This is a genomic window from Paenibacillus taihuensis, from assembly GCF_003386535.1.
Classification (GTDB): Bacteria; Bacillota; Bacilli; order Paenibacillales; family Paenibacillaceae; genus Paenibacillus_Z; species Paenibacillus_Z taihuensis.
In genome coordinates this window covers 1-57,671 of sequence record NZ_QTTN01000011.1, presented here as the reverse complement: position 1 = coordinate 57,671, position 57,671 = coordinate 1, and the positions used below count along the sequence as shown (strand labels likewise).

Genomic DNA, 57,671 nt, shown 5'->3' with positions numbered 1-57,671 from the left:
TCCGCTCGATGGCGGCTTGCTCGCAGGCAACGCGCGTCATGGCGGTGCTGGCAAACGCAGCGGCAACGCGGAGCGTCTGGAGAAGCACGCGGCGCAGCTGGCTGCATACGGCGAGCTTTGCGACGAGCTCGGCGAGCGCGAAGACGTTGTATCGCTCGCATGGCTGCTGGCGAACCCGGCAGTAACGGCGCCAATCATCGGCGTGCGTACAGTAGATCAATTCGAACGCTCGCTGCGCGCTGTCGAGCTTGAGCTTGATGAAGCGACGCTGAAGCGCATCGATGAAATTTTCCCAGGTCCAGGCGGAGAAGCACCTCGTGCTTACGCGTGGTAAGAAAGCTGCTATTCTCTGAATGAAAACGGCGCCCACAGGATTTTTACCTCCTGTGGGCCGTTTATTGTTCGCATTCTTTTACACTATCGCCCAAAAGTATCCCATTACCGTCGTATTTTCTACCTCCTGCACTTTGGGAGCGCCCTCTATAATTCATAGTATAGGGAAAGCAGTAATCATTAACTCAGCATGGGGGCTTTGTCATGAAGAAAGGGTTAACAGTTGCAGCGGTGATGCTCATGAGCGCATCGCTAATGCTTTCCGCCTGCGAATCCGAGAACGATAACAACGCAAGCACGAATAGTTCAAATATAACGTCAGACCGCACAAAGACGGTCAAAGACGTGAAATTATCGCTGCGTCACACGCAAATCAAAGAAACGAGCAAAGTTCGCTTGGGTATTTTCCAAGATGTAGTAGCAAAGACGGAAGCCGAGAATCCGGGCCTGAAAATCAGCATGGAAGGCATCGACGAAGTCGTGAACCGCGATCAGAAGCTGAAAGCGGAAATGGCTGCAGGCAATCCGCCAGATATATTCGAAGTCTTCGGCGGCGCAGACCTGAACTTGTACGTGAAAGCTGGCCGTATGCTCGATCTGACGCCAATCATTGAAGAGCTCGGCATTAAAGATAAATTCGCAAGTCTGGATGAGTTCACGATTGATGGCAAAGTGTATGGCTTGCCGTTTGGCGGCTACAGCGAAGGCGTCTTCTACAACAAGAAGATGTTCACGGAGCTTGGGCTGCAAATTCCCAAAACCTTCGATGAGCTGATCACGCTCGCTGAAACCGTTAAAGCGAATGGCAAAACGCCTTTTGCACTGGCAGCGAAGGACGCTTGGGTGAACGGCATGCTCTGGAACACGATCATGGAGCGCCATGTTGGCATTGCAAGCTTCGATAAACTGCTGACGGGCGAGGCCAAGTGGACGGATCCGGACTTCGTAGCCGGATTCGCAGATTATGCGAAGCTCGTGGATAGAGATTATTTCACGAGAGGCGCGCTTGGCCTGGCGTATGCAGATCAAGGCAGACAATTTCTTAAAGGTGAAACCGCGATGGTCTTCACAGGCAGCTGGGATGCGAACCGCTTCACAAGCGACGAGGCTGGCGATCTGAAAGGCAACATCGGCTACTTCAGCTTCCCGTCCATCGCAGGCGGCAAAGGCGATCAAACGTCGATCAACGCGAGCTACTCGAACGGCTTCGGTTTCTCGGCTAACCTGGATGCCGACCAGCAAGCAGCTGTTAAACAGTTCATCAAAAACTTTTTTAACGAAGAAATCCAGAAACGCACGCTTCTTGAAGACAAAGTACTTCCTTCCATGAAGCTGTCCGATATGTCAGGGGTAGACCCGCTGATCTCCGAAGTGCTTGGTGTAATGACTAACGCATCCTCTTCGTGGAAGGCATTCGATGCGATCGTTCAACCGAGCGTAGGCGCGGATATCGGCGTAGGCTTGCAAGAGTTGATCGGCAAAGTGAAGAGCCCGGAAGCGGTAGCGTATGCAGCGCAAACGTCGCAAGACAAAGCGAACGCGCAAAAATAACACGGAACGAGCGTGCGTTCCTTCTGGTATACTGCACATAAGCAATTCCCATCCCATTTCAGCTTACATAGACGCTTATTTAAATCGACAAAAGGAGCCGTCGCCCCTATGAACTTGCGTCCGAAGCTGCTGCTAGCTTTTATAGCGCTGATCGTTGCTCCTCTTATATGCCTTGGCATTGTATCCTTCCTGAATTCGGAGCGTCTGCTAGAGAAAAAGTACAGCGAACAGACGGAAATTACGCTGAAGGCGGTAGGAGGCAATATCCGCTATTTCTTCAATGAGCTCGATCAGCTTACGGATGCGGCTGTGACGAATGCCACGGTGCAGGATGCGCTGCGCAGTTCTCGCAATTCAGTGAATGATGCGAGCCGGCTTATTGCGATCAGCCAATACGAGAAGTCGCTCCGAGACACGGTGCTCTCTCAGAATCCGGCGCTTAGTATGCTTGTCCTCTACGGCAGAGACGGCACCACGTTCCGTTCCTACCGTAATGACCCGACGACATTCAAGAACATCACGCTCGAAATGCTGCAGACGCATGCGATTTTCCCGGAGGTGGTGGAGCTTGGCGGCCGCCAATTCTGGATCGGCCCTTATGAGCAGCCGGGGCTTACGGGAACAGGCGCAGCGCTGTTCACACAAATTCGACTTGTGAAAGATATGAATTCGTTCAACGATTCCGGCGTAATGGTCATCCAAGTGAAGTCGGATGAAGTCGACAGCATGCTGCAGGACTTTACGTTAACCGGAGAGAAACAGACGCAGACGCGCTATCTGATTATTAACAAGAACGGGCTTGTCATGATGGACAGCCAGCATCAAATCGAAGGCATGCTTGCAAGCAGTCAAGTTTCGCTGCCGCTCGAGAAGACGGAACGTTACGCGAGCTATCGCGCCAAATTCAATCATGAGGATTCGCTCGTCACTGCGTACAATCTCGATCGGAGCGGGTGGATTCTCGTGTCCATCAAATCGTGGCAATCGCTTTCAAAGGAGAATGTCCGGTTCGTGCAGTGGATTGGCGGCATAACGCTGCTCTGCTTGATTTTCGCAATCCTGTTCAATATCTTCTTCGTGAATCCCGTGGCAAAAGCCATCATTCGCGTTGTTCGCAAAATGCGCCTCGTCGAGCAAGGGATGCTGGACATTCGCGTGCCGGCCAGCGGCAAGGATGAGACGCTGCTGCTCGCTAACAGTTTTAACAGCATGATCGAGCGTATCGGCCGGCTCCTCGGCGAGGTGCGGACAGAGCAGGAACGGAAGCAGCACGCAGAGATGATGCTCATGCAAGCGCAGATAAAGCCTCATTTTCTCTTCAACACGTTGGAATCGATCAATGCGCTCGCGGCTCAGAACGAAGGCGGCAAGATCATGCAGATGGTGAGGAGATTGAGCATTTTGCTCCGAACAAGCATGCATCATTCTGAAATTATTACGGTACGCCAAGAGATTGAACATGTTCGCAGCTACTTGGAGATTCAAAAATACCGCTTCGAGGATCTGTTCAGCTATGAGCTGGATATTCCGGATGAGGTGCTGCATGATGCGATACTGAAGCTGACCCTTCAGCCGCTTGTCGAGAACAGCATTCAGCATGGGTTCGAAGGCATTGATTACGCTGGCTTGATCCGCATTTCCATAGCACTCGAGGATGGGGCAGTGGTATTCACAATTACAGACAATGGCATCGGCATGGATGAAGCGGCGCTGAAACGGGTCAATGGACTAGAGCCTGAGCCGATGGGGGATATCGACCTCGATCTTAGTGTCGCGGAGCAAGGCGAGCGGCGCGGACTTGGACTGCATAACGTTGCAGACCGGCTGCGCATTCATTATGGTCCAAAGTACGGCTTGATGATGTGCAGCTATGAAGGATTCGGCACGATGATCCGCATTAAGATACCGCGAAGCAGAGGTGATCAGTGAATATGAATGGCAAAGTGCTGCTCGTTGATGACGAACAACATATTACGCGGAACTTGGAGAAGGCTATCCCGTGGAGTATGCTTGGGCTCGAAATAATAGGAACAGCGAAGAACGGCGTCGAGGCGCTGGAGCTGCTGCAGGCGAACCCGGCCGATCTGGTGCTGTGCGATATTCGGATGCCGGTCATGGACGGACTGGAGCTCGTCCGCCACATTCGGGAGCAGGCTATTGCGTGTGACGTGATTATGCTGACGGGTTATCAGGACTTTTCCTATACGAGGTCCGCGATCCAGTATGGCGTGAAGGATTATATCCTCAAGCCGATTCCTTATGATGAATTGACCGGCGTCATTGCGAGAGTGATGTCGGAGCAGCGCAGCAAACGGCTGCAGCTCAAGGAAGAGCAGCGCAAGCTGGACAAGATGATCGACCTTGCCAATGAGAAAATCCTGTACGACGTGCTGCTCGACTATACCGACATTACACCGGACAACTGGCTGATGGCGGGGCAGGAGCAGTGGCTGCGCGATCCGCAGTACACCGTGATCGTACTCGATATCGACGCAGGCTCTGAGGATGCGAAGGACTGGCGGGAGTGGCAGAAGAAAGAGCGCAAGATGTGGAATTTTGCCGTCTGTAACGTGCTCCGCGAGACGCTGCAGCTGGCTCAGCTCCAGCACGCGGTCATTCAAATGCGCGATGGCGAGTGGTGCGCCCTTATTCAAGGCAACCGATTGGAGCCGGAGAAGGGCAAAGCGCCGGACGCCGTGCAAATGAAACAGTGGGCGGATATGCTGCTCGCCTCTGTGAAGAGCAACGCGAAGTTGCAGCTCCATGCGGGCATCTACGATAAAGTGGCGGCGATGACGGAGCTGTCAGCTGCCTATAAAGCGGTGCAGCGCGGGATGCAGCTGTCGACGGACACGGTGCCGATCGCGTTCTTCGGCAGCGAGCTTGCCGGCGGCTTCGAAACCGGCCGAACGCTGTGGGATATCGCGGAGCGGCTTATCGGCGCGATGAAGCGCGGCGATGCATTCGGCGTTGACGAGGAGCAGAAGCGGATTGCCGATCAGCTGCACAAGGCAGGCGGAGGCGCTGAGGGACGATTAAAGCCGCTGCTGCATTTCCTTGCGCTCCATCTGATGCGCGAGCTGAAAGAAGCGGATCTGCTGCCGCGAGAGCTGGAAGAGGCGCTGTGGCGGAAGATGGATTTGCATTTTAGCGTGAAAGATTTGTTCGCCGCTATTCGTCAGGCTTCCAATGAGGGTGTCGCGCGAACGACAGACAAGCGCAAGCATTCCGAGCGCCAAATGGCAGATGCGAAGCAGTTCATCGACCGCCATCTGTTCCGGGACCTTAGCGTGGAGGAAGCGGCGACGCATGTGGGGCTGTCGACGTCGCATTTTAGCTTGCTGTTCAAGCAGACGTATGGGGAAACGTTAATCGAGTATATTACGCGCCAGCGTATGGAAACGGCGAAGTCGCTGCTGCTGGAGACGCCGAAGAGCGTTGTGCAGATTGCGAAGGAAGTCGGCTATGCGGAGCGGCGGTATTTTACGAAAGTGTTCATCAAGTACACGGGTCAGAATCCGACGGAATATCGCATGGCTCTGCAAGGGGGAACAGGTCCGCTCGCGATGGAAGAGGAGCCGGACGAGTGGCGTTAGAGTGTCAGGCTGAGCAAACGTACATAACGGATGAAGAGGTGCAAGACATGGGAGAGCATTGGCGGCAATACAGTTTACGGGAGAAAATAGGGCAGCTGTTCGTATTCGGATTTCACGGGCAGCGTCCGTCAGCGGACATTGAAGCGTTGATCGAAGAATATGGCGTCGGTGGCATTATCTACTTCACGCGCAACATCGTCGATGCGAAGCAGGTGCACGAGCTTTCTGTCAGTCTGATGGAAACGGCAGAGCGCGCGGGCAAAACGCCGATGTTCATCGCCGTCGACCAAGAGGGCGGCATGGTGTCGCGTCTGGTTCGCGGCGTTACGCTGATGCCGGGCAACATGGCGCTTGGCGCAGCGGGTTCGGCTGGCGGCGTGTTCGAGACGGCGGCGATTACCGGCGAGCAGCTGCGCGCGGTCGGCATCAACTTGAACTACGCGCCGTGCGTGGACGTCAACAATAACCCGGATAATCCGGTTATCAATGTTCGTTCGTACAGCGACCGGCCTGAAGTGGTCGGCGAGCTGGGCCTTGCTGCCGTTCGCGGCTATCAGCGGTCAGGCGTATCCGCGACGATCAAGCATTTCCCTGGACACGGCGATACGAGCGTCGACTCACACCGGGATTTGCCTGTATTGCCGCATGACCGCGAGCGGCTGGAGGCGATTGAGCTCGTGCCGTTCCGCATGGCAGCGCCAGAGACGGATATGATTATGACGGCGCATGTTTGCTTACCGGCGCTGGATCCGTCCGGTGTTCCTTCGACTTTATCAAAGTCGGTGCTTAGCGGTTTGCTTCGCGAAGAAATCGGCTACGAAGGCGTTATTGTGACGGATTGCCTGGAGATGAACGCGATTGACACGTTCTACGGTCCGGCGCGCGGGGCGATTATGGCGCTGCAAGCGGGAGCGGATATGGTGCTGATCTGCCACACGGCTTCGAAGCAGCGTGCGGCACTGGAAGCCGTAGTTGCAGCGGTCGAGAGCGGCGAGCTGACGGAGGAGCGCATCGATGCTTCGCTTTTGCGGATTATGAAGCTGAAAGCGAAGCGGGAAGTCGGGAAGCCGCTTGGGGAGTGGGCTTCGGTTGAGCCGCAGCTGAATACGCCGGACCAGCAAGAAGCTGCTCGGAGCTGGAGCGAAGCGTCGGTGACGCTGGTGAAGAATGAAGCGGGGCTGCTGCCGCTGAAGCGGGGAGCGCGAACGCTCGTGCTCTGGCCGGCCATCGTTGCCGTATCGGATGCAGACGAGCTGTTGACCGATGACGGCACGCTCGGCGGACGGCTAGCGTCGCGCATGCCTGAGGTGTCCGAGCGGCGCATCGGGGCTGACGATGCGCTCGAAGGTTTGGACGCATTCGAGCAAATCGTATTCGTCAGCTACGATGCGGCGAAGCATGCGGACGAGCGCGAGGCCGCGGCGCAGCTGCTTGCCGCGGCGGCGGATCGGACCGTCGCGGTGTCGGTGCGTAACCCGCTCGACCTGCTCGTGTACCCGGAGGTGTCGGCATTCCTCGCGGTGTACGAATGCCGCCCGCTCGCACTCGAGTCCGCAGCCCGTGCGCTGCTCGGCGAGTTCGAGCCGCAGGGCAAGCTGCCGCTGACGCTGTCGGAGCAATATCCGTTCGGCTGGCGTCGTCAATAGTTGATAGAATAGCTGCACAGGCGAATATCGCCTGTGCAGTTTTTTTTTCAGATCCAACTCATAGACACTTGATTAGCTGAGTGGCGCACGCGAGAGAACATATAGGTTCTCTCAGCGGTGAAATCGCATGGAACTGGAGCAGAGAGGACGCATACGTTCTCTCAGTAGTAAAGTAAGCTGAAATGGCAGGCGTAGCCTAGCCGAGAGAACAAATACGTTCTCTCAGTAGCGAAAACGCGCGAATTAGGAATCGAGAGAACCTCCAAACTGGCTCTCTCATGGTTTACCCAAACCGCATACCAAGACGAAATGCCTCTGAGAGTTCCCGATTCGACCTTTCAGCACGTAAACCACCAAACAAATGAGCTGAGAGATCCCACTAGCCTCTCTCGGCTTTTTTGGCCTTTCTGCTATTGTTCTCTCGATCCAAACATAGAGCTTTTCCAGTTGAAGTAGGGAGGGAGTTGCTCACCCTGTCGGAGCTAAATCCGTTCAGCCGGCGCTGAATCTCCAGTTTGTTGGGAAATAATTGTTCTATTGTACAGCTGCACAGGTGGTGACCTGAGCAGCTTTTTTTTATAATTGGAAGGATAATTATGGAAGAAGGAGAACTATCCTAGTGGCATATTGATCTCATTCGTTCTACCAACAGTTGAATTCCCCCATAACCACCGTTTCAACTAATGCTTGATAGGTCGATATTCGCGTGCGTGCTATGCTGTTCAAGGCAAAGCCAACTGCGCAGTTTCACCAAAAACTGTAATTACGCATTAACTCTAAATCTGCAACTACCATTAGGAGGGAGTAAAGTGTCAATGGAGAATGGAGTTACCTACTCCGCTTGGTCCAACATCCGTTATTCCATGCGGCAGCACTGGCGGGCAAGACCGCTAACTCTAATTTGCTGCGTCATCTCCGCGCTCGTCGGTGTCGGACTGCCTTTTGTAAGTATTCTTATGCCCAAAATTGTCATTGATCGAATCATTGCGCATGTCGCACCGGGTGAGTTTATATTGTCGGTGGGTGGAATGGCGCTGCTTCTGGCGGTGCTGAGCTGCATGAAAAGCTATGCCGATCTCATGACCACTGAATCTGTAGGAACCATCAGCATTTTGAAAATCCTTCAAACGACCATGCATAAGCATCTCCATATGGACTACGAGGTGCTTGAGAGTCCTGGTTACGCGAAGCTCGGCGAGAAGGCGTGGCGTGCCATGCAAAGCAACCACTCGCCCGCCTCCAACATTCCGCGCAACCTGTCACAGCTTCTCATGAACGTATTGGGTTTTCTCGCCTATGGGTTCGTCATTGTGACGGTACACCCTCTCATTATTATCTTTCTCGCTGTTTCTGCGGGGATCAATTGGCTGGCGCTGTCCCGCGCACGCAAAACGGAAAAGGAGACGCGTGAAGAACGGTCAAAGCTTCATGGCAAGCTGTGGTACATCCAGAAGGTATCGAAAGAGCCGTCCGGAGGGAAAGATGTGCGGCTATATGACCTTGGCAGCTTGATCCGAGGTGTTTTTCAAAGCGTACTCATGAGAAGCACCAAAAAAGAGCATGAGGTAGCGACGGGTGATATGAAGGCTCAGCTCTCGGATGCGGTGCTCAGTCTCATACGTGACGGTGCCGCGTACGCGTTTCTTATTTACTTGCTGCTGAACGACAAGATGAGCTTAGGCAATTTCGTGCTCGTGTTTGCGGCCATTGGCGCCTTTGCGGGTTGGTTATCGGGCATATTGAAAAATGCAAGCGAGCTTATGCGATCGTTAAGCGAGATGTCGGACATTCGAGCCTATCTTGACGTGCCTGATCTTTCAAATACCGATGCCGGTCATAAGCTGCCGTCCGGTGATCTGCTCCCGCCTGCAATCACGCTGACAGACGTCGGATATACCTATCCAGAGGCAGAGAAACCGACCCTGCATGGTATCAATCTTGAAATTAAGCCGGGAGAGCGGATTGCCATTGTCGGGGCAAACGGAGCGGGCAAGACGACGTTGATCAAGCTCCTGTGCGGGCTTTATAAGCCGACAGACGGCGTGATTACGCTTGGTGGCGTCGATGTTACGCGCTATAACAGAGACGAATATTTCTCGCTCTTCTCTACGGTGTTTCAAGACATTCATCTCTTCTGTTGTGATATAGCCGGCAATGTTTCGCAGCAGTCACCGGATCATACAGAATATGATAAGGTGAGGAAATGCCTGGAGATGTCCGGGCTTATGGATAAGGTAAGCGGGCTTACGAAGGGCGAGTCTACGCTTCTTGTACGCCGCGTGCACAACGACGCCATCGAGCTGTCGGGCGGCGAGAAGCAGAAGCTGGCGCTGGCGCGAGCGCTCTATAAAGACGCGCCGGTTATTATCCTGGATGAGCCGACCGCTGCGCTTGATCCGATCGCGGAGAGCGAAATCTATCAGCGTTACGCCGAGCTGACCGCAGGCAGAACTTCGATCTATATCTCCCACAGGCTGGCAAGCACGCGTTTCTGCGACAGAATCTTGCTGATCGAAGACGGCGGTATCGCGGAGTGCGGCACGCATGATGAGCTGATGAGAAGCGGCGGGAAGTATGCCGAGATGTTTGACGTGCAGTCCCACTACTATAAGGATGGGGAGGTATCCGAAAATGAAGACGCATTCCATCTGGCGTAACCTGATTCGCGGATACGGCATTGTAAACCGCTTAACGCCAACCTATATTCCGCTCACGATCGTCTCCACCTTCGTCAATGCGGTGCAGCCGTTAATGGTGCTCTTCCTGTCTGCTCAGATCATTAACGAGCTGGCTGGCGCGCGCGACACAGGGCGAATTACGCTGTACACTGTGCTCGCAGTAGGACTTGCGTTCGTTTTCTCCGCTGTAAACGCCGTGGTATCGCGCCGAATTACGACCTTAAACAATACGCTCTGGGTACGTTTCTATTTCTTTCTTGGGTCCAGATATATGGAGCTTAATTACGATCAAGTGGAAGATATGAATAATAATGAGCTGTTAGCAGATATTGAAGCCAAATCCAACGGCAACGGACTTGGCGTTCTTCGCCTGCATTACAGTCTGCCGGAATTATTGCAGCCCCTTTTTGAGCTCACCGCGTCTATCGTGCTGATTTACGGCATGTTTGCGTCGAGTTCATCCTATGAGCAGACGTTTATTACCTCTCCGTTTGCCACCGTACTGCTGGTTATTCTGATTCTGCTTATTCTTCCCTTCACCTATGTCATTAAGAAAAGGGAGGAGCGGATTCTGAAGACGGTGTTTGAGGAGAATCCGAAGGCAAACACCTATGTAACGTTCTTCAATGAATATATGCAGGCCAAGAATGCCGCGAAGGACATACGGCTGTACAAACAAGCACACGCGATTGAGGATCACTATAATAAATCGGTTGGAGCGGAGTTCTGGTATCGGATTTTCGGATTGTTCGGAAGAAACAACGCCTTGGCAGCAGCCATGAATGCCGTGCTCGGCGGCTGTGTCTATCTCTTCATCGGACTGCGGGCACTATATGGCATGTATCCGTTAGGAAGCGTGGTGCAGTACATTGGCGCGGTTACCGGAGTTGTCGGCGCATTGGCCAAACTTGTTTCGGTTCTGGGCAATTTCATTACAAACAACCCCTATCTCATCCGGCTGTTCGACTATCTTGACCTGCCGGACCATATGCGCGAGAACGGTGGCAACAACAGACCCATCCCGCAAGAAGAGTTGGAGTTTGAGTTTCATAACGTGTCGTTTAAATATCCTGGAGCCGATCACCATGCGATTCAGCAGCTTAGCATGAAGTTCAATGTCGGCGAGCGGCTTGCCGTCGTAGGGTTGAACGGCAGCGGCAAGACCACGATGATTAAGCTCCTATGCCGGCTTTATGAACCTGCAGAGGGTGTCATTACCTTAAACGGCATCGATATTAGGGAGTACGACTATTCGGCATATATGGGAATGTTCAGCGTTGTGTTTCAAGACTTTAAGCTCTATTCGTTCTCGCTTGGCCAGAATGTCGCCGCTTCCGAGGTTGTTGACGCAGAATTGGCGGAGGAGTCGCTTATATTGGCGGGGTTAGGAGAGAAGCTGAAGAAGCTGCCTAATGGGCTTGAAACCTACCTGCACAAGGATTTTTCGGACGACGGCGTCGAGATTTCAGGGGGCGAAGCGCAAAAGGCAGCTCTGGCCAGGGCGCTATACAAAAACGCGCCATTCGTCGTGCTAGACGAACCAACGGCGGCTCTGGACCCTATTGCCGAGTTCGAAATCTACTCCCGATTCAATGAGTTAGTCGGCGACAAAACAGCCATCTTCGTCTCGCACCGGCTCTCCTCTTGCCGGTTCTGTCATGACATCGCCGTGTTTCACGAGGGGCGGCTGATTCAACGCGGCACCCACGATGAACTGTTAACCGATCGGGGCGGGAAGTATGCTGAGCTGTGGAATGCGCAGGCACAGTACTATGTCGCTTGAATTTTCTTGACATCAAGTTGCTTTATAGTATGATAGAAAGCAATTGAATACATGGAACTTTCTTATCAAGAGCAGGTGGAGGGACTAGCCCGATGAAACCCGGCAACCGACAACCCTTTGTTAATCAAAGGCTTGCACGGTGCTAATTCTTGCGGAAACGCTTCGTTAAGCGAATCTGGGAGATAAGAGCGAGGATCTGATTTTGGATGATAATGACCTTTCTCTTTCTGCAGAGAAGGTCATTTTTTGTTTTCATATGCGCGACAAAACATCCATTCAGGAGGGACAGTATGCCGATTACGATTCCTAATCCGATTACGACCGAGGAGAGCGTTCATCCTCTTCCGTTTGATATACAGAATTGCAGGATCACCCGCATAGAATGTTTTCGATATGATCGTGAGTATCGAGCGAAACTGCTGCTTCGAGACGAGACGGATATTTGCGGTTTAATTGCCATATCTACAAATACTGGAGTAGTTGGTCTCAAGGAGTTTGTGATTTCTTCTACATGTCTGACAGGTGATTTCACGATGTGGGCTGCTCATTTTCAGCGAATGAAAGGTCTGCCTTTGGCGGAAAGCATCAGCTACCCTCAACTGAAACAACACGCATGGGGCCAAGTTAGAGTGCAAATCATGGAATCGGCAGTAATGGATCTAATTGATAAAATAAATCGGGGCTTTGATGATAATAAGGTTCCTGGAGAGGACTTGGATCGAGCATACTTATATGATCATGCACAGGCGTATATCTCGTTTTGAGCCCGTATCCTTAAGTGAACTAAAGTATAGTAGATATATACCATATAATATAGTGATAAAATATTCACTTCTTACGTGATGAACCTGAGTTTCTTATAATAATGAACGAGTCCAGAAGCGGACGAATTCGAGTAGGAAGAGAGATGAGTCGACCATGCAATTTCGGAGATTGGGTAAGAGCGGAGTGAAGGTCAGCGAGATTAGTCTGGGCAGTTGGCTGACATATGGAGGATATGTAGAGCGCGAGAACGCGGTCAAATCCATCGAAACCGCCTACGGGTTAGGCATCAATTTCTTCGATACGGCGAATGTTTACGAGCGGGGAGCCGCCGAGATACTCATGGGCGAGACGCTGCGGGCATTCCCTCGGGAATCCTACGTACTGGCAACCAAGGTGTTCGGGCAAATGGGCGAAGGTCCTAACGACCGCGGACTTTCGCGCAAGCACATTATAGAGCAATGTCATGCAAGCCTGAAACGGCTGGGGGCCGAATATATCGATTTGTACTATTGCCACCGTTTCGATCCGAACACGCCGATGGAAGAAACACTTCGAGCGTTGGACGATCTGGTAAGGCAGGGCAAAGTGCTGTATGTGGGGGTCAGTGAATGGACGGCATCGCAGATGGCCGAAGCGCATGCGATCGCTGACCGTTATCTGCTCGATCGCATAGTGGCCAATCAACCGGTTTACAATATGTTCAATCGCTATATCGAGAAGGAAGTCATTCCTTACGGGGAGCGCGGCGGGATCGGACAAGTTGTGTTCTCTCCCCTTGCTCAAGGCTTGCTGACTGGGAAGTATGCCTCTGCGCAGAACCTGCCAGCAGATAGCAGGGCATCGAAACTAGAGGGAATGCGAAAAGGGATTACCGAAGAGAAAATCGCCAAGGTGCAGCAGCTGAGCGAAGTGGCGGCCGAGTTGAACTTGACGGTCGGACAATTGGCTCTAGCTTGGATTCTGAGGCAGGATAATGTCAGCAGTGCGCTGGTAGGCGCAAGCCGACCTGAGCAAGTAGAAGAGAACGCGAAGGCAGCCGGCGTTATTCTAAGCTCCGACGTGATCGGGCATATTGAAAGTATACTGGCATAACGCCGATAAAGGAGAAGTAGAGTATGTCCAAAGTAGTTGTAACCGGCGGAAGCGGAATGCTGGGTGAATGGGCGGTAAAACATTTTATCGAACAAGGGTATGAAGTGGTGAATGCGGATTTCAAGCATCCGAAACAAGCGGTGTGCAAAACGGTGATTGTGGATCTGAACAATCTGGGCGAAGTGTACGGCGTTCTCGCAGGAGCCGACGCCGTTGTACATCTGGCAGCCATTCCCGTCGCTTATTCGCATCCGAACGAAGTTACCTTCCACAATAATGTCATGTCCACTTATAATGTACTGGAAGCGGCGGCGGGCCTTGGAATTCGCAAGGCAGTCATTGCTTCGAGCGAATCATCGTACGGGTTAGTCTTTGCAGTAGAACGGTTCAGTCCGCAATATGTTCCTGTGGATGAGGAGCACCCTCAACTTCCTCAGGACAGCTATGGATTGTCGAAGGTTGTGAACGAAAAGACAGCAGATATGTTCCACAGACGTACGGGCATGCAGATCGTCTCGTTCCGCCTCGGTAACGTCATTGCACCGGATGCCTATGCGAAATTCCCGCAATTCATCCACGATCCTGCTGAACGCGATCGCATTCTATGGAGCTATATTGACGCAAGGGATGCGGCATCGGCGTTCCAGCTGGCGATCGAGGCAGAAGGGCTTGGAAGCGTAGCCATTAATCTTGCTTCAGACGATACAAGCATGGACATCTCGAGCCGGGACTTGATGGCGGCGCGGTATCCAGACGTCACGGATTTCCGGAGAGAGTTCCAAGGAAATGAAACGCTCCTATGCAATGAAAAGGCGAAACGTCTATTGAATTGGCAGCCGAAGCATGCTTGGCGCGATCAAATCTAGAATTTGAGGGAGACCAAACCAAATGTCCGATATGAACTTCATTTCCTCGCTCTTGAACGGTCAATCGTTCCAGCCATCCGGCTCGAAGCTGGTCATCGCCGATTGGAAGGCCGAAGGTACGCCTGCGGGCAGCGAACCGATGCCGATCGCGCCGCTGCACCGGCATCTTGTGGATGATGAAGCGTGGTATGTACTGGAGGGACGGCTAGCTTTTCAGATTGAGGATCAAGTAATCGAAGCTGGTGCGGGACAAGCTGTTATCGTGCCGAGCGGCAAGGCGCATACCTATTGGAATCCGGCGTCGGAAGAAGCGCGGTATCTCATCATAATGACAGCTGCCATCAACACGCTTATCGAAGAGATTCACCGTTCGACCGATCGAAGCTGGGATAAGATGAAGGCATTGTTTAACCAATATGAAGCGGAGCTGCTGTAATTAATTAGCGGCTGCGGTACACGACAACAAAGAGCAGCGCGGGTCGCTGCTCTTTCATTGCTTAACGGGAACGCTTGAGCAAAATCACGCCGCTGATGCTGGACGTCATTTGTCTGTAGACGATTTTGAAGCCAACGTCATTATCGCGCAAGCAGGCTAAGGCGTTGACTAGCAAGCCGCCGACTTTGAGGCTGTTTTGGCAAGGATATGAACTGCCAATGACGCGGAAAGAAACGATTCTGCGTGCAGAACCGGAAACAAGTGGATTACGGGACCAAGTAATAAGCACCAAATCGGGTTGTTGAACAGCTTTTGTACGAGCCATATAGGGTTCCCCCTTTCGAGTGTGTTCCCTATAATAAATGCTAGATTCATATAAAAGGTGCAAATGATAGAGTCAGAAAAGAGGGAGCAGCACATGCCGCGCGGAATTGGAATAGACGGCTGCCGGTCAGGCTGGGCGGCGGTCGTGATCGAGGATTCTCTTGAAACAGCCAAACTGGTACTGGCGGCCAATATTACGGGGCTGTGGTCGCAGCTGCAGCCTAGCAGCCGCGAGGACGATCTTGTCTTTATCGATATGCCGATTGGTCTGCCGGAAGGGGAGCATGGCAACAATAACACGCATTCGGCACGTAGGAGTGACGCCGATTGCCGGAAGCTGCTGCCCGCGAAGCGTAAGAGCAGCGTGTTCAATACGCCGACCAGGCAGGCGACTTATTCGGACACGCCTTCGGAAACCAACTTTGCCATTGTGCAGAAGAAGCTGTCCAAGCAGTCGGAGAACATCATTCCGAAGATCAGGGAAGTGGATTTGTTTATCCAAGCGAATTTGCAGAAGGGCGGAAATCAGCAACCTATCGAGCTTATCGAGGAATCGCATCCAGAGCTGAATTTCCAGCGATTCAATGCGAATACACCGCTTGCGCATAACAAGAAGACGAAGGAAGGCATCGCGGAGCGCGTGGAGATTTTGCAACATGCAGGGATTCCCGCATCAGCGATAGAGTCGATGCTAGATGGGGCGCGGGCGAACGCGGTAGCGAAGGACGATATTCTGGACGCGGCCGTGCTAGCACTAGCAGCGTACAGCATCGCCTCCGGTATTCGGACCAAGCTGAAAGTATCCCCGAGCGAGCAGTATGATCATGCAGGAGTACTCGAAATGAACATTAGCTATTGCTAAGTTGAGGAGGTGCGGAAGTGAGAATACGCATCGTCGGCGGTTGCGGCAGCGGCAAAAACGAAGGAGCCTGACGACCTAGCTTGCTTAACAGCTAAGCGGTCCGGCTCCTTTTTGCGTACTATTTCAATGTGCTTGCGATGCTCTCGATATGCGAGAACGTCGAGTTAAGTTCCTCAAGCCCAGCGCTGTGCTCCTGCGTGATGGCTGCGATTTGCTGTACCGCATCGTTCACGCCTTGGTACGCTTTCAGAATGAGCTCAAGCTGCTCCTTACTCGTTTGCGCGGCTTCCTTGCTCTTGTCGGCCATTTTGCGAATCTCGGTTGCGACGATGTTGAAGCCTCGGCCATGCTCTCCCGCACGTGCCGCTTCGATTGCCGCGTTCAGGCCAAGCAGATTCGATTGCGAAGCGACCTCTTCGACGAACAGAAGCGTCTCTTGAATTTGTTGAATGTCATTCTTGATCGCCTGCGTCGATCCCGATACTTCCTGCAGCTGCTCTGTAATATCGCTTGAGCCAAGCGAGATCTGGTTCGTCGTCTCCGACATCCCCGACAGCAGGTCGATCAGCTTCTTCGATGCATCGCGCAGCGAGTACATCTGAACAGCCGATGAAATAATGGCCACGATTCCGATCATCTCGTCGTTCTCGTCGAAGATAGGAATGCCGACCGATTTTACAGGGACGGGAAGCTTGCCTGATGGCAAATCTTCCGTTTGACGCGTCATCGTGTTCATGACTTTCTCAGGGACCAGCCCTTTGAAGGCGCTGATTGGCGTGCCAAGCTGAAGGCCGAGATTAACTGTCGTTCCAGGCAAGCTATGAATAAGCTTCTCTGTATCGAAGATGGCGATGTGGGCATCGTCCGGATACAGGGCTTGAATGCCTTTGGATAACGAAATATATTGCTCGAGAATTGGGTGCATCTGGAGTCCTCCGCTGGTAGAGTTTTACTTTATGGATAGCTCAAGCATATGTTACTAGAATGCGTGCGAACCAGTGTCCATAGAACTATAAAGCGACAGGATTCGATAAAATTACGGTAAAGTTATCCGCGAAAAATTGTTTTATCCTCTTTGTCACAAAATCCCCCTCTCATCCGCCTTATCTCATGAAGACAACAACTTGGAGGGTGATGGAGATGCAGCAACATTATGATACAGCCATTATTGGCGGGGGATTGGCAGGATTAATTGCAGCGCTGGAGCTGGCGAATAAGGGGCGTTCTGTGATTGTCATTGAGAAGTCGAACCGGCTCGGCGGTCGAGCGATGACGAATACGCAGCATGGCATTCATTTGAATATGGGCGGGCATGCACTGTATAAGACTGGGCGAGCTTATCAGATTTTGCAGGAGCATGGCGTGAAGCTGGAGGGGGGAAACCCTTCTCCGAATACGAACTTTATATGGAACAAGGAGCTGTACGCGATAACGCCGAATCCAGTCAGCATGCTGACCTCGAAGCTGTTAACCTTCTCTGGTAAAATAAACCTGATGCGTCTCTTCCTGAAGCTCGGCAAGCTGGACGCAGAGCGAATTCCAGCGGCAATGAGCGTACGGCAGTGGGCGGAAACGGAAGTGGCGGATCCGAAGGTGCGGCATATTTTCTATGCGATCTGCAGGACGGCGACGTATACGCTGGATCCCGATCATCAGCTTGCTGCGCCTGCGCTTGCGCAAGTGCAGCGTTCGCTGAAGGGCGGCGTCCTCTATGTCGATGGAGGCTGGCAGACGATTGTGGATCAGCTTCGGCAGAAAGCGCAGCAAGCAGGCGTGCATATCGTAAGCGGCAAGTCGGTGCGCGAGATTGCGCATGCGGACGGCAGCGTGCAGAAGCTGATTTTCGCGGATGGAGAAGAACTCCGCATCTCGAACGTTGTCTGCACGGCATCGCCATCGGAGAGCGCGAAGCTGGTGCAGGGTGCAGAAGCGACGGCGCTGAATCGGTGGAAGACGGAAGCGAGGCCGGTAACCGCGGCATGCCTGGATCTTGGTTTGCGGAAGCTGCCGGTGTCGGGACTGCATGTTGCCTTCGGTCTCGACCAGCCGATCTTCTTCACGGATCATTCGGCAGGCGCGAAGCTGAGCGACAACGGCGAGGTAGTCGTGCATTTGATTAAATATAACAGCCCGGGAACCGTAAACAAGAGAGCGGATGAGAAGCTGCTGCACGACACGATGACGATGCTCCATCCGGGCTGGGAGCAAGAGGTCGTGACCAAACAGTTTCTGCCAACGATTACGGTCGTTCATGATTATCCGCATATTGCGAAAAGCCAGAGCGCTGCAGTCGGCCCGGAAGTACCGGAGATTCGCGGATTGTACGTGGCAGGCGACTGGGCCGGTCATGGCGAGCTGCTCGCAGATGCGTCTGCGGCAAGTGCAAGACGAGCGGCGGAAGCGATTATTCGCAAACATGCTTAATAGTTGGGGGTGCATCGTATGGAGCAGACAGAAGGAGCGGGTTCGGCGGCAGAGGCTTACTCCGCCTACAAACCGTTATTGTTCGCATTAGCCTACCGTATGCTTGGCAGCGTCATGGATGCGGAAGATGTGGTGCAGGAAGCTTTTCTATCGATGAGCGAGACGAAGCTGGAGGATATTCGGCATCCGAAGGCATTCTTGTGCAAAATCGTCACGAACCGCTGCATCGACCGACTCCGTTCAGCAAGCAAGCAGCGCGAGGTGTATGTAGGGCCTTGGCTGCCGGAGCCGCTAGTCGAGGATGAAAGCCGGTCCAGCGAGGACTCTTTCTTGCAGAGGGAGTCGCTCTCAACGGCTTATCTGCTCCTGCTTCAGCAGCTCTCGTGGGTGGAACGGGCGGTGTTCCTGCTGCGTGAGGTGCTGCAGTATGAGTACGATGAGATTGCGGAGATCGTTGGCAAGAGCAGCACGAATTGCCGGCAGATCTTTAGGCGGGCGAAGCTTGCGATCAGCGGCATTCCGGAGCAGGAGCGCGAGCTCGCTAGAGTGAACGCGCAGACGAAGGAGACCAATATCGCGATGCAGTTCGTGCAGGCGCTCGCATCCGGCAATGTGGCGCAGGTGCTCAGCATCGTGCAGGAAGGTGCCGTCCTCTACTCGGATGGCGGCGGCAAAGTGAAGGCGGCCGTTCGTCCGATTCAAGGAGCAGAACGCATTGCGGCGTTCTTCTTCGGTATTATGGAGAAGCAGCTGCCTGAAGATAACAGCTTCGCCTTTGCTGCGGTGAATGGCGGAACCGGCGTTATCGGGTACACGCAAGGAAAGCCATATTTTGTACTGACATTCGATGTTGGCGAGCAGCAGCGGATCTCTTCCCTCTACCTTGTGGTCAATCCGGATAAACTGACGCACTTGGCATCTCTATAAGAGTAATCGATAACTAAGCGTTTACGGAGGTCAACAGATACAAATGCAGGGCATTGAATTAAGCAGAAGATTCTATAACGAAATTATTGAGCCGATCATAAGCGAGTACTCGGCATCGAACGACTATGCAGCAGCACTGATTGGACCTGGAAGCGAAGTGCTTGGCTTCGATACCGAGATGTCGCAGGATCACGACTGGGGACCGCGCGTGTGCTTGTTCCTTGGAGCGAGCTATCCCGCTGATGCGGCAGAAGAGCTTCGGGCAAGGCTGGAGAAGCAAGCTCCCGAGGGGTTCTATGGCTTCCCGGTCGATACGGGCATGACTTTAATGACGACAGTCGAAGATTATGTAGGGAGAAGACTTGGGTTAGGCGTGAACACGGAGATCGGGCTGTTAGACTGGCTTACGTTCCCTTCGCAGACGCTGCTCGAGCTGACGAGCGGGGCGGTGTTCAAGGACGGAGCGGGACAGCTGATGGAATTGCGCCGTAAGTTCGCTTACTATCCGGATGATGTCTGGCTCTATCTGATCTTCTGCACCTGGCAGCGGATTGGGCAGGAGGAGCATCTGATGAACCGGGCCGGCTCGGCAGGAGACGAGCTGGGCTCCGCGGTCATTGGTTCCCGAATGGTCCGCGATGTCATGAATCTGTGCTTCTTGATGGAGCGGAGATATGCGCCGTATCCGAAGTGGTTCGGGACGGCATTCAAGCAGCTGAACTGTGCGGAGCAGGTGCTGCCCCTTCTCTTGGATGCGCAGACGGCGACGAGCTGGAGAACTCGGGAAGGCGCATTCAACCGCGTGTACCGAATCCTCGCTCGGATGCACAACGATTTGGGTCTGACGGAAACGCCTGCCTCGGAGGAAGCAGCGCCGTTCTTCACCCGTCCGTTCAACGTCATGAACGGCGGCGACATTGCTGCACTTCTCGCCCCGCGTATCAAGGACAGAGAAATCCGCTGGCTGGCGGAGAACCGGCCAATCGGCAGCATCGATCAGATTACGGATAATACGGATGTTCGTAATATGCCGCAATCGTCGGTGACACGGGCACGTTTGAAGAAGCTCTATCGTCGCATATAATAAGAAACCCGCCGTCATCCCCGATGACGGCGGGTTTATTTTAATTAATGGTCACATTATCCGCAGTGATTGTCGCATTATCGTAGTACCAGATCCGATACTCCAGATTGCGATTGAGTGTCTGGTTGAAGCTAAGGGTGAAATTCTGATACTGATTCACGGCTGTGAATTGCTGCCTTGTAATCTCCGATTGCACCACGCTTGTGCCTGTCGCCGCATCGTAGACATCAATCTTCGCGACGTTCGCATTGTCGAGGGTGTTGTTATCGATTTTGAGACGGAACGCGACATTCCGATTGCCCACGGGCACATTCGGGTCATATGGGCCATACACCATATGCCCTTGGTTATCGAGTGATGAGGAAGCCTGCCATCCATCCCCGCTCACGCGTCCGACGCCATGGCCAACATAAGCACCTTCGGATTCGAACTTGCCAAGTCTCCGCGTCACTGTAACTTTATCAATGCTAATGGTCGCCTTATCCCGATAGTAGGCTCTAAACTCGAGCGAGCTGCCGGACGGATTGTTGAAAGAAAGGCTAAAATCCTGGTACGCATTATTGCTCTTGAATTGATTCCGGTACACATCAAATGCTGCCAGTGTTTGACCGGTTGCATTGTCGCGCACGTCCAGTGTTACGACGTTGTCGTTCGTACCTGTGTTGGAATCGATCTTCATTTTGAAAGTAGCGGTATTCATGCCGACAGGAATTGAATTGTCGTAGTTGCCCCATAGCATGAAGTCGACATTGTGCGAAGCGACGTTCGCTGACCAATCGCTTCCGCTAGCCGCGCCGGTCGAATGGGAGAAATTGCTCTCGGCTTCATAGGTTTTGACGACGGTGGACGGATCGATCGGCAGGTTATTGTTCTCGCGCATCAATTGGAAGTACGTATCCGGTCTTACGAAGACAATGTTGCTGTTGCTGCTGAAGTTGTTCACGGCATCCACGAAGTTCTGATACGTCACATCCCAAGGATTCGCCTGAATGCTGACAAAACGAGGGGACGTTCCGTTCCAGCCTGCAATCGCGCCATTGATCTCGGAGATAAGCGTAGCCAAGGAATAGCAATAGGTCGCATTCAATCCCTGAACAGGCAGCGTGTTGTTGTAGACCGTGATTGCACCGCCGCCGGCCATTGACGTTAATCCAAGCAAGGATGGCGCATGCTGGGCAAAGCTGGTGCCTACATTTGCGTTAATGCCGCCAGTAATCGTGTTCCAGATCGTCGAAATCGTAAGTCCCGCACGGTTCATATAATCGTCCGACAAGGCGACGAAGCTGTCCAGATACGTTTGATTCGTCCAATAGTTCGGATACGTATAGCCGACGCCGGAAGGGCCCGCGATTAGCACGTCGTTTGCCGTTGCGCTTGTGTGCAGGTAATTAAGAAGACCTGGCTTCGCATCGAGCATAGCCGGAGAAACGGTCCAGCCTAATGGAACCGTGCCTCTGTTCGCGGAATCCCACAGCTTCTTGAAACGGTGCTCCATATACTGCAAATTGTCGCCATCGCTCAAGATGAGCGAAACGTAGATTTTGTTCTGAAGCGGCGGCTTGTTCGGGATTGGCTTCACATTCACTGTTCTTGAGGTACCGCTGAACACGGTCAGGTTGGAGGAGAAGTCGCTGGCGATCGTGGAGACGCCGTATTCGGATGCCGTTTGCACCCCGAGCCCCTCATCCGGCCACCATCCCATATAGATGCCGCTGCCATAAGGCATATCCGCGAGGAACGATTGGAGCAATGTTTTCTCGGCCGGAACGGCAGGATCGAGCCAGACGACCGCGGCGCCGGTTGCCGTCGCATAATCTCGCAGGAAGCCTTTAATGTCGGGGTTAAGCCCGATAATCAGCTTATGCGTGAGCAGGGACCAGTAATTGGTGTACATATATTGATAAACAGCCAGCTTGTTGCTGAAATCGCCGCGCAAATCATCGAGGATCGGTAAGTTGTATGGAGCGGAGGATAGTTTAGTGACGAGGCTTGGCGGAGCGACGATACCGCCTGACCGTGAGGCGATGAGCGTTGCCAGATTAATCGTATCCGGTACGGCAGTATCATAGACGACAATGCCATTGATTTCGCTGGCGTATTTGGTGATGAGCGACCAGTTGTCCGTCACATCGGTATGGCCAATGCCGAGATTGCCGAGCCAAGTATCTTTGCCGTCTTCGTTCTTAACCGCATCATCGTATGTATATATTCTCGGTTGTGTTTTGTTGACGAGCCCTTTAAGCGTGGTGAACACAACCGATTCATCGACTTTGCTGTCCGGATGTGTACCGACGGCGTCTACTTTCGTGTAAGCTCGACCGTACCAGTACACCCTGAATTCCAGAGAATGCCCGGCTGTCGCATTATTGAAAGGCAGGGTGAATCGCTGGTAACTGCCGGCCTGCGTCCAGTCCTGCCGGTGAATATCGCGCGTCGCCAAGATTGTGCCGCTCGTGCTATCATGGACGTCAATCGTCACAATGACATCGTTGTTAGCCGTGTTGTTATCGACAATCATATCGAAGAATGCCGTATTCGCTCCAGTAGGAATATTCGTGACGTAAGGTCCGTAAACCATGTGCGCGTTGGCGGCATCAATACCGGTTTGCGCGAGCCAGCCATTGCCGTCAAGATGCCCGGTGCCATGTCCCATCGTTTCCGCTTCGTACTTGTATTCGGTTACAAGATTCATTTCATCAAGGGTCGAAGCTGGTGCGGAGAAGGATGGAAGGATCTGTCCGGATGGCCATGACAGCCCTGCAGCCTCGGCTTTCGGGAGAGGTGCGAAGGGGGATGAAGCTGCCAGAATGACTAGCCCAAGGAAGGTCGTGCCTAATCGTTTATTCCATTTCCAATTCCGTTTCCATTTCATAAAGTTCCTCCTTTTTATAGTGGTGGAGCCTCATGGATCAACTGATGAGGACGTTGTCTATGCATAATATATATAATCAATATAATAAATAAAAATGACAGCGCATTTCATTTGCAAAATGATTCTTTTTCTGGATGCAGGAGGAAATATCGTGTTTGCTGCGAAATAACTAGTTGATTTCGTTTTTATTTCGATTAGCAAAGGGGTTAATTGAATGCAGCAGCAACAAGTGGACTCGAAAACGAAAGTGTATCCGAAAGAAGTTCTGTTCGCGCGCGGAGAGCAGCGTGAGTTCGCGCAGGATGCGAAGGAAGCGGCATTTCTGCTTGGAGGCATTGGCACTGGCAACATCTCGCTCGGTGCGCGAGGCGAGCTAAGAGACTTTGAAATCTTCAACCGTCCGGGCAAAGGCGACCAGCTTTACTATAGCTTCTTTGCAATTTGGGCTCAGGCGCACGGCGGCGGCGAGCCGATCGCCAAAGTGCTGGAAGCAGAGCTTCAGCCTCCGTTTGGGCTGAATGGCAAAGGTTATCACGCGGGCACGATGGCGGGGCTGCCGCGATTGAAAGCATCCAAGCTGCGCGGAGAATATCCGCTCGCGCAGGTAGAGTTCGAAGATGAGTCGCTGCCAGTCAGCGTGAAACTGGAAGCGTTTACGCCGCTTATTCCGCTTCAAGCAGACGATTCCGGCATTCCAGCTGCGGTGCTTCGCTATAAGGTGAGCAACCCGAGCTCGCTGCCTGTCGATGTGTCGATTGTCGGCAGCATGTCCAACCCGGTTGGCTGGCAGGGGCTGGATCGGTTCGATAATACAATGGTCGCCGAGATCGGCGTGAACGAGCTGCGTGAGGACGGCCGGATAACTGGCGTCCACTTTACTTCGCCGAAGCTGCCTGCGGATCATTTGCGAAACGGCAGCATGAGCCTGATGACAACGGCTGATGAGGTAACGATGAAGCCGACTTGGCAGATCGGCAGCTGGTGGGATGGCGCGCATGAGTTTTGGGATGATTTTGCCGAGGATGGCAGATTGGAACAGATCCCGCCGATCGATAACGGACAAGTCGCGATTGCGCCGCAAGCTCGCCTGCGGGTAGGCTCCATTGGCAGCTATGCGACGCTGCTTCCGGGCGAAGAGAAGACGTTCGAGTTCGTGCTGGCATGGCATTTTCCAAACCGACCGAAGCATTGGGATGAGGATCGCAAGCTTGAGCAGGGGGAGATCATCCGCAACCATTACGCCACTAAGTTCGAGGACGCTTGGGCTGCGGGACGTTATTTGATCGAGGAGCTGGACCGTCTCGAGAGCGGCACACGCGCGTTCCATCAGGCGTTATTTGGCAGCACGCTGCCATCCTATGTCATTGACGCGCTGTCCGCGAACATGACGGTGCTGCGCAGCACGACCTGCTTCCGCGTCGAAGGGGGCACCTTCTACGCCTTCGAGGGCAGCCATTCGCATCATGGCAGCTGCCATGGCACGTGTACGCATGTATGGAATTATGCGCAGACGGCAGCATTCCTGTTCCCTGAGCTGGAGCGCAGCGCGAGGAACGTAGAGTTTCTCATCGAAACGGACGAGCATGGCAACATGGCGTTCCGCACGCAGCAGACGTTCGGCATGGAGCGCTTCAATATGCCTCCGGCTGTAGACGGACAGATGGGCACGATCGTCCGGCTGTATCGCGAATGGAAGCTGAGCGGCGACCATGATTTCTTGCACGGATTGTGGGAGAAGGCAGGGCTGGCTCTAGATTTTGCATTCGGACACTGGGATTCGGACGGCGACGGCGTGCTGGATAGCGAGCAGCATAACACGTATGATATTGAATTCTTCGGACCGAACTCGCTCGCCAATTCGCTCTTCCTTGCCGCGTTGAAGGCTGGGGCTGAGATGGCGGCATTCGTCGGCGACACCGAGCGGGCGGAGCGCTACACGGCGGCATTCGAGCGCGGGAAGAAGCGTGTTGACGAGCTGCTCTGGAATGGCGAGTATTATGTGCAGCGTATTGACGATGTGAACGCGCATCTGTACCAGTACGGCATCGGCTGCTTGTCGGACCAAGTGTTCGGCCAGTTCCTGGCGCATGTGGCGGGGCTTGGGTATATTTTGCCGGAGGATCATGTGAAGCAAGCGGTCGCTTCCATCTTCCGCTACAATTTCCGCACCGACTTCTACGGTCATGCCAACGTACAGCGCACGTATACGCTGGGTGATGAGCAAGGGCTGCTGCTGTGCTCATGGCCGCATGGCGGACGTCCGAAGGTTCCGTTCGTCTATGCCGACGAAGTGTGGACAGGCATTGAGTATCACGTTGCTGCTCACCTCATATACGAGGGCATGATTGAAGAAGGGCTGACGATTGTAAAAGCAGTCCGTGACCGCCATGACGGCTACCGCCGCAACCCGTGGGCCGAGGAAGAGTGCGGCTATCACTATGCGCGATCGCTGGCGAGCTGGGCTGTGCTGCTGTCGCTCAGCGGTTTCACCTACGATATGCGTGAAGGAACGATCAGCTTCGCGCCGGTTATCGAGCAGGACGACTTCAGCTGCTTCTGGAGCACCGGCACGGCGTGGGGCACGTACCGCCAGCAGCGGAACGCCGATACCGGCGAGCTTACGAAGTCGCTGGATGTGCTGTATGGCGATGCGGGAAGCGTGCGGTTGAAGGGATAGAGTTTGAGGGATGTTTGAGGGATGAGAAAGCTGCCGACCTTCGGGGAGGCAGCTTTTTTTTGTTGGCTGAACATGCTGGATGGTTCTTTAGGCTGTGTGGTCTTGTGGGGTTTTGAGTAAGGTGTGTGGAGGTATGAAACGAAAAAAAACGATTGACTTTGTGTGTTCTCGTGGATAGAATGACATTAAATCCACAAAACACCTTATTGTAAGCGTTTTAATATGTGGTCATATTACTTATAGTGGTGGATTACGAGGGTTTATAATTTCGATATGGGGGAATGTTCTGACATGAAGAATGCGAAGAAGTCTTTGTTAGTCCTCTCAACTGTTGCATTATCAGGAAGCTTGCTGCTGACTGGCTGCGGCTCAAACGGTAACAATGCGCAAGAAAACCAATCGGCCAACCAAACAAGCAATCAAGCAAGCAACCAAACGGGGAATGCAGCAGCAACTACGACACCAGAAGTTAAAGAAAAAGTAACGCTTGATTTCTGGGCCCACTGGGGTTCGACTACGCGCCGTCCGATCATTGAGAAAATCGTAAGCGACTTTAACGCTTCGCAAGACCATATTCACGTCAATTATTCCTTCCAGCCGTTCGGCGAAGGCTGGACGAAAGAACTAGCCGCAGTTGCTGCTGGAAACCCGCCGGATGTTATTATTCAAGACATCTTTACGGTTGGCCAGCGCGCAGCGAAGAAACAAGCTACGAATCTCTCGGAATACATCAATCAAGATCCGTCGATCAAGGACCGTTTCTTCCCGCAGTTATGGGATGCTTCTTTGTATAATAATGAACCTTACGCGCTTCCGTTCAATACGGATACTCGTTTCTTGTACTACAGCAAGAAGGCGTTCCAAGAGGCAGGCTTGGATCCGAACAGCCCGCCGAAGACATGGGATGAACTGCTGGCAGACGCGCAGAAGCTGGATAAACTGAATGGCAAGAGAATCGAACGTCTCGGCTTCTACCCGGATGATTGGGGTCTATTCCTGGACAATGCAGACGGCAAGCTCATGATGGATAAGAATGGTCCGAATTTCAACTCGCCTGCGAAGATCGATGCGCTGAACTGGGTGATGAGCTTCAATGAACGTCTTGGCAAAAGCAATGTCGATACCTTCAAGGCAACCTTCGGCAGCAAGCAGAATGATCCGTTCGTTGTCGGCAAGCTGGGCATGACGATCCAGACAGGCACGTACTTCGCGCAAATCAAAGACTTCATGAATCCGGACGACATCGGCTATGCGCCGGTTCCTGAGATGAAGGCGGGTTCGGGCAATTGGACATACGGCGGCGGTTTCGTGCTCGAAATCCCTTATGGCGCGAAGCATCCGGCGGAAAGCTTCGAGTTCATGAAATATATGACGGACGTAGCTGCACAGAAATACTGGAGTCAATATTTGTTTGACAATGTAGCGAACCAGGCGGCTGCTAACGATCCTGAACTTTCGACAAACAACCCGGTATCCAAATTCGCTACGGATAACATGAAGTGGACGCTCGTAAGCCCGGTACCGAACAATGCGCCTGACTATACAAGCGTTTCGAACCCGAATATCGAATCTGCTTTGGCTGGCAAAACAGATGCGAAGACCGCACTTGATAAAGCACAGTCAGCCGTTCAAGACTTGATGGACAGCAACAAATAAGGATCGTGACAAACAGGGGCGGTTGTATGCGACCGCCCCGATTTTTTTGATGAGTTACCTGTAGGTGTAGGAGGGATAGATAATGAACACGACCGCCCATTCAGGATCCAAGAGACGGAAAAAACCAATGTCGCTGGAACGAAAAGAAGAGCTTCAAGGGTATTTGTTCGTACTGCCTTGGATTATCGGTTTTTTGCTGTTCACGGCAGGGCCGCTTTTATTTTCTTTTTACGTCAGCTTCACGAACTATGACTTTACCTCTCAAATGGATTTTGTAGGATTGCGTAACTACAAATACATGTTTCACGGAGATCCGCTCTTCTGGGTGTCATTAAAAAATACGCTGTTTTACGTCGTGCTGATGGTCCCGTTAACGACCTTCGCTTCCATCGCGCTTGCGTCCATCCTTAATCAGAAAATTCCTGGTATCCGCGTTTTCCGTACCATTTACTATTTGCCGTCGGTTTTATCCGGAGTTGGCGTTTATATGCTTTGGATGGAGCTGCTAAGCCCGGATACGGGTATCGTCAATCTGGTTCTCAGCTGGTTCGGCATTACGGGGCCGGGCTGGATGTTTGACCCGAATTGGACCAAGCCTGCCATCGTCATGATGAAGATGTGGAGCGTCGGCGGCGGCATGCTGATGTACCTTGCTGCTTTGCAAGGCGTGCCTGAGCAGCTTTATGAAGCGGCCGAGATCGATGGGGCCGGCTCGCTGCGTCGGTTCTGGCATATTACGATGCCCCTGATATCTCCTGTCATCTTCTTTGAGGTCATTACAACGTTTATTTCAGGCTTCCAAATTTTCCAAGAGGGTTATGTCATGTCCTCGGATCCGACGACGCCCGGATCGCCGATGAACTCGCTTCTATTCTTTAATTTGCATATGTACCTGAAGGCGTTCAAAGTGTTCCAAATGGGGTATGCATCCGCGATGGCTTGGTTTTTGTTCGTTGTCGTGCTGTTCATTACCATGATCAATATGTGGGTATCGAAATATTGGGTTCATTATGAAGGAGGCGACGGACGATGAGTTCCGCAACGACCGGGAATGCGCGCAGCTATTTTGAGAGCCGTCGTACGGGAGAGCGCATCCGAAAAACGATTATGTTCCTGCTATTGGCAGGGGCAGGTCTAGTCTTCGTCGTTCCTTTCTGGTGGATGATTTCTACCTCGCTCAAAACGATGGATGACATTATGCAGTATCCGCCGGCGTTTATTCCGAAGCACTGGCATTTCCAGAACTATTTGGAGACATGGACATCCATAGACTTTCCGAGATTTACCCTCAATTCACTGACCATAGCCACCATCGGGGTCGTGGGTCACGTGATCTCTAATACGTTTGTGGCATACGGGTTTGCCAAAATCAAATTCCGCGGACGGAATCTGATGTTTTCCATCGTGCTGTCAACGATGATCATTCCAGGCTTCGTGACGCTCATTCCGCAGTATATCCTGTTTGCAAAGATCCATTGGGTAGGGACGTACTTGCCGCTCACCGTTCCGGGCTTTTTCGGCAACGCGTTTCAAATCTTTTTGCTCCGCCAATTTTTCCTCGGCATTCCGAACGATTTGATTGAAGCGGCGAAAATCGACGGCGCCAATCATTTCTACATTTGGCGCCGGATCATGGTTCCGCTTGCAAAGCCAGCCGTCATCACCATTGCGCTTACCACGTTTCAAGGAGCATGGAATGACTTTCTGGGGCCGGTTATTTATTTGAACAAAGAAAGCACGTATACGCTCCAGATCGCGCTTCAAATGTTCAAAGCCAGCTCAGGGCTTAGCCAGTGGCACTATTTGATGGCGGGTTCCGTTATCGTGCTTCTGCCGATTGTCGTGATGTTCTTCGTGTTCCAGAAGTTCTTTATTGAAGGAATGAACATTTCTTCAGGCACCAAAGGATAATTCCGCTTCCTTAAATTCATACCGAAGCAAGTCTACGAGAATGGGAGAGAGATGAGAGCATATGAACGCAGCAAATAAAAGAGCGAATGTAAAAACATTGAAGCAAGCGCTGGAAGTAGCTGAGAAATACGGGTATGCGATCGGTTCTTTCTCGCCGCGCTATACGCCGATGATCAAGCCCGTGCTTCGGGCCGCGCAGGAGGCGCAGTCCCCGGCAATCGTCCAAATCTCCCATAAAGAGCTTGTGCGGTACGGGATTACGCCAAAGGAATTCGCCGACGAGTTCTATGCGCAGATCCAGTCGGAAGACATCACCGTACCGGTTGTTCTTCATCTCGACCACACGAAAGAACTGGAAACGATTGCGGAGGCGATTGAAGCCGGATTTACTTCGGTCATGATCGACGCCTCGGAGAAGCCGCTTGATGAGAATATCGCAACGTCGAAGGAAGTCGTCGAATATGCCAAACCGCGCGGCGTCTCCGTCGAGGCCGAGCTTGGCATGATCGGCACGACGGATTTCGTGGAGACGGATAAAGACGAAGAGCTTTATACGGACCCGGTGGAAGCGGAACGTTTCACGCGTGAAACGGGAATTGACGCATTGGCTGTGTCCTGCGGAACCGCGCATGGCGTGTATATGGTCCGGCAGCCGAAGATCGATTTCGAGCGGCTTCAAGCTATTCGTGCTTTGACTCCTGTACATCTGGTCCTTCACGGCGGTTCCGGTGTACCCGCTGAAATGATGACTGGAGCCATCAAGCTGCCGCAAGGCGGGGTAAGCAAAGTCAATATCGCGACAGATCTTGAGCTTGCCTTCCTCCAAGCAATTGGCAAGGAAGAACGTCTGACCAATGCGGAATGCCAAGCGTTGAATGCGGGGCTGCTGGAGAAAGGACGGGCGGCTGTTCAACAGACCGTCGCCGATAAAATCACAAACTTCCTGGGGAGCCGGGAACAAGCGTCGACGTTCGCGTAAATCTGTCTACCTGCGCCGCTGCGCCGACGGGAAATTCTCTGCGGCTCAGCGGCATTTTTAATAGATAAGGGAGTGTAACAATGAAACACAAGAAGTTCCATATGATCGGCAACGCCCATCTGGATCCGGTTTGGTTATGGCAGTGGCAAGAAGGCTTCCAAGAGACGAAAGCGACCTTCCGTTCGGCGCTCGACCGCATGAAGGAATATCCGGATTTCATCTTCACCTCCAGCTCCGCTGCCAATTACGAGTGGGTGGAGAATAACGATCCGGCCATGTTCGAGGAAATCATAGCGCGCATCAAGGAAGGCCGCTGGCAGATTGTCGGCGGCTGGTGGATTCAGCCTGACTGCAACATTCCGGGCGGGGAGTCTTTCGTTCGTCAAGGCTTGTACGGCCAGCGTTATTTCAAAGAAAAGTTTGGCGTAACGGCGAAGGTCGGCTACAACGTCGACAGCTTCGGCCATCATGGCATGCTTCCGCAAATCCTGATGAAAAGCGGCATGCCGTACTACGTCTTCATGCGTCCGATGCCGAATGAGAAAGGGCTTCCGGGCCGTACATTTTACTGGGAGTCGGACGACGGCTCGCGCGTGCTCGCCTACCGGATTCCGTTCGAGTACTGTACGTGGGGCAAAGAGCTCGACAAGCATGTGCGCCGCTGCATCACCGATTTGAAAGAGCCGTTTGACGAAATGATGGTCTTCTACGGAGTGGGCAATCACGGCGGCGGTCCAACGAAGGAAAATATCGAAAGTATTATCCGCATGAACGAAGATGAAGCGTATCCGACGATGGCGTTCGGCGGGCCTAACGAGTTTTTTGCCGCGATGGAAGCCAAAGGGCTGCAATTTCCGGTTGTACACGATGATCTGCAGCATCATGCCAGCGGATGTTACGCGGTGCATTCCGGCATTAAACAATGGAACAGACAGGCAGAGAATAAGCTGATCGCCGCAGAGAAATGGTCCGCGCTGGCTGAACGCATCACGGGGCAGCCTTATCCGGCGAACTTCGCTCTCGCCTGGAAGAATGTGCTGTTCAACCAATTCCATGACATTCTTGCCGGAACCTCTCTGGAAGCCGCTTATGAAGATGCCCGCAACATGCACGGCGAAGCGATGAATATCGGGGAGCGAGGGTTGAACTACGCGTTACAGTCGCTGTCCTGGAACATTAATATCGAGCAAGAAGAAGGCATGAAACCGATCGTTGTCTTTAATCCGCACTCGTGGGCCAGCAAGATCAACGTCGAGCAGGAAATCGGCGGGATCAAGGATACGAAGATCCTGGTTGACGATACCGGCAAGCAAGTGCCCTTCCAGACCGTGCAATCGCAAGCGACGTCCGGAGGCAGGTTCCGACTGAGCTTCATCGCCGAGCTTCCGCCTATGGGATACCGCGTGTACAAGCTGCATACGACAAGCGGGCAGGCGAGATTAGTTCCGGCAGCAATCGAAGCGACTGATTTCACGCTGGAGAACGACAGATTCCGTCTCGAATTCGATCCGCAAACGGGCTTTATTTCGAGCCTCCACGATAAAAAGGCAAATTACGAAGTGTTCCGCGGCCCGGCTGCACGGCCTGATGTCATAGAAGATAACTCCGACACATGGAGCCATAACGTGTTTCACTTCAATAAAACAATCGGCAGCTTTACCGCCAAGAGCGTACAGCGCGTCGAGCACGGACCGGTCAAATCCGTAGTCCGCGTCGTCAGCGAATACGGCAGCTCCAAGCTTGTCCAGGATTTCACGATGTATCGCGAGCTGGACTACATCGATGTGAAAGTGACGGTAGACTGGCGCGAGCAGTTCAAGATGCTGAAGCTCGTATTTCCGATCAATCTCATCTTTACGAAGCAAACGTACGAAATTCCTTATGGTTTCAAGGAGCGCGAGCATAACGGCGAAGAAGAGCCGGGTCAAAGCTGGGTCGATTACGGCGGCATTCTCCGCGAAGAGGGTACCGATTATGGCGTATCGCTCATCAATGATGCCAAATACAGCTACAGCATCCTGAATAAGGAGTTGGCGCTGACCGTGCTTCGCAGCCCGATCTATGCGCATCACGATCCGCTCGTACCGGACCCGAAGGGCCATTATTCGTTCATTGACCAAGGCATTCAGCAGTTCAACTATCGCTTGCTGGCACATGAAGGCAGCTGGGAGCAGGCAGGAACGGTGAAGCTCGCGCATGAGCTGAACCAACGTCCGACCTCGATTATCGAAACCTATCACGCCGGTCCGCTTCCGCAGCAGGATTCCTACCTGGCGGTTGATCAGGACAACATCATTGTCAGCGTCGTGAAGAAATCGGAAGACAACGACGATCTGATCGTTCGGGCTTATGAGACGACCAGAACGGCAACGACAGCGACAATCCGTCTGCCGAAGTGGAACCGGATCGTCGAAGCGAATTTCGGGCCATGCGAGATCAAGACATTCCGCATTCCCGCGAACGAAGAGCTTCCGGTTACAGAAACGAATTTAATCGAGTTCCCGGAATAACAGGTCCGGCGGCGAAAATAAGGAAACGCAGATAGGGGAGGTTGGGCTACAGATGCAGCAGCGTATCGATCTGAATGGCAGCGATTGGCTTTATAAAGATTTTGTCGGCGAAGACTGGGTTTGGAGGAACGCGGAAAAGCCGGATAGCCGCGACGTCCGGTGGTGGCGCAAAGGCACCGTTCCCGGTTCCGTGCTTCATGATCTCTGGCAAAACGGCGAAGTGCCGGACCCTTACTTCGAGCGCAACAGCTTGCTGGTCGAATGGGTGCCGGAGCGGACCTGGGTGTATAAAAAGACGTTCGAGATCGATGCCGCGCTCTACGGCAGTCGCATACAGCTGCGGTTCGAAGGCGTTGATTTTGAAGCGCAATTCTTCCTGAACGGCAATCCGATCGGCAGACATCGCGGTATGTATACGCCTGCCGTGTTTGAGGTCGGCGAAGTTCTGCATTACGGCGGCAGCAATTTGCTTGCTGTTGTGATCGAGAAGGCGCCAGATGAGCAGCCTCAGGTTAGCAAAACGAGCTATGTACGCGCCCATAAAAGCCGGATGACCTATTGGTGGGATTTCTGCCCGCGCATGATCCATCAAGGGATTTGGGATGACGTTTTCCTTGAAGTGACCGGTAATGTCAGGTTGGAAGACGTTTATGTTCGCCCGCGGCTTTCGGAGGATTTGGTTTCGGCGGAGCTGTCCGTATCGGTACAGCTCTCTGCTGCGATGCCGGAAACGATTTGGGTGGAAACGGCGATTTACGACGGCAGCGAGGTTGTCGGAACGTCGAGATCGAAGCACGCGGCCGCATCCGGAAAGACAGGCATTGACGCCTGCATCGACCTGACTCAGCCGAAATTGTGGCAGCCTAACGGATCGGGCGAAGCGCATTTATATGAAGCTCGCGTGTCCGTCATCAATGCGGAGAACGCCGTAGTATCGGAGAAACGTATCAGCTTCGGGATTCGCAGCGTGGTGCTGGAGCATAACGAATCGCCGGATCAAGCAAGCTTGCCGTATATCTTCGTTGTCAACGGCAAGCGCACATACATCAAAGGCTGGAACTGGGTGCCGATCGATGCGATGTACGGCGTACCGCGTCCTGCCAAGCTGGAGAGACTGCTGCAGCTGGCCAAACGCGCCGGCGTAAACATGCTCCGCGTATGGGGCGGGGGTCTCATCGAGAAAGAGTCGTTCTATGAGCTGTGCGACCGTTACGGGATCATGGTCTGGCAGGAGTTCATCCAGTCCAGCTCCGGCATCGGCAATAAACCGAGCGAATCGCCCGAATTCATCGATATGATGGTAGAGGAAGCGAGAATCATCGTTCCGCGCAAGCGCAATCATCCGTCTCTTGTCCTATGGTGCGGCGGCAATGAGCTGCAGGACGCCAATGACCGTCCGCTCGACGACACCGAGCCGGTGCTTGCGGCATTGAAGGCGGTCGTGCAGGAATGCCATCCGGATGCGTTGTGGCTCGCTACTTCGCCGACGGGGCGCTGCTTCCTCAACAACTTGGAAAATATCGAGAAGGACCCGCACGGTCTTCATGATGTGCACGGTCCATGGGAGCATCAAGGCCTGGTCGAACAGTATACGCTGTATAACAGAGGGACTTCTCTCATGCATAGCGAGTTCGGCGTTGAAGGGATGACCGGCTTCAAGACGCTGAATCGCACGATCTCCAAAGCGAATCAGTGGCCTGCAGGGCGAGACAATCCGGTCTACTTTCACCGCGGCTCCTGGTGGAATAACGAATCGCTCGTGCAGCAATCGTTCAACGGAAAGCTTGAGCGGGTAGAGGAATTGATCCGCGCCAGTCAGTACTTGCAGGCTGAGGGCCTTCGCTATGCGGTCGAATCCAACCGGCGCCGCAGCTGGCAGAACAGCGGTACGCTGCCATGGCAGTTTAACGAGCCTTATCCGAATGCCTACTGTACGTCGGCGCTCGACTATTACACGAATCCGAAGCCGGCTTATTACGGCGTGGCCAAAGCTTACGAAGAGCTGGCGGTTACCGCGTCGTTCGCCGCACAGGCATGGGAAGGGAAGGACGAATTCGAAGCCGGCATTTGGACGGTGAATTCGTTGTCGATGCCTATCGGGGCAGCTCAAGTGAGCTGGCGCATCGTCGGTGCTTCGGGAATCGTATACGCCGAAGGCGTGCTGACGGGTGAAGCGCCGGCTAATGCACCAGTACGGTTCGGAAGCGTGAAGGCGAAGCTGACGACGATTAAGGATGATATTTTCTTTCTTGATCTGGCGCTTCGCGGAAGCGGCGGAGAAACGGCCGCTAACCGATATGATTTCTCTCTCCGAAGCACGATGGAACCGTTGCTGCGCTTGAATCCAACGACTTTGAAAGTCGAGAGGGAGCAGTCGGAGGGGGCCGGCATTTGGGCGCTCCAAATTACCAATATAGGCGACCATGCGGCATTCCATGTTCATATGGACGATGCGAGGAAGCTCGATGAGGAAGGCTACTGGTATGCCTCTGTAAACGACTTTACGCTGCTGCCGGGAGAGCGGGTTACCGTTCATGTTGAATGGTGCGGCATTCAAGAGAAATTCAGGAAGCTGGAAATCGCCGCCTGGAATACGGCAAAAGTAACGTTTGGTTGAAACTGGAGCATTTGCGTAGGCATTACGTTATAATTCACTTATAATAAATGCCGCTCATGGTGGACTTTGGCGGTAGAGGGAGCAACACTGATGATTGTCGTTCACAGACGAAACAAAATCAAGGAGAAATTACTCATCGAACGAAGTGTGAAAGCAGCAGATCTCGTCAAAGAATTCAATGTCTCCGAAGAAACGATCCGGCGTGATTTGAATCAGCTTGAGCGCGAAGGCATCATCCGGAAAAATTATGGGGGAGCCATACTTGTTGATGAGCTGCTGAACGCGATCCCGATAATCCCGCCTGTAAATCAGCGGAAGCTGCAGTTTTTTGATGAAAAGGAAGCAATCGCCCAGTACGCCGCATCGTTGGTTTCGGATAATCAGATTATTATATTGGATTCCGGCTCCACAACCTGGTGTATCGCCCGTCATTTGAAGCATGTGCGGAATTTAATGGTCGTGACCAACGCAATGAATGTCGCCGAAGAATTCAGCCAGAGCGAGGACACTTCCATCTATATAATTGGTGGACAACTGATCAAAAAATCGATGAGCTTGGTAGGTCCGCAGGCTGAAACCGAACTTCATAAATACAATGCGCATTTCGCCTTTTTAGGTGCGTCCGGAATTACAAAAGGGAAAGGTTTCACAAGCTCCGATCTGTACGAGGCGGAAGTGAAGAGGGCGATGATCGCTGCAGGGCAGAGAGTCGTCATTGTTGCAGACCATAGCAAATTTGACAGACAAGGTCTTGTCTCGTTCTCCAGTTTCCAAGACATCGATATTTTAGTTACCAGTGACCTAGCCGACCCCGATATTTTGGATGAAATTCGCAATGTAGGCGTGCAAGTAATCACGGTTCCAGTCGACGAGGCTTCCAAGCAGTAAGTTAGGAGCCCGCGGTCATGTCGCCGATTATTCAACTGTCAGAGCAGTTGTATCTGTATGAGGATACTTGTCAGGTTTATATCGTTAAAAATGGATCAGCGGCCGCATTGATCGATTTTGGGAGCGGCGGCGTCCTTGACCTGCTTGCGGAAATCGGTGTCGAGCGGGTCCATGCGATCCTGATGACGCATCATCATCGGGATCAAGGGCAAGGGCTTGGAATCGCAGCCAAACTTAACATTCCGATCTGGGTTCCTCATATGGAGCAGGACCTGTTTAGGCAAGCGGACGAGCACTGGCAAGCGCGTGAACTATACAATAATTACAACGTCCGTCAGGACCGCTTCTCTATTCTCGAATCCATTCCGATTGCCGGTACATTGAAAGATTATGAAACGCGCGAATTTGCGGGCGTGATATTCAAAGTGGTACCGACACCGGGGCATACGATTGGCTCAATCAGCTTCATTCTTGAACTTGACGGCAGGACAATAGCCTTCACTGGCGATTTAATCGCCGGCGTCGGCAAGCTTTGGTCACTAGCTGCGACGCAATGGTCCTATAACGGAGGAGAGGGGCTTCCTGCTACAGTGGCCTCGCTGCTCGATATTCAAGAGCGCGGGCCGGACTGGCTGCTGCCGTCGCATGGCGAGCGTATGGAAGATCCGGGAGAAGCGATTGACCTGCTCATCGAGAGGCTGAAGGTATTCATGGGCTATCGGGAACAGAATCCGCGGTTGTTCATGCTCCGCGAGCAGCCGTTCGAGGAGATTACCCCGAGCTTGCTTCGAAATCGAACAAGTATGGCTTTTTATTTCGTGCTTCTCTCCAAGAGCGGTAAAGCGCTATTTTTTGATTTCGGCTACGATTTTCTTACGGGTATTCCATCTGGCTCGGATCGGGCATCGCGCAGACCTTGGCTCTATACGCTCGGGATGCTAAAGGAGCAATATGGCGTAACGCACATTGATGCTGTTGTGCCAACCCATTACCATGATGACCACGTTGCAGGATGTAATCTGCTGCGAGACAACGAAGGAACGCAGATATGGGCGGCAGAATCGTTCGCAGACGTTCTGCACCATCCATCTGCTTACGATCTGCCTTGCCTGTGGTATGATCCGATCCCCGTTGACAGAGTGCTTCCGATCGGAACCGAGGTACATTGGGAGGAATATGCATTTACGTTGCATCCATTGCCCGGACATACGAAATATGCGGTCGCAATATCGTTTGAAGCCGACGGTAAACGTGTATTGATCACCGGCGATCAATATCAGGGCAATGAAGGGGTTGGATGGAACTATGTCTATCAGAATCGTTTCGACTATACGGACTACTCGTCGAGCGCTAAGCTGTACCAAGAGCTGCGGCCCGATGTCATCTTAACGGGACATTGGGATCCGCTCTGGGTTCAGCCAGGCTACTACGAAGAATTAGCAAGGCGCGGAGAGCTGCTTGAGCGGCTGCATCGGGAGCTTCTGCCGCTGGAATCGGCTGATTTCGGGGCGGAAGGGTTTGCGGCGCGAATGGCTCCGTATCAAAGCGAGGTGAGAATGGGAGAGACGGTTACGCTTCAGGTCGAAGTGATCAATCCGTTCCCGCACGATGCTTTGGCCGAAGTTAGCTTGGCGATGCCGCGGAGCTGGCAGGCGGCGCCGGCGAACGGCAAGCTGCAGCTGGCTGCGAAAGCGACTGGCTATCTGGCGTTCGAAGTGACACCGTCCGGCCATGCAGCGCGGCGCGTCAGAGTCGCTGCAGATATAACCGTCAATGGAAAGCATTTCGGTCAGCATGCGGAAGCGCTGGTCACGGTGAGATAGCATTCAAGAAAACAGCGGGAGCCTGAGCGAAGGCTCCCGCTTGTTTCAAATGAAGGAGGGCGAAGACGAAATGAGTACCGTCTTAATCCGCAATGTGCGTATGTTCGATGAGCACGAGCTGACAAGCCGAAGTATTCTTGTTCGTGAAGGTGTCATTGAAACCATATTCAATGAAGACGACACAACTTCGATGATTTCGATGGCAGAACGGGTCATGGAAGGAGAAGGGCAAATCTTAATTCCGGGGATGATCGATGTTCATATCCACGGGGCCGACAGCTTCGATATGATGGACGGGACGACCCGGAGTGTGGAGGCTGTTTCCATCGCCTGCGCAAGGACGGGCTGCACCTCCTTTCTCGCGACTTCGGTTTCATCCTCGCTGGAGGAGCTTCTCCAAATGATCGCAAGCACGGCCCAGGTCGCGGGGAAAGAGCCCGGAGCGCAAATCGCGGGTATTCATATGGAGGGTCCGTACCTGCATGTGAAACGGAAAGGGATGCAGAATGAACGGTACTTACGCCATCCCGACTTGGACGAGATGACCCGGATATTGCAGCATTCGCACTCATTAATTCGAATGGTGACGCTCGCGCCTGAACTTCCGGGAGGGATGGAAATGGTCCGTTTCTTGAAGGACCGCGGAATTATCGTGTCCCTCGCCCATTCCGACGCTACTTACGAACAGGCGCAGCAGGCATTCAGATGCGGCGCGAGCCATGTCACCCATTGTTTCAATGGCATGCGTCCGATTCATCACCGCGATCCCGGGCTGATCGTTGCCGCGCTTGAAGAGCAGCATGTAAGCGTGCAGGCCATCGTCGACCATGTGCACTTGCATCCGGCAATCGTACGGCTGTTATACCGCGAGAAAGGACCTGACAAAATGGTGCTGATCACCGATGCGCTGCAAGCCATGGGGATGGGGGACGGAACGTATTTGTTTGGCGGTCATGAAGTGAACGTCTCCAACGGGACCGCGACACTCGCCGACGGAACGCTGGCTTCGAGCACGGTTACGATGAACGAGGCGCTGGCACATACGGTCCGAACAGGAATCCCGCTCGAGGATGCGATTATTATGGCGACAAGAACACCGGCCGATGTGCTTGGATGGACGAGAAAAGGCCGCATTGAATGCGGGGCTGATGCGGATCTGGTGCTTATGAATGAAAATTTCGAGGTGTTATGGACGATGATTCAAGGGAAGCTGGCATATTCCCGCGACTAAAGGCATGCCAAAACAGAAAGCGGAGCGAGTCATCTTTAGACTCACTCCGCTTTCGTGCGTACTATCTACCCAATCCGAACCTCATCAATCTCCAGCTCATAGCCTTCCGGCTGCTCGTACGCAAGCTCCACGCGCGCTGGCGCAACGACGCGAAGCTTCATGACCTTCGCCGCCTCGTCCAGCGACCAGGAGATGTCGATGCGTCCGCTGTCCGGCAGCGGAACGGCGCCGCGCGCCCATGTCAATCCGACCGGCTTTGGCGCGATCGACACTTTCGTCCAGCCCGGGCTGTCGCCGCGAACGCCGAGCACCTCGGTGCCGAGGAAGAAGACCGGTCCGGCGGACCAAGCGTGGCAGTGGCTGCGCGTCAGCATCCGCGGATTATGCGTGATGCCGCTGGTCGGATACACTTCCCATGTGCTCGTCGCGCCATTGTCGACCATCGCTCCGTACTGGTGCAGGATGTCCACCGCCATCGTGTCCTGATGCCCCAGCTTCGCAAGTGCCTCGTAATAGAAGAACGACATGAACGGGCTGCCGATCTGCACAAAATGAGCCGGCGGCTCGACGACATAGCGATCCAGCACCTCAGCGCGCTCGCCTTCCGCAATATCGCAAAGCATCGCAATCACTTGCGTCTGCATGCTCACCGTTGAAGACGGACGGCCGTCGATGTGGATGCAATCCAAGTAAGCGGCGCGGCCATCGTCCCACAGATGAGCGTTAATCGCACTGCGAAGCAGGCCGGCTTGCTCGAGCAGCCTAGCACCGCCAGCTTCGTCGCCAGCTGCCGAGGCGAGCGCTGCTCCATCACGCAAAGACTTGACGAGGAACATATTTTGCGGTGTAACGACGCCATCCCCCGGCTGCTCGAAGTTCGCCCAGTCGAGCAGGTTCCAGCCGCGCATGCAGAGCAGTCCGCGCGCATCGATCTTCAGCAAGTAATGCTCCAGCGTAAAACGAACATGCGGCCACATATCACGCGCAAACTGTTCATTGCCGGTATATTGATAGTGCTCGAGGCAAGCGCTGATCCAGAAGAACGTCCAGTTCGGGATGACGCTGCTCCAACCGCTCGGCACCTGATCCCCATAGAGCGGCGATTGGAAGGCAGAGCCTGGCACGAGCCGCAAGCAGCGCTCCACAATCTCCGCGGAGCCGAACGCATAGTAGTTGATCAGCGACGCGTTGCGCGCATCGCCAACCCAGTATGTCTGCTCGAATGCCGGACAATCCACGAACGTATCCTCCATGCAGAGGCGCGTCGAATCCCGGCTGATCCGCCAAACTTCATTCAGCATCGCATTGCTGGATTGGAACTGGCCCACATTCGCCGCAGGGAAGTTGCTCTGCAGCAGCTTCGCTTCCACTAGCTTCACCGGACGCGAAGCACCTCGCACCGTAATAGCCAGATACCGCAGACCGCGGCGCACGACGGACACATACGATTGTCTGCCCTCACGGCATGTATAGCGGAACGTATTGTCCAGCTCATAAGTATGCTGGCGCCAGCCGTCACGCATGAACTCAAAGCCATAGCCGTCGATGACGGTGCCTTCCGCGGCGTCGACTTCGAATGCGATATAACCAGACAGCTCCCGGCCAAAATCAAAGACCAGCTCCGTGTCCAGTTCCCCATGAACCGGCACGACACCGGTATTGCCGCTAGCCAGCACAGCTTGCTGCAACTGAACCGGCACAGGCTGCGGTTCATGGATGACATGCCAAGCGGACTCGCCATATACATCGGCGTGAGTGAATAGATCTTCTGGCACCTCGCGCACCCATACCGCATAGGAACCTAGTAACTGCTCAGCCGAAGCGACTCCTAGCATGGCGTCATATTCCGGCTGCTCCTTGCGCATCGATGACTCAGGTTGATGATCGATATGCTCGGCCCAATCGAACGGCCCAATTGCAACGAACGGAACTTTTTCACTCGCCCTGCCCTTGCTGCCAGCAAGCGGAGAACGCACCTCAAACGGCACATCCGCATGGAAGCCGAGATGGTACCCATGCCCATGCGAGCCGCGGCTCAGATCGAACAGCAAGAAGTGCTCTCCAGCTGGAAGCTCCGCGGTTACGAACTGCTGCGGATTTTCACCATAGTAGTCCGCAGCATCGAACCACTTGCCGTTCACGCTCACGCGAAGCGGAATCCGACCGTTGTCGACGCAGCCTATTGTGAACGATGCTGCTTCGGACATTGTCACCACGGTCGCCATAAACCCTACGAAAGAAATCGGGTTCGCATGGTTAACGCTATCCGGCACGAGCAGCGTCCGAATATCGAACACCGCATTCCATGCGGCGGGCTTCACGAAGTTCAGCTCTTCCACGCGAGCAGGGTAGACCGGCTCCTCAGTCAAGTATGGAATCGAACGCGGCACCAGACTCGTCCAAGGCGCCATGCCGACCTCGCCGATCACAACCGCCGGTTCCCAGCCGGAATCATCGAACGTCACATTTTTCCATGAGTCATCAACGCTTCTGGCATCATACCGCTCGGTAAAAGCCAGCTGGCAGGAGATACGCGACGAGAATGCATCGTACCCGCTGTGCGCAGAAGTCACCCAACTCGAATCCGTCGTCGCAATGACGCGCTCGCTGCCATCCTCCGAAGCCGAAGCCGCCTGCAGCAGCAAGCCGCCTCTGCCGCGCAAATATTGAAACGTCGCGACGCCGTAATGCAGGACGAGAACCGCAATCGTATTCGTGCTGCCTGCCTTCAGCAGATGTCCGATCTCATATTCATCATAAGCAAGCTCGAACGGCCATGACCGAACCGGCCCGCGTCCAACCTGCACCCCATTCACATAAAGCACATAGCGAGAGTCTGCAGTCAGCTTTACCGTTGTATTGCTGCTACCCTCCGCCTCAACATGAAAGCTTTTGCGAAAACAACGCCACGCATTGCGCGGGCTTTCTTCTCCCGAACCCCAAACCCACGATGCCTGCCACATAGTTAAGCGGCCTCCTTCGATTGTAGACATTTCATTTCGTTGACTCTCTCATTGTAAAGGAGAATGAGCGCGCTTACAGGGTTCAATTCAGACATGAATATAGGCCATTACAGACATTCGCCAAAACATTGCCTACCCAAAATGCCCGTCAAGCGAAGCATAAGAGCCCGAATCGCCCGTATCTGTGCAAAAAGGCCGATTTTGCCGCTGAATTGGGGCGTAAGCCGAGCAGATCAATTATTTTCGAACTAGACTGGAAAATAAAGCGCTTACCCTAATCGGCGGCTGTGTTACAATGTCAGCAATTGGATGAGCAAATGCCCGCAAACCCGCATGAGGAGGACTTTTCGCTGATGAAAGCAAGTCTTGGAATTCGAAGGCCCCATCTCTTTCGAAGCTCTCCCGTACCGAAGGAACGCCAGCTTGGCAGAGAAGCGATTATCGCGCTGATCATTCACGGCTGCTTTCAATTCGGAGCCTCGATGTCGGGGTTATTTCTGAACTTGTACCTGTGGCGCTTGACGCAGGACTTATCGGTCAACGGCTTTTACAATATGATCGTGTTCTTATGCACGCCTGTCGCCTTCGCGCTCGGCGGATGGGTTACGAAACGTAAGGACCGGATGGTCACCTATCGTATCGGCATTCTCACGATTGCAGTCTTTTACCTGGTCGTGGTCATTGCACAAGAGAAGGTAGCGGAGTGGTACATGCTGTTCGCGATCTTCCAAGGAATGGCCAGCGGCTTCTATTGGACCGCCTATCTCGTGCTGCAATATGATGTGTCGACGGAAAATAACCGGATTCGTTTCCTTGCGATTAATATGATTGTTTTCAACGGAGCAGGGCTAGTCGGTCCTGCACTGGCAGGGTTTATCATTCGCTTGAATGATGGGCTTCAAGGGTACATCATCACGTTCATTCTCGCTTTAGTTATGTTCGTGCTCGCCTCGGTCATCAGCTTCCGCATACCGACCGTTCCGCTCCATCATCGAACCTATCATCTGAATCTGATGGGCATCGTGATGCGCAAGAACGCCGTGTGGGTGAAAGGGCTAGCCTCCTTCTTCGTGCTCGGCATCTTTCAAGGAATTATGCTTTTTCTGCCGAATATACTACTCTATCAAACAGTTGGACGAGAAGACTGGGTCGGCTACTTCGGTGTCTGCTTCTCCGCGCTAACCGTTGCGACAGGCTATGTCATCTCGCGCAAAGCGAAGAAGGAGCAGGTGCGCAAGTACGTGCTGTTCTCGACAAGCGGTACTCTGTTCGGTGCAGTGTTTCTGCTCTACGATGTTGCGACGTGGACGGTGCTGATCTTCATGATCATGTTCTCGGTTTGCAACCCGCTGGCGATCAACACGCTTACCTCGTATTACTACAGGCTGATCGGGACGCTTCCGCTCAAAGGACAGCTGAAAGTCGAGTCCGTCGTGATGCGCGAGCTGTTTCTGAATACAGGACGGATACTGTCGATCACGCTGCTGTTAAGCTTCTCCAAGAACCTCGACTCTATCTGGCTGCCAGTCGTGTTGGCAGGAACGGCTTCCATGCAATATTTGTTGTTTTGGCTTATTCGAGAATAAGATCGGAGGAGTGGTTTCGATGAGTACGAAGACGGATTGGATTCAGGCTGGCAGCGTTGCTGAATTGCGGGAAAAGGGAGCGACCGTCGTTCGCGGCGGCATTGCAGTGTTTTCCCATGAAGGGAAGATTCACGCTGTCGATAACCGTTGTCCGCATCTCGGTTTTCCGCTGCATATGGGAAGTTTGTGCGACGGGATTCTGACCTGTCACTGGCATCATGCGAGATTCGATGTCTGCAGCGGCGGGACGCTCGACCCTTGGGCGGACGATGTGCCGTCCTATGAGGTGAAGATTGAGGATGAGCAGGTATACGTGAATCCGAGACCGCGATCGGCGAACCATATTGAGAAGTATAAAGAGCGGCTCATGGAAGGGCTGCAGCAAAATATTAGCATTGTCATCGCAAAAGCAGTCGTCGGCCTCGTGGAAGCAGGTGTCTCAGATGCAGAAATTGCTCGGATTGGCATTCAGTTCGGTACCGAGAACGGGAATGGCTGGAATTCGGGTCTGACCATACTGACGGCGATGGTCCGGATCATTCCGAAGCTAGATAAGCAAGGGCGAATTCTCGCTCTCTATCAAGGACTTGTTCATGTTGCCCGTAACAGCTCCGGACGCGCCAGCCGTCACCTGCTAGGAGCACTGCCGTCCGCGGACGTTTCCTTTGACAGGCTTGCTGGCTGGTATCGCAATTGCATCGAAGTGCGGGATACGCAAGGGGCGGAGAAGCTGGTCATCACTGCGATTGACAAAGGAATGAGCCTGGAGAAGCTCGCGGATATGATGCTGATTGCGGCGACCGATCACTTCTATCTCGACGGCGGCCATGTATTCGATTTCCATAACAAGGCGTTCGAAGCGCTTGAACTTGCCGATGAAGGACAGGCGAACCGCATTCTGACATCGCTGCTGCATATGATGGGCAATCCGACTCGAAGCGAAGAGCAGCACCACTGGCAGGCGCCGATCAACTTGGTCGAGCCGATTCAAGAGGCGGTGCGGCAGCTTGCGGAAAGCAATGGTGCTGGGGCTGGCGAGGGTAAAGCTGTGAAGGTGAATCAGGATGAGAACTTCATCCTGGAGCAGCTGCTCAGCGAACAACCGCTCCAGACGATTGAGCTTGTGAGAGATTTGCTGCTTGCAGGCATGGCTCCGGCTAAGCTGGCTCAGCTTGTGACGCTTGCTGCAGCGGAGCGGGTTGTGCGGTTCCACACGCAGAACGACTTCCGCGATTGGGTCGCTGTGCTCCATACGTTCACGTACGCGCATGCGGTGCATGAGCGGCTGCTGCACTCGGAAGAGCCGCTCTTGCAGCGGGCGATCCTTCATGGTGCGATCAGTGTCTATCTCGATCGCTTCTTGAATGTACCGGCGGCGAAGCGGCCGAAGGTGGCTGAGAGCAACGATGATGCGGCTGTACCGGGTATGGATGAGCTGCTGCAGCTGCTCGATCAGCGTCAGCAGGTCGATCGCGCGGCCGGGTGGGTGGCGAATTATCTGCACCGCGGCGGTGAGGTGCCTGCGCTGCTGAACACGCTTGGTGCTGCACTGCTTCGGGAGGATGCGGAATTCCATACGTTCCAAATGTTTGAGGCGTCTGTTGCCGAATACGAGCGGTGGTCTACGAGGCAGGATGCGTTCGCGCTTCGGGCACAAGAGACGATGCTGCTAGCATGTACGCGCTACTTGGCTGCGCATGCGCCGACAGCCCGCGAGCTTCCGCATACGGCAACAATTGCGTGGAGGCTGCATCGCGGCGAGCGATTGTTTGAGGAATAGAATAAAAAAGAGGAAGGCGGCTTTTCACTTTTCTAAGTGGAAGGCCGCCTTTTGCGATTATTCAGCATGAAGCTGTTCACCTCGCTTTTGCTCTGAACAATCGGGTGTCTTTTCTGTTTTAGCTAGCAGCCATCTGCTTAGGTAGCTCGGTAGTTTGAATCGGCCGGCTGCCCCCCCGGCTGATGCGGCTTTCTGCTCTTTTTCCGCTTTGCGCTTTGCTTTCGCCTCTCTGACTTGCTCGCTCTTGCGAATATTGCGTTCCAGCTCCTGTTGTTGGTATTTCCACAATTTCTCGGTCGTGTACGTGTTATTGTGTTGATGCATCTTTGTTTCCCCCTCTGCAATTTATAGCTTTATTATGCGCTCGCTAAAAGGGGATAAAAAGTGTAGAATCTTCTTAATAGACTTCCCCTTTTATGGATGAACGGAGGTAATAGCAACATGCAGAGCGGAACAGTGGAACGGTATTTGGACTTGTACCATCAGTTTGCAGGAGAGACGTCGATTGGCACGCCAGTTGAAGTATCGCTGGAGGATCTCGCGGATGTGCTATTCTGCACGACGCGCAATGTGAAGCTTGTCCTGCGCAAGATGGAAGAAGAAGGACTGATTGCGTGGCAGCCAGGACGGGGACGTGGCAACAGGTCGCGGCTTATTTTTCAATCGGATCGGGATACGATGCTGCTCGATCTTGCACGGGTGATGGCGCAGCGCGGTGACTATAAGCTCGCGTTTGAGCTCATTCATAAGCATGGCAAGGGATCGCAGGTGAAGGAGCGGTTCACGGAATGGCTCGATCATCATTTTGGCTATCGGGCAGAAATGGGCGAAGGGAAAGGGCTTGTCGATACGCTGCGGATGCCGGTTCAGCTTCCGATCATCACGCTCGATCCGGGCGATATCTATTATGCCTTCGATGCGCATATTGTCCGGCAAGTGTTCGACCGCTTAGTTGAGATGGACGCAGCAACCGGACAGATCGTTCCGTCGCTGGCGCATGCATGGGAATGCAGCCAGGATGCGACAGTATGGCAATTTCATTTGCGCAAGGGCGTACATTTTCATAATGGCTATCCGCTTACGGCTGAGGATGTGCGCTTTACGCTCGAACGGCTGCGCGTGGATAAGGCGCACAACTGGCTGATGCGCTCGGTGGTGAAGATTGAAGCGCCAGATCCGCGGACGATCCGCATCGAGCTTGCGAAGCCGAACCGAATATTCGATCAGTTCATGTCCTCTTCGACCGCGTCGATCTTACCTCGGGATGCGGTGCTGAAGGAGGGCGAGGCATTCTGGCGAAGTCCAATCGGAACAGGGCCGTTCATGATTACAGAGTGGAATGAGGACCGGCTTATGCTGGCGGCAAATCCGAGTTATTTTAGCGGGCGCGCGCATTTGGATGGTGTCGTTATTGCTTTTATGCCGCCGGAGCATGGAGTCTCATCGATAAAATGCTGGGAGAAGCTGCTGATAGATCATAGCGTGCAGGTGACGAAGCCGGAAGCAGAATGGGATTCGGTCGAGACGCTAAGCCAGGGCTGCACGCTCATGACGTGGAATATGGGGCGCCTTGGTCCGCAGCAATCGCCTTTATTCCGCAAGGCAATGGATCTGTTGATCGACCGAAGAAGGATGATCGAGGACCTCGGCGAAGATCGGAAGTATCCGGCTCGGGGGCTCCGACCGGATGCGCATACGCCGTATCGCACGATTCGTTTCGATCGGAATGAAGCGGACCTTTTGTTACGAGCAGCAGGTTACGAGGGGAAGCCGATTACGATGTATGCGGGCACAAGCCATAGGACCGATGCCGAATGGATTCAGGCTCGTTGCGCCGAGCATGGCATTCCGGTTAACGTGCAGATTCTGACTAGCTATAAGCTGCAAAGAGATACAAGCGAGGCAGATTGCGTACTGTACAGCATCGTGCTCGACCAGGATGATGTGTGTGAAATAGAGTCTTATGAGCAGCACGGCAGCTTCTTGAAGGAGCACCTTCAACCAGAGTTCCGCGAATGGGCGAAGCTGCAGATCGACCTTGCCCTCGCCGCCAAGTCGACCGATGAGCGGCGCATCGTGCTCGGCCAAATCGAGGAGCGGCTTCGCGAGGAGTCCTACGTCCTCTTCCTCGTACACCGGAAGAACAACGCAGCCTTCCAGCCGGGGCTTAAAGGGGTAACGGTCTCGCCGCTCGGGTGGATCGACTTTAAGGATGTGTGGGTGCAGACGGGGAGCGGCGTGGTGATGTGAGTGGGACTGGTGCGGGGAGTTGGGGGCTGAAGGCGAAGCGGAAGCGGAAGCGAAAGCGAAAGCGAAAGCGGAGAGCGCCTGCGGCAAGCTGAGAGTCGGGAAATCCGACTCTCAGTGGCGAAAGCGTGCAAATGGGTGGCTGAGAGTCGGAAAAAGCGACTCTCGGCAAGGCAATTGCGCCGCAGGAGGCCATGCGACGAGCTGAGAGTCGGGAAATCCGACTCTCAGTGGCAAAAACGAGCAAATGGGTGTCTGAGAGTCGGAAAAAGCGACTCTCGGCAAGGCAATTGCGCCACAGAAGGCCATGCGACGAGCTGAGAGCGTGAAATCCGACTCTCAGTGGCGAAAGCGTGCAAATGGGTGGCTGAGAGTAGGGAAAGGCGACTCTCGGCAAGGGAATTGCGCCGCAGAAGGCCCTTCGACGAGCTGAGAGTCGGGAAATCCGACTCTCAGTGGCAAAAACGCGCCAAAAGTTAGCTGAGAGATCCAAATGGGATCTCTCATCATCATCCCCAAGTAACATTGCTTCTGCTGAGTCTCCTGTTCTGACTCGAAAGCGGAAAAACCCTCTCTCGGCGCGCGAAAGTGGGGGGTCTCGCAGTGAGAGCGGGAAAAATCGCTCTCACTGCGCAGCGGGGTCAGTGTAAACTAGTTGGTTTGAGATCTGTCCGGGCGCAGCCCCTCCAGCTCGGGCAGCAGCGTCACGCTCTCCAGTTGGTTCGGATCGGTGCGGGCGATGACTGCCGAGCACGACTCTGTCGCGGAGGCATTGTACGTCAGATGCGGGACACCTGGCGGGATGTACAGGAACTGCCCAGCCTCCACCTCGATATGCTGCTCGAGCTGCTCCCCGTGCCACATGCCTGCTTTTCCGCTCAGCACATAGATTGCCGTCTCATGATCCTGATGCAAATGCGCTTTGCTGCGCCCGCTCGGCGGGATTGTCAGCAGATGCATACAGATTCCTTTCGACTCAACGCTCTCCGCTGAAATAGCTTCCATATAATCAAATCCCTGCGTTCCCTGGCTCTCGCTTGTCGTACGAATCACTTTACATTCCGCTCCCGGAACTTTGCTCATATCATCAATCCTCCCGCATGATCACATTACTCCTACTAGCATATTCCACACGTCCGACAACTCGACTCCCTCAAAAACCAATCCCCTCGCTAATTCTCCGACCGCACAGGATTTTCACTCTTTCAGAAGAATTGGTAGTAAAACCACCATCTCTTTCAATCGAATGGAGCTGTATCGATGACAAGACTAGTAGTCGTCACAGTCGGCAAAACCCACAGCGGCAAGTCGACGTTCGCAAGAGCACTTGAGGAGCAATTGCAAGACTCAGTTGTAGTTGATCAAGACAACCATGCAGGATTCATTAATGCTTATTACACCAAGCTTAGGCCTATGAACGGTCCGAACCAGCTCAAATATGCCATCACCCAAACGATAGTCGAATACGCGATTCATCAGACCGACCTCCATCTCATCCTGTGCAACTCCAATCGCGACAGGGACGGGCGATTGCGGCTGCTCAAGCATTTTCAACAAGAAGGCTTCACAACTGTGCTGGTGGAGTTTGATCTCCCAGCCCAGATTCTCGAGGAGCGGGTAGCGAATAGCGAGCGCAGCAAAAATATTTTTCGCTTTGCTTCCTCCTTCGAAGACGTACTCCGCCGCCAGCAAGCCGATCCGAATAAGGACGCCATGAATAAGCCGCTAGCCGATGAGGCTGATTATTTATTCGTGATTAGGGACGCTCACGATGTTCAGACAGTCATTCAACGGATTCTCGATATTCCGAATCTTCTAAGTGCCGAATTCACTTGACTTGACGAAGTAGCAAATAGTTGATAGCGCACCGCCTTAATAGTAATAATTACGTCTATTATAGATGATAATAAGAGTTAAAGTACATAGGACTTCCTGGTTAGCTTGTCACTGCATATATAAAGGTTTCAGCTCTAATTTTGCACTTTGATATAGCTTTAAACTATAACAAAGGATAGTTTTGTTCGATTGTTCTATATCAGTCATCACATGATAACTTATAAGACAAGAGAGAGTTGCTGTTTAATTTATAATTTCTGGAAAGACATAATACTTAATTTAAATAATTAGAGGAGCGAAACAACATGTCACAAGCAGCATTTTGGGATACCCGCGCATTGGCGCAGATCGGGAATGGAAGAAATCACTCGAAGCATTCTGGGCGGGCAAAATTGACGAGGCGACGTTCCAGCAGCAACAGCAGCAACAGCAGGAGATTCGACTAAACCACGTTTGCCGATGCGGTGCCATCGCTCAACATTTTGCTCCGAACGTACTTTGAATCGGTTGAATATTACACGGATATCGTGTCGCTGCCGGTAAAAGGGATCGGACTTGATTTTGCCCATGGTCTGAACGGCTGTTCCCGACGACGACGATCGGCAGCTTCCCGCAAACGACAGAAGTGCGAATAGCGCGCCAGCTGTGGCGCAAGTGCGAATGGACGAATGAGCAGTACAATGCATTCATTCGCGCTGAGATTGATACATGGGTGAAGTTACAGCAAGAAATCGGCATCGATGTTCTCGTACACGGTGAATTTGAACGGACTGACATGGTCGAATTCTTCGGCGAGAAGCTGGAAGGCTTCGCATTCACTCAGAACGGCTGGGTGCAAGCTTACGGCTCATGCTGCGAGAAGCCGCCGGTCATCTATGGTGACGTTGCTTTCGATAAGGCGATGACTGTTGCGGAGACGGTATATGCGCAATCGCAGACTGTGTAGAGTCGCTGGAGAAAGCAGGCATTGGCATGATTCAGGTACGGTGGCATCGCTTCGGAACATGGTAGAGGCTGCGAAACTTTCACGTGAGAAGTTTGCTTCACTGGTCTAGCCAGTCTTGGCACAATACTAGAAGATAAATAATAGAAGCCCCCTTACCCTTACACAAGGGGGCTTCTTGGCTTGCAGAGTGCTAAAGCTAGATAACACCTTGAGCAATCATGGCATCGGCAACCTTCGTGAACCCGGCAATGTTCGCACCAATAACCAGGTTACCTGGATGGCCGAACTCTTCCGCGGCTTGCATACTCCGTACGAAGATATTTGTCATTATTGCATGGAGCTTGGCATCCACTTCTTCAAAGGTCCACGAGCCTCTCATGGAGTTTTGGGACATTTCGAGCGCGGAGACTGCTACGCCGCCGGCATTGGCCGCTTTGGCAGGTCCGAACAGCACGCTGCCTTGCAAGAAGACTTCAATCGCTTCCAGCGTAGAGGGCATGTTCGCGCCTTCTCCGATTGCAATGACGCCGTTCTCGACCAGCAGCTTGGCCGCATCTTCGTCGATTTCATTCTGCGTCGCGCAAGGCAGGGCGATGTCGCAAGGGAGCGTCCAGATGCCGCTGCAGCCCTCCACGTAAATCGCATGACGGTGCTCTTTGACATACTCGCTGATCCGTTTGCGCTCTACTTCCTTCAACCGCTTGACCGTTCTCAGGTCGATGCCGTTCTCGTCATAGATATAGCCGTTCGAATCGCTGCACGCGATAACTTTGGCACCAAGCTGCTGCGCCTTCTCCATGGCATAGATCGAGACGTTGCCGCTTCCCGACACAACGACCGTGCGTCCTTCGAAGCTCTGACCCTTCCACTTCAGCATCTCATTGACGAAATAAACGCAGCCGTAGCCAGTCGCTTCCGTACGCGTGAGGCTGCCTCCGTAGAGAAGGCCTTTGCCGGTCAAGACGCCGGCTTCGTTGCCGCCTCTGATCCGCTTGTACTGGCCGAACATATAGCCGATTTCTCTTCCTCCAACGCCGATATCGCCTGCAGGTACGTCAACGTCAGGGCCGATATGCCGGTACAATTCCGTCATGAAGCTCTGCGTGAAGCGCATAATTTCCATATCGGACTTGCCTTTCGGGTCAAAATCGGAGCCGCCCTTGCCGCCGCCGATCGGCTGGCCGGTCAACGAGTTTTTGAAAATCTGCTCAAAGCCGAGGAACTTGATGATGCCGACGTCTACGGATGGATGGAAACGAAGTCCGCCCTTGTAAGGACCGATAGCGCTGTTGAATTGAACGCGGAAGCCGCGGTTTACTTGGACATTACCGTTGTCATCGACCCATGGCACGCGAAAGATAACGGCACGTTCTGGCTCTACCATCCGTTCTAGGATGTTATGCGTGATGTACTTCGGATGCTTTGCTAGAACAGGGACAAGAGAGTCCAAAATTTCTTTTACAGCTTGGTGGAAAATAGGCTCATTCGGGTTGCGTTTGAGCACGGTTTCATAGACGGAATCTACGTACGCCTTCGCTTCTTGGTCGTTTTTTTCGTGTGTTGTGGTCAGCATGGTATAATTCTCCCTTCATAAATTTGTACTATTTGCATGATTGTTTGCACTTTGTACACTATCTTAATTCAACATCTCCCATTTTTGTTAACAATTATATTTTTCAGTGTGATAAAAAAACTTTATCGCAGTAAAGCGGGAAATTGGTAGATTACTGGCACACAAACCTAACACGACGTGTTATACTATGAAAAACATTTTCACGCACTCTCAAAATACAATTACAAGGAGCACGGACTAGATTATGGCAATTAAAGTTGGTATTGTAGGCTACGGTAACCTTGGTAAAGGCGTTCAGCAAGCAATCGCGCAAAATCCGGATTTTGAACTCGTCGCTATCTTCACGCGTAGAGAACCAGATCAATTGGCTTCCCTTCAAGGCGAAGAAGTGAAGTTTGAACATATTTCTGCTGCAGACGCTTATATCGGCGTCATCGACGTGATGATCATGTGCGGCGGTTCGGCTACCGATCTTCCGGAACAAACGCCGGTTATGGCGCGCATGTTCAATACGGTGGACAGCTTCGATAAGCATGCGAAGATCCCAGAGTTCTTCGATGCGGTAGATGCCGCTGCTAGAGAGAACGGCAAGGTGAGCGTAATTTCCACAGGCTGGGATCCAGGCCTGTTTTCCTTGAACCGTCTGCTTGCGCAGTCGATCCTTCCTGAAGGTACGGACTACACGTTCTGGGGCAAAGGGGTTAGCCAAGGTCATTCCGATGCAATCCGCCGCGTGCCTGGCGTGAAGGGCGGCGTACAATATACGATTCCGGTTCAAGAAGTAATCGAGCGTATTCGTTCCGGGGAAACGCCTGAGCTGGCAACTCGCGAGAAGCATCTGCGCGAATGCTATGTTGTCGCAGAAGAGGGCGCGAACCAAGAAGAGATTCGGGCTGCAATCGTCTCGATGCCGAACTACTTCTCAGATTACGACACAACGGTGAATTTCATCTCGGAGGAGGAGCTGCGCAAAGAGCATGGGGAAATGCCTCACGGCGGCTTCGTTATCCGCAGCGGAATTACAGGTCAAGGCAAGCGCCAAATTATCGAGTTCGGCTTGAAGCTGGACAGCAATCCGGAGTTTACGGCGAGCGTGCTTGTCGCTTATGCAAGAGCGGTGGTTCGTATGAGCCGCGAAGGGCTCAAAGGGGCGAAGACGGTGTTTGATGTTCCGTTCTCCTACTTGTCGCCGAAGTCGGCTGAAGAGCTGAGACGCGACCTTCTATAATCCAACATTTCTAATACAAACAAGAAGACCTGCAGATGGGCACTTTTGGAAGTGTCCAGCCATGCAGGTCTTCTTTATTTTGTCGTTCACAGATCACTGTCCTGTGGTATGATAGTTTGACAGTAATTTGGTAAATTGGACAGGAAGTAAGTGAGCGATGATGAATCCGATTACGATTGGCTTGTTCGCACACGTGGACGCGGGGAAAACGACGTTTGCGGAACAGCTGCTTTATCATACGAATAGCATTCGGGAGCGGGGCAGAGTCGACCATAAGGACGCCTACCTCGACAGCCATGAGATCGAGCGTGCGCGGGGCATTACGGTATTTGCCGATCAAGCGGTTATGGCTTATAAAGGGACGACCTACTATCTAATCGACACGCCGGGTCACGTCGATTTCTCGCCGGAGATGGAGCGGGCGCTGCAAATTATGGACTATGCCATCCTCGTCGTTAGTGCGGTTGAAGGCGTGCAAGGGCATACGGAGACGGTGTGGCAGCTGCTGCATAAGCACCGCATTCCAACGTTCTTCTTCGTGAACAAAATCGACCGGGTTGGCGCGGACGTGAACCGAGTGCTCGAGGAAATCCGCATGCACCTGACGCCTGATGCGTGTCTCATTACGGATCGTTTATCGGGCGGTAGTCTGGGCGGAACGTTAATCGAGATGATCGCGGAGCGGGATGAGCGGCTGCTGGAGACCTTCCTTGGGGGCGGAACGAACGCACAGGATCAAGCCTTCTGGCTGCGAGAATTGCAGAGGATGGTTCGCGAGCATCGGCTGTTTCCATGCGCGAGCGGTTCTGCCTTGCAGGACGTCGGCGTGTTGCCTTTTCTGGAGCAGCTGCATGAATTAACAAGCTCTTCTTATGCCGATGAGGATGCTGCTTTCGGCGGGCGTGTCTATAAGATCCGTCATGATCAGAGCGGTGTGAGGCTCACTTATATCAAAGCTCTAAGCGGTACGCTGAAGGTGCGCGATGAGCTGTGTTATCAGAGCGGAGACGAGCAGATTTGCGAGAAAATAACGCGTCTATTCCTCGTGAACGGGACGAAGACGCAGGCGGTTGATCAGGTCCGCGCGGGCGATCTGTTCGCGGCTGTCGGGCTGTCTGCCGCTAATGCGGGGCAAGGCTTGGGCAGCTTCACGGATCGACTCGTGTACGATATGGTGCCGACGTTGACTTCCCGGGTCAATTTTGCGGCTGATAAGCTTAATGTGAAAGATGTACTGAGGGCTTTCCAGCTGCTGGATGCAGAGGATCCTTCCCTGAACGTTATCTGGGAAGAGAGCTTGCAGGAAATTCATATCCACGTCATGGGGCTCATCCAGCTTGAAGTGCTGCAGCAGCTTGCGAAAGAACGGTTCCAGCTCGACGTGACGTTCGGCAGTCCGGAAATTTTGTACAAGGAGACGATCGCTTCTCCTGTTCGCGGATACGGACACTTCGAGCCGTTAAGGCATTATGCCGAGGTTCATCTGCTCTTGGAGCCGGGCGAGCGGGGCAGCGGGATTACGTATGAGACGGTATGTCATCCGAATGTGCTCAGCATCGGCAATCAGAATTTGGTGCGGACGCATCTGTTCGAGCGCGAGCATCATGGCTTGCTGACAGGAATGCCGCTGACCGATGTGTTGGTGACATTGCTCGTAGGAGCAGGTCATAACGAGCATACGCATGGCGGCGATTTCCGCGAGGCTACGTTTCGTGCATTGCGGCAGGGGCTGGAGAAGGCGGAGAACGAACTGCTGGAGCCATTTTACGAGTATAAAATAAAAGTGGAAATCGATTATCTCGGCAAAGTGTTGTCTGACATCCAGCGCGCTTCCGGCCAGTTCGAGCCGCCTCACACAACGACGACTCACGCGATCGTCACGGGCAAAGTTCCGGTAGCGACGTTCATGGACTACAGCACCGAGCTGGCGTCGTTCACGCACGGCAAGGGCATTATTCACTTGGCGTTCGCGGGCTATGATCGGTGCCACAACGAGCAAGAGATTATCGAGCGCAAAGCGTACCGGAAGGACGCCGATCCGCTGTATACATCGTCTTCGATCTTCTGCGCGAAAGGAGCCGGGTATACGGTTCCTTGGGATGAAGCGGAAGCGAAGATGCATTTGTTATAGAGATAGATTTGTAATACGAAATAGAAATAGATTCATGGTGGAGGGGGAAATCAACGTGGCAAAAGCATTAGCGAAAGCAGCCGTTCCGATCGGAGCAGCTACTGTGTTTCCAATTCTTTTCGCGATCAGCATCGTCCATATGCTTAACGACACGATGCAATCGACCGTGTCGGCGCTGTTCCCGATTTTGAGAGATTCGATGAATCTCAGCTATAGCCAGATCGGGTTTATCGCTTTCGCGATGAACATTACAGCAGCCGTCATTCAGCCGCTCGTCGGCTTGTCTGCGGACCGTCGTCCGAGGCCTTATATTCTGCCGGTCGGGGTCGCATTTACGCTCATCGGCGTCATCGCGCTCGCGCTTGCGCCGCAGTATGCGTACCTCGTCATTGCCGTTATGATGATCGGGATCGGCTCGGCGATTTTCCATCCGGAATCATCGCGCGTTGCTTATATGGCTGCAGGGGGCAAAAGAGGGCTGGCGCAGTCCATCTTCCAAGTCGGCGGCAACATCGGCAGCGCGCTTGGACCGATTATGAGCGCCGCGATCTTCGTACCGCTCGGACAAATTAGCGTACTCTGGTTCACGATCGCCGCTGTCGCTGGTATCATGATTCAGACCTACGTTGCTCGGTGGTACAGCCACAATACGCTGCAGCCGCGACCTGTCGCTTCGAAGGCGAAGGCAGCTGCCGGCGCTGCGAAGAAGAAAGCGCTGTTGTCCCGCAATCAAGTTATCGGAGCGATCTCCATTCTCGTGTTCCTCGTCTTCACGAAGCATATTTATATGTCGAGCATATCCAGCTATTATAGCTTTTACTTAATTGATCACTTCGGAGTTAGCGTGCAAAATGCGCAGCTATTCTTGTTCGCTTTCCTCGCAGCTTCAGCGGCGGGCACATTCTTCGGCGGACCGATGGCTGACCGTTATGGACGACGGAACATTATCTGGTTCTCGATTCTGGGTACTGCGCCATTCTCGATTCTGCTGCCGTACAGCAATCTCGTTTGGTCCGGAATCATGTGCGTCTGTGCAGGCTTCATCCTGTCTTCGGCGTTCTCCATCATCGTCGTGTTCGCACAAGAGCTTCTCCCAGGCAAAGTCGGACTTGTATCCGGTCTGTTCTTCGGACTCGCGTTCGGTATCGGCGGCCTGGGTTCGGCCGTTCTCGGCTGGATCGCAGACTCCACGAGCATCGAGCATATGATGAAGCTGACGGCATACTTGCCGCTGCTTGGTATTTTGGCAGTATTGCTGCCGAAGGATGAGCGGGTACGCGGTGCTTCATAAAGTTCATATCAAAGTTAAAAGGCACCCTGGTGGGTGCCTTTTTGTTATTATGCAGAACTAACTGCATGGTACATGCTTGTCCGTTGCCGGTGCTAAAGTGATCTATGTTGGATAAATCCACTCATTTTCCCCTGAAATCACACTTTTTTTTGGCTATATTGGATTTTTCCACTCATTTTCGGTTGATAGTGTAGAAAATGCTGGTTTTGAGCAGAAATGAGTGGATTTAGAGTCAATTTCATAATGAATAACCCCTTGGAATTAAAGGCTTTTTAGCATGCAAAAAAGGAGTGCCTCCCCAATTTCTCGAAGTTATGGTTACCACACCAAATAACTGAGAAAAGAAAGGAGCACTCCTATGTACTCTATTCAACAAGAAGAGCTGTTTTCCTTCGAGGATTTAATGGAATTTGAGGCAGAAGCAAAATATACAGCTATTTTATCCCATTTGCCGATTGGGACCATCCTACACGCGATCAGTGGTTCTCCTCAGCGCGGGCGTCCGGAATCGATCAATACGCGGGCCATGATCTACTCACTCCTTATTGCAAAAATCGAA

At 53.2% G+C, this 57,671-nt stretch carries 41 protein-coding genes, 2 pseudogenes and 1 riboswitch (1 of these 44 running past the window's edge); of the genes and pseudogenes, 36 read left to right on the top strand and 7 right to left on the bottom strand.

Annotated elements, in window-relative coordinates; all coding sequences use genetic code 11:
- The 11 genes from A8990_RS11455 to A8990_RS11405 form a co-directional block, all read left to right on the top strand.
- Nucleotides 1-334: the end of an aldo/keto reductase gene (locus tag A8990_RS11455; protein WP_116189169.1), read on the top strand. It extends 644 nt beyond the left edge of the window; only the last 334 of its 978 coding nucleotides appear in the window; its start codon lies beyond the left edge, outside the window; its stop codon occupies nt 332-334.
- 203 nt (nt 335-537) lie between these two features.
- Nucleotides 538-1,884, top strand: coding sequence for an ABC transporter substrate-binding protein (locus A8990_RS11450; RefSeq protein ID WP_116189168.1), 1,347 nt, complete (start codon nt 538-540; stop codon nt 1,882-1,884).
- Nucleotides 1,885-1,992: 108 nt separating this feature from the next.
- Nucleotides 1,993-3,813, top strand: a complete 1,821-nt coding sequence (locus tag A8990_RS11445; protein WP_116189167.1) for a sensor histidine kinase — start codon at nt 1,993-1,995, stop codon at nt 3,811-3,813.
- A 2-nt stretch (nt 3,814-3,815) separates the two neighbouring features.
- The gene (locus tag A8990_RS11440; protein ID WP_116189166.1) at nt 3,816-5,480 is read left to right on the top strand and encodes a response regulator; all 1,665 of its coding nucleotides are present in this window, start codon (nt 3,816-3,818) and stop codon (nt 5,478-5,480) included.
- Entirely contained in the window at nt 5,471-7,126 is a 1,656-nt protein-coding gene (locus tag A8990_RS11435; RefSeq protein ID WP_342772819.1) for a glycoside hydrolase family 3 protein, read from the top strand. The genes A8990_RS11440 and A8990_RS11435 overlap by 10 nt, the downstream gene beginning before the upstream one ends.
- Nucleotides 7,127-7,941: 815 nt before the next feature.
- On the top strand, nt 7,942-9,783 hold the full coding sequence (locus A8990_RS11430) for an ABC transporter ATP-binding protein (protein WP_245995972.1): 1,842 nt from the start codon (nt 7,942-7,944) through the stop codon (nt 9,781-9,783).
- Entirely contained in the window at nt 9,758-11,587 is a 1,830-nt protein-coding gene (locus A8990_RS11425) for an ABC transporter ATP-binding protein (RefSeq protein WP_181909522.1), read from the top strand. Before A8990_RS11430 ends, A8990_RS11425 begins: the two co-directional genes overlap by 26 nt.
- A gap of 59 nt (nt 11,588-11,646) precedes the next feature.
- Nucleotides 11,647-11,776, top strand: a riboswitch (SAM riboswitch).
- A gap of 101 nt (nt 11,777-11,877) precedes the next feature.
- On the top strand, nt 11,878-12,351 hold the full coding sequence (locus A8990_RS11420; protein ID WP_116189163.1) for a hypothetical protein: 474 nt from the start codon (nt 11,878-11,880) through the stop codon (nt 12,349-12,351).
- A gap of 154 nt (nt 12,352-12,505) precedes the next feature.
- Nucleotides 12,506-13,444, top strand: coding sequence for an aldo/keto reductase family protein (locus A8990_RS11415; RefSeq protein ID WP_116189162.1), 939 nt, complete (start codon nt 12,506-12,508; stop codon nt 13,442-13,444).
- Between the two features lie 23 nt (nt 13,445-13,467).
- On the top strand, nt 13,468-14,310 hold the full coding sequence (locus A8990_RS11410) for an NAD-dependent epimerase/dehydratase family protein (RefSeq protein WP_116189161.1): 843 nt from the start codon (nt 13,468-13,470) through the stop codon (nt 14,308-14,310).
- Nucleotides 14,311-14,332: 22 nt separating this feature from the next.
- Complete coding sequence (locus tag A8990_RS11405; RefSeq protein WP_245995963.1) at nt 14,333-14,746, top strand: cupin domain-containing protein; 414 nt, start codon at nt 14,333-14,335, stop codon at nt 14,744-14,746.
- A 61-nt stretch (nt 14,747-14,807) separates the two neighbouring features.
- Here A8990_RS11405 and A8990_RS11400 read toward each other — a convergent pair whose 3' ends face one another.
- Nucleotides 14,808-15,071, bottom strand: coding sequence for a hypothetical protein (locus tag A8990_RS11400; protein WP_116189160.1), 264 nt, complete (start codon nt 15,069-15,071; stop codon nt 14,808-14,810).
- Between the two features lie 93 nt (nt 15,072-15,164).
- Here A8990_RS11400 and A8990_RS11395 point away from each other — a divergent pair, with 93 nt between their 5' ends.
- Nucleotides 15,165-15,932, top strand: coding sequence for a DUF429 domain-containing protein (locus tag A8990_RS11395; RefSeq protein ID WP_181909521.1), 768 nt, complete (start codon nt 15,165-15,167; stop codon nt 15,930-15,932).
- A 118-nt stretch (nt 15,933-16,050) separates the two neighbouring features.
- Here A8990_RS11395 and A8990_RS32480 read toward each other — a convergent pair whose 3' ends face one another.
- Nucleotides 16,051-16,857 (bottom strand): methyl-accepting chemotaxis protein, encoded by an 807-nt coding sequence (locus A8990_RS32480; RefSeq protein ID WP_116189158.1) that lies wholly within the window; start codon nt 16,855-16,857, stop codon nt 16,051-16,053.
- Nucleotides 16,858-17,072: 215 nt separating this feature from the next.
- On the opposite strand from A8990_RS32480, the gene A8990_RS11385 reads away from it, so the two are divergent.
- Genes A8990_RS11385 through A8990_RS11375 form a run of 3 tightly spaced genes read left to right on the top strand, consistent with a single transcriptional unit; the run spans nt 17,073 to nt 20,367 of the window.
- The gene (locus tag A8990_RS11385) at nt 17,073-18,356 is read left to right on the top strand and encodes a phytoene desaturase family protein (RefSeq protein ID WP_342772818.1); all 1,284 of its coding nucleotides are present in this window, start codon (nt 17,073-17,075) and stop codon (nt 18,354-18,356) included.
- A gap of 18 nt (nt 18,357-18,374) precedes the next feature.
- Complete coding sequence (locus tag A8990_RS11380) at nt 18,375-19,283, top strand: RNA polymerase sigma-70 factor (RefSeq protein ID WP_116189156.1); 909 nt, start codon at nt 18,375-18,377, stop codon at nt 19,281-19,283.
- 43 nt (nt 19,284-19,326) lie between these two features.
- Nucleotides 19,327-20,367, top strand: coding sequence for a DUF4037 domain-containing protein (locus tag A8990_RS11375; RefSeq protein WP_116189155.1), 1,041 nt, complete (start codon nt 19,327-19,329; stop codon nt 20,365-20,367).
- 40 nt (nt 20,368-20,407) lie between these two features.
- Here the strand turns inward: A8990_RS11375 and A8990_RS11370 are convergent, their stop codons facing one another.
- Nucleotides 20,408-23,239: a GxGYxYP domain-containing protein gene (locus tag A8990_RS11370; RefSeq protein WP_116189154.1), complete on the bottom strand. Its 2,832-nt coding sequence runs from the start codon at nt 23,237-23,239 to the stop codon at nt 20,408-20,410.
- 214 nt (nt 23,240-23,453) lie between these two features.
- On the opposite strand from A8990_RS11370, the gene A8990_RS11365 reads away from it, so the two are divergent.
- The 10 genes from A8990_RS11365 to nagA all read left to right on the top strand — a co-directional run bounded on the left by A8990_RS11365 (nt 23,454) and on the right by nagA (nt 39,531).
- A complete protein-coding gene (locus A8990_RS11365) occupies nt 23,454-25,916 on the top strand; it encodes a GH116 family glycosyl-hydrolase (RefSeq protein ID WP_116189153.1) in 2,463 nt (820 codons plus the stop codon).
- A gap of 291 nt (nt 25,917-26,207) precedes the next feature.
- Nucleotides 26,208-27,572: an ABC transporter substrate-binding protein gene (locus A8990_RS11360; protein ID WP_116189152.1), complete on the top strand. Its 1,365-nt coding sequence runs from the start codon at nt 26,208-26,210 to the stop codon at nt 27,570-27,572.
- Nucleotides 27,573-27,654: 82 nt separating this feature from the next.
- Nucleotides 27,655-28,605: a carbohydrate ABC transporter permease gene (locus A8990_RS11355; protein WP_116189151.1), complete on the top strand. Its 951-nt coding sequence runs from the start codon at nt 27,655-27,657 to the stop codon at nt 28,603-28,605.
- Nucleotides 28,602-29,483: a carbohydrate ABC transporter permease gene (locus A8990_RS11350; protein WP_116189150.1), complete on the top strand. Its 882-nt coding sequence runs from the start codon at nt 28,602-28,604 to the stop codon at nt 29,481-29,483. Before A8990_RS11355 ends, A8990_RS11350 begins: the two co-directional genes overlap by 4 nt.
- Before the next feature lie 61 nt (nt 29,484-29,544).
- On the top strand, nt 29,545-30,462 hold the full coding sequence (locus A8990_RS11345) for a class II fructose-bisphosphate aldolase (RefSeq protein WP_116189149.1): 918 nt from the start codon (nt 29,545-29,547) through the stop codon (nt 30,460-30,462).
- Nucleotides 30,463-30,542: 80 nt separating this feature from the next.
- Complete coding sequence (locus A8990_RS11340; RefSeq protein ID WP_116189148.1) at nt 30,543-32,972, top strand: alpha-mannosidase; 2,430 nt, start codon at nt 30,543-30,545, stop codon at nt 32,970-32,972.
- Nucleotides 32,973-33,024: 52 nt separating this feature from the next.
- Nucleotides 33,025-35,589 carry a glycoside hydrolase family 2 protein gene (locus A8990_RS11335; RefSeq protein WP_116189147.1) on the top strand — a complete coding sequence of 855 codons (2,565 nt, stop codon included), beginning with the start codon at nt 33,025-33,027 and terminating at the stop codon, nt 35,587-35,589.
- Between the two features lie 90 nt (nt 35,590-35,679).
- The gene (locus A8990_RS11330) at nt 35,680-36,477 is read left to right on the top strand and encodes a DeoR/GlpR family DNA-binding transcription regulator (protein WP_116189146.1); all 798 of its coding nucleotides are present in this window, start codon (nt 35,680-35,682) and stop codon (nt 36,475-36,477) included.
- 17 nt (nt 36,478-36,494) lie between these two features.
- Nucleotides 36,495-38,300: an MBL fold metallo-hydrolase gene (locus A8990_RS11325; protein WP_116189145.1), complete on the top strand. Its 1,806-nt coding sequence runs from the start codon at nt 36,495-36,497 to the stop codon at nt 38,298-38,300.
- Between the two features lie 70 nt (nt 38,301-38,370).
- Nucleotides 38,371-39,531 carry an N-acetylglucosamine-6-phosphate deacetylase gene (gene nagA / locus A8990_RS11320; RefSeq protein ID WP_116189144.1) on the top strand — a complete coding sequence of 387 codons (1,161 nt, stop codon included), beginning with the start codon at nt 38,371-38,373 and terminating at the stop codon, nt 39,529-39,531.
- A 65-nt stretch (nt 39,532-39,596) separates the two neighbouring features.
- Here nagA and A8990_RS11315 read toward each other — a convergent pair whose 3' ends face one another.
- Nucleotides 39,597-42,494, bottom strand: coding sequence for a family 78 glycoside hydrolase catalytic domain (locus A8990_RS11315; RefSeq protein WP_245995962.1), 2,898 nt, complete (start codon nt 42,492-42,494; stop codon nt 39,597-39,599).
- A 353-nt stretch (nt 42,495-42,847) separates the two neighbouring features.
- Here A8990_RS11315 and A8990_RS11310 point away from each other — a divergent pair, with 353 nt between their 5' ends.
- Together A8990_RS11310 and A8990_RS11305 are read left to right on the top strand one after the other, a co-directional pair.
- The gene (locus A8990_RS11310) at nt 42,848-44,080 is read left to right on the top strand and encodes an MFS transporter (RefSeq protein ID WP_116189142.1); all 1,233 of its coding nucleotides are present in this window, start codon (nt 42,848-42,850) and stop codon (nt 44,078-44,080) included.
- 19 nt (nt 44,081-44,099) lie between these two features.
- Complete coding sequence (locus A8990_RS11305) at nt 44,100-45,860, top strand: Rieske (2Fe-2S) protein (RefSeq protein WP_116189141.1); 1,761 nt, start codon at nt 44,100-44,102, stop codon at nt 45,858-45,860.
- A 57-nt stretch (nt 45,861-45,917) separates the two neighbouring features.
- Here the strand turns inward: A8990_RS11305 and A8990_RS11300 are convergent, their stop codons facing one another.
- Nucleotides 45,918-46,184: a hypothetical protein gene (locus tag A8990_RS11300; RefSeq protein WP_116189140.1), complete on the bottom strand. Its 267-nt coding sequence runs from the start codon at nt 46,182-46,184 to the stop codon at nt 45,918-45,920.
- A gap of 117 nt (nt 46,185-46,301) precedes the next feature.
- On the opposite strand from A8990_RS11300, the gene A8990_RS11295 reads away from it, so the two are divergent.
- Nucleotides 46,302-48,110, top strand: coding sequence for an ABC transporter substrate-binding protein (locus A8990_RS11295; RefSeq protein WP_181909520.1), 1,809 nt, complete (start codon nt 46,302-46,304; stop codon nt 48,108-48,110).
- Nucleotides 48,111-48,758: 648 nt separating this feature from the next.
- Here the strand turns inward: A8990_RS11295 and A8990_RS11285 are convergent.
- Nucleotides 48,759-49,190: a cupin domain-containing protein gene (locus tag A8990_RS11285; protein WP_116189137.1), complete on the bottom strand. Its 432-nt coding sequence runs from the start codon at nt 49,188-49,190 to the stop codon at nt 48,759-48,761.
- A gap of 177 nt (nt 49,191-49,367) precedes the next feature.
- Between A8990_RS11285 and A8990_RS11280 the strand changes: the two genes are divergently transcribed.
- From A8990_RS11280 to A8990_RS11265, 4 genes and pseudogenes are all read left to right on the top strand, one after another.
- Nucleotides 49,368-49,943 carry an ATP-binding protein gene (locus tag A8990_RS11280; protein ID WP_116189136.1) on the top strand — a complete coding sequence of 192 codons (576 nt, stop codon included), beginning with the start codon at nt 49,368-49,370 and terminating at the stop codon, nt 49,941-49,943.
- A gap of 322 nt (nt 49,944-50,265) precedes the next feature.
- Complete coding sequence (locus tag A8990_RS32475; protein ID WP_181909519.1) at nt 50,266-50,445, top strand: hypothetical protein; 180 nt, start codon at nt 50,266-50,268, stop codon at nt 50,443-50,445.
- Entirely contained in the window at nt 50,408-50,578 is a 171-nt protein-coding gene (locus A8990_RS32720; protein WP_116189134.1) for a hypothetical protein, read from the top strand. Before A8990_RS32475 ends, A8990_RS32720 begins: the two co-directional genes overlap by 38 nt.
- Nucleotides 50,512-50,883: pseudogene (locus tag A8990_RS11265) on the top strand (5-methyltetrahydropteroyltriglutamate--homocysteine S-methyltransferase); the annotation flags it as partial. The gene A8990_RS32720 and the pseudogene A8990_RS11265, both read left to right, overlap by 67 nt.
- 202 nt (nt 50,884-51,085) lie before the next feature.
- Here A8990_RS11265 and gdhA read toward each other — a convergent pair.
- Complete coding sequence (gene gdhA, locus A8990_RS11260; protein WP_116189133.1) at nt 51,086-52,462, bottom strand: NADP-specific glutamate dehydrogenase; 1,377 nt, start codon at nt 52,460-52,462, stop codon at nt 51,086-51,088.
- 244 nt (nt 52,463-52,706) lie between these two features.
- Here gdhA and A8990_RS11255 point away from each other — a divergent pair, with 244 nt between their 5' ends.
- The 4 genes and pseudogenes from A8990_RS11255 to A8990_RS11240 all read left to right on the top strand — a co-directional run.
- On the top strand, nt 52,707-53,690 hold the full coding sequence (locus A8990_RS11255) for a diaminopimelate dehydrogenase (protein WP_116189132.1): 984 nt from the start codon (nt 52,707-52,709) through the stop codon (nt 53,688-53,690).
- A 160-nt stretch (nt 53,691-53,850) separates the two neighbouring features.
- Nucleotides 53,851-55,821: a GTP-binding protein gene (locus A8990_RS11250; protein ID WP_116189256.1), complete on the top strand. Its 1,971-nt coding sequence runs from the start codon at nt 53,851-53,853 to the stop codon at nt 55,819-55,821.
- Nucleotides 55,822-55,876: 55 nt separating this feature from the next.
- On the top strand, nt 55,877-57,112 hold the full coding sequence (locus tag A8990_RS11245; protein WP_342772817.1) for an MFS transporter: 1,236 nt from the start codon (nt 55,877-55,879) through the stop codon (nt 57,110-57,112).
- A gap of 358 nt (nt 57,113-57,470) precedes the next feature.
- Nucleotides 57,471-57,671, top strand: a pseudogene (locus A8990_RS11240) (transposase); the annotation flags it as partial.

Excerpts from the sequence above, each read along its gene's own strand:
- A8990_RS11450 (WP_116189168.1), top strand. The coding sequence starts at position 538 with ATGAAGAAAGGGTTAACAGTTGCAGCGGTGATGCTCATGAGCGCATCG.
- A8990_RS11445 (WP_116189167.1), top strand. The coding sequence starts at position 1,993 with ATGAACTTGCGTCCGAAGCTGCTGCTAGCTTTTATAGCGCTGATCGTT.
- A8990_RS11440 (WP_116189166.1), top strand. The coding sequence starts at position 3,816 with ATGAATGGCAAAGTGCTGCTCGTTGATGACGAACAACATATTACGCGG.
- A8990_RS11430 (WP_245995972.1), top strand. The coding sequence starts at position 7,942 with ATGGAGAATGGAGTTACCTACTCCGCTTGGTCCAACATCCGTTATTCC.
- A8990_RS11425 (WP_181909522.1), top strand. The coding sequence starts at position 9,758 with ATGAAGACGCATTCCATCTGGCGTAACCTGATTCGCGGATACGGCATT.
- A8990_RS11420 (WP_116189163.1), top strand. The coding sequence starts at position 11,878 with ATGCCGATTACGATTCCTAATCCGATTACGACCGAGGAGAGCGTTCAT.
- A8990_RS11415 (WP_116189162.1), top strand. The coding sequence starts at position 12,506 with ATGCAATTTCGGAGATTGGGTAAGAGCGGAGTGAAGGTCAGCGAGATT.
- A8990_RS11410 (WP_116189161.1), top strand. The coding sequence starts at position 13,468 with ATGTCCAAAGTAGTTGTAACCGGCGGAAGCGGAATGCTGGGTGAATGG.
- A8990_RS11405 (WP_245995963.1), top strand. The coding sequence starts at position 14,333 with ATGTCCGATATGAACTTCATTTCCTCGCTCTTGAACGGTCAATCGTTC.
- A8990_RS11400 (WP_116189160.1), bottom strand. The coding sequence starts at position 15,071 with ATGGCTCGTACAAAAGCTGTTCAACAACCCGATTTGGTGCTTATTACT.
- A8990_RS11395 (WP_181909521.1), top strand. The coding sequence starts at position 15,165 with ATGCCGCGCGGAATTGGAATAGACGGCTGCCGGTCAGGCTGGGCGGCG.
- A8990_RS32480 (WP_116189158.1), bottom strand. The coding sequence starts at position 16,857 with ATGCACCCAATTCTCGAGCAATATATTTCGTTATCCAAAGGCATTCAA.
- A8990_RS11385 (WP_342772818.1), top strand. The coding sequence starts at position 17,073 with ATGCAGCAACATTATGATACAGCCATTATTGGCGGGGGATTGGCAGGA.
- A8990_RS11380 (WP_116189156.1), top strand. The coding sequence starts at position 18,375 with ATGGAGCAGACAGAAGGAGCGGGTTCGGCGGCAGAGGCTTACTCCGCC.
- A8990_RS11375 (WP_116189155.1), top strand. The coding sequence starts at position 19,327 with ATGCAGGGCATTGAATTAAGCAGAAGATTCTATAACGAAATTATTGAG.
- A8990_RS11370 (WP_116189154.1), bottom strand. The coding sequence starts at position 23,239 with ATGAAATGGAAACGGAATTGGAAATGGAATAAACGATTAGGCACGACC.
- A8990_RS11365 (WP_116189153.1), top strand. The coding sequence starts at position 23,454 with ATGCAGCAGCAACAAGTGGACTCGAAAACGAAAGTGTATCCGAAAGAA.
- A8990_RS11360 (WP_116189152.1), top strand. The coding sequence starts at position 26,208 with ATGAAGAATGCGAAGAAGTCTTTGTTAGTCCTCTCAACTGTTGCATTA.
- A8990_RS11355 (WP_116189151.1), top strand. The coding sequence starts at position 27,655 with ATGAACACGACCGCCCATTCAGGATCCAAGAGACGGAAAAAACCAATG.
- A8990_RS11350 (WP_116189150.1), top strand. The coding sequence starts at position 28,602 with ATGAGTTCCGCAACGACCGGGAATGCGCGCAGCTATTTTGAGAGCCGT.
- A8990_RS11345 (WP_116189149.1), top strand. The coding sequence starts at position 29,545 with ATGAACGCAGCAAATAAAAGAGCGAATGTAAAAACATTGAAGCAAGCG.
- A8990_RS11340 (WP_116189148.1), top strand. The coding sequence starts at position 30,543 with ATGAAACACAAGAAGTTCCATATGATCGGCAACGCCCATCTGGATCCG.
- A8990_RS11335 (WP_116189147.1), top strand. The coding sequence starts at position 33,025 with ATGCAGCAGCGTATCGATCTGAATGGCAGCGATTGGCTTTATAAAGAT.
- A8990_RS11330 (WP_116189146.1), top strand. The coding sequence starts at position 35,680 with ATGATTGTCGTTCACAGACGAAACAAAATCAAGGAGAAATTACTCATC.
- A8990_RS11325 (WP_116189145.1), top strand. The coding sequence starts at position 36,495 with ATGTCGCCGATTATTCAACTGTCAGAGCAGTTGTATCTGTATGAGGAT.
- nagA (WP_116189144.1), top strand. The coding sequence starts at position 38,371 with ATGAGTACCGTCTTAATCCGCAATGTGCGTATGTTCGATGAGCACGAG.
- A8990_RS11315 (WP_245995962.1), bottom strand. The coding sequence starts at position 42,494 with ATGTGGCAGGCATCGTGGGTTTGGGGTTCGGGAGAAGAAAGCCCGCGC.
- A8990_RS11310 (WP_116189142.1), top strand. The coding sequence starts at position 42,848 with ATGAAAGCAAGTCTTGGAATTCGAAGGCCCCATCTCTTTCGAAGCTCT.
- A8990_RS11305 (WP_116189141.1), top strand. The coding sequence starts at position 44,100 with ATGAGTACGAAGACGGATTGGATTCAGGCTGGCAGCGTTGCTGAATTG.
- A8990_RS11300 (WP_116189140.1), bottom strand. The coding sequence starts at position 46,184 with ATGCATCAACACAATAACACGTACACGACCGAGAAATTGTGGAAATAC.
- A8990_RS11295 (WP_181909520.1), top strand. The coding sequence starts at position 46,302 with ATGCAGAGCGGAACAGTGGAACGGTATTTGGACTTGTACCATCAGTTT.
- A8990_RS11285 (WP_116189137.1), bottom strand. The coding sequence starts at position 49,190 with ATGAGCAAAGTTCCGGGAGCGGAATGTAAAGTGATTCGTACGACAAGC.
- A8990_RS11280 (WP_116189136.1), top strand. The coding sequence starts at position 49,368 with ATGACAAGACTAGTAGTCGTCACAGTCGGCAAAACCCACAGCGGCAAG.
- gdhA (WP_116189133.1), bottom strand. The coding sequence starts at position 52,462 with ATGCTGACCACAACACACGAAAAAAACGACCAAGAAGCGAAGGCGTAC.
- A8990_RS11255 (WP_116189132.1), top strand. The coding sequence starts at position 52,707 with ATGGCAATTAAAGTTGGTATTGTAGGCTACGGTAACCTTGGTAAAGGC.
- A8990_RS11250 (WP_116189256.1), top strand. The coding sequence starts at position 53,851 with ATGAATCCGATTACGATTGGCTTGTTCGCACACGTGGACGCGGGGAAA.